Raw genomic sequence first — 57671 nt, 5'->3', positions numbered from 1 at the left:
TAGTAGATAATATTAAAGGTCAACAAGCGCTATATGAATTAGAATATGTAAAAAAATATAGACCTTATTTTGAAGGAAAAAAATTGAGATTTAATCATCATCAACCTGACTTTTATTATGATGTATTATCTCACTTATCAAGCGCAAAAGATATACAAATATGGACTACAACTTATATGCATGTAATGCAAGGGCTTGAAGGTATATTACAATGGTATGAAAGTACTAGTATGAAAGATTATTTAAACGCACTTCCTAGTGATGATTTTAGAGAAAACTTTAAAAATAACTACTTAATAAAATTAAAAAATGTTTATTCTTTAAGAGCTGATGGCAGTGTTTTATTTAATTATAAGAGATTATTTGTAGTTGCTACAAAATCAAAATAATATAAACTTAGAATTTAGTTATATAAATTAAAATAAAAAGGCTATGATAAAATATTTAAGTTTCATTTTACCATAGCTTTTTATTTTGTTTAGATATATTTTTATTACTAAAATATCCTATACTTCGAGTTCAAAACAATATGAAAGATAAATTTTCTATCCTTCATTTTTATTATTTAATTTCTCTATCCATAAGAACCTTTTTGTGTATTTTTCTATATATTCCAATTAAATATGGTTCATTTGAATAATTCTCTAGTTCATCTATTTTTATCCACTTAACACCACTATTTTCGTCTAGCTTAGCTTCAGTATGACTACTTTCATCTGCTACTAAAGCATATGATATACAGAAGTGGAGATGTCCACTTACAAATTTTCCTCTTTTTATATGTGGAACAACAGGTAAAATATCTATAGCTATTATATTTTCATCCAAAACACCTATATCTTTTACTCCTGTTTCTTCTTTTGCTTCTTTAATCGCTACTTTTAATAAATCATCTTCCCCATCAGCATGTCCACCAGTCCATGACCATGTATTGTAGATATTATGGTGAACCATAAGTATTTTGTCTAAGTTTTTATTAAAAATAAGCCCCGAACTAGTCATATGTGCATATTCATTTTCTCTATAAAGTACATCATTATTTTTTTCTATAAAATTTAAAATTAGTTTCTTATCGTTTTGTTCTTGTTCATTTATCGGTTCAAAATTTTTTATCGCTTGTATATAATTCAAAGTAAAGCCTCCTACATAATATGATTATATATTAATTATATTATGTAAGAGACTTTACTAATAAAAAAATAAGTGCAGATTATCAAATAAATTTTATTTAATCATCTGCACTTATAATATTACAAATTTCAGTTATATTATATATATCTTATTTGTATAATATAGAATTTACGCACTTTACTATATTATTTAGTTTAATTATCTTATAATAAAATAATTTTTAACTTAAACCTAGTCTAACATTAATTTTAAATGCTCTTGTAATATGTGTATTCCTATTTTGTTTTCGCCACCTCTAGGAATTATTATATCAGCATATTTTTTAGAAGGTTCTACAAATTGCTCATGCATTGGTTTTACAGTAGTTACATATTGATTTAAAACTGATTCTACTGTTCTTCCTCTTTCTTGTGTATCTCTTAATATACGTCTCATTAATCTTTCATCAGCATCAGTATCAACGAATACTTTTATATCCATTAAATCTCTAAGTCTTGGATCTTCTAGTATTAATATACCTTCTAGTATTATAACTTTTTTAGGATGAACTTCTACAACTTCTTTCGCTCTTGTATGTTGAGTGTAGTCGTAAACAGGTCTGTATATCATTTCACCTGATTTTAATTTTTTAACGTCTTCTATCATTTTATCTGTGTCGAATGATGATGGATGGTCATAGTTTAATTTAACTCTTTCTTCCATAGTTTTATCATCATTTGATAGATAATAATTGTCATGACTTATTAGTTCAATGTCATTTTGAAATAACTCTTTTATGTTATTTACAATAGTAGTTTTCCCTGAAGCAGAACCACCTGCTATACCTACTATACATATATCTTTTTTCATTCTGCACACCTACTCGTTCTTATTTATTTTTAACTTATAATTTATATTATATTTTAAAACATATTATTTCTATAATATCTTATATAAAATTACTTTTCAATAGCCTTTAAAGAATTTACAATTTTTATTTTAAATAAGTTAAAAAAATATATATTTATCAATAAAAAAAGTAGCTGGCATCCATATTAATACCAACTACTTTTTTATTAGAAGTATTTATTTAAGATTAAAATATTCTTCTAAAGTTATATCTCTATCTTTTAATGCATAACTTATTTCTGTTCCTACATATCTATAATGCCAAGGCTCAAATTTATATCCTGTTATATCAATTTTATCCTTTGGATATCTCAATATAAATCCATATTTATATGCATTTTCATTAAGCCATTTATATTGTTCTGTACCTTCAAATTTTTCATTTGAAGATATTTCTTGATCTTCCCCATTCAAATCAAAAGCAAGACCAGTTTGATGTTCGCTATATCCTGGTTTTGCAGAAAATGTATCTACATTTTTCCTTTCTTTTTTATATGATTCATATACCCAATTTTGAACAGCATAACTTCTATATCTGCTTACTATATGAAACCATGCTCCATCTTTTTCAGCATCTTTTTGCATTTTTTCAAATGCCTCTGTAGCCTCATCATACAATTCTTGATTGTCCTTATATGTATAATTTTCATCTAAACCATATTTTTTATTAACAATTATAGTTCCATTTACATTATACGCACCATTTTTATCTTTAGATGGTTTTATTTTCTTAGCTTCTTTTTTTACCTTTGTCTTCTCTGATTTTTCTTGATTTGTTTCTTTTACTTTTTCATTTATATCACTATAAACAACTTTATCATTAAATAAATTATTTATATTGATATTTGTCATAAAAACCCCAGCTCCTAAAACAATAGAAAAACCTGTTATCATTCCTATTTTCTTTATACTATTCATATTAATATCTCCTACCCCTCATTTACTAATAATCTTTTTATATTGTATTTTGATTATTTATAAATAATTTTTATATGGAGTATCTATATCTGCTTCTTATAATTCATCATTTATAATGAAATTTTATATTGTATACTATGTGCATCTGTATTTACTTAGATACTTCATTATTCTAATTAATTACTCACTTTCTAGTATACCATTTTATTCCATATTTTTCTCTTGTTTTTTTAATTATCGACTTATTTTTGTTATTATTGAGTTTTTACTTATCTTTAAATGTCTTATAATAACTTATTTTGATGTTTTTGTATAATGAAAATCATTATCATAGCAAAGGCAAAAAATATGCAGCTACCTTTTATATTATATATATAAGATTAGTTTATATATATAATATTAGCTTTTATAAATATAAACTAATCTACAATACCATAAATAATGTACCTGCTGTAATTAAAATTGAGCCTATTATTGATTTCATTGTGAATTGCTCGTGTAAAAATGTAAATGCTAAAATTAAAGTAATTACCACACTTAATTTATCAATTGGAACAACTTTTGATGCATCTCCTATCTGTAATGCTTTGTAGTAACATAGCCAAGATGCTCCTGTAGCAAGACCTGATAAAATTAAAAACGTCCAACTCTTTTTACTAATCTCCACAATACCACTTTGCGTATTAGTTAAAAATACCATTGCCCATGCCATAACAAGAACTACTACTGTTCTTATTGCAGTTGCTAAGTTTGAATTTACACCATCAATCCCAACCTTTGCAAGAATAGAAGTTAATGCTGCAAATACAGATGATAAAATCGCAAATACTAACCACATATTTTCACCCCCTTATTAATATAATTTTAATTCAATTATACCAAAATAATCGATATAATCCAAATATTATGATACCGAACTTTACTTGAAAATAAATTAGGAGATAAGCTATAATTCTATCTCCTAATTTATCTTTATTAAACTGTATTTTAGATAATTAAAATCAATTTATTTCTTATACTTTAAGAAGGAATTTATTCTAATATTTTTATATAACTACTTCAGACTCGTCTTCTTGAGCATATTCATCATCAAATTCAGCATCTTTTACTCCTAAAATCCCAATTATTAAGAATACTGCCGATGCAATAGCCATTCCAACAAATGATGCAGACATCCCTTCTAGTTGTGCTAAATTAGAATCTATAGCTGTAGAGTTAGAAGCAACAGAAGTCATTATCCCTACAAATACTACACTTCCAATTGCACCTGCAATTGTTCTAAGAGTGTTTATAAGTGCTGTCCCATGTGATGTTAAACTACTTTCTATATTATTAACTCCCCATGTCATAATAGGTGTAAGTATACATCCTATGGCTGCATAACGGAATATATTTAAAATACATGCCCACCATATAGATGTTTCCATTGTAATTCGACTCATTCCTGCGCTTCCAATAAATAATAATATAGCACTTGATATGTATAATTTTCTTATACCTAATTTATCATATATCTTTCCTGCTATAGGACTTAATACTGCCATTACAATAGCTCCTGGCAATGTTACAAATCCTGAAATTGTTGCAGAATAACCTTTTATAGTTTGTACATATAATGGCAACATCACAGAAGATCCAAGAACAATAAAGTAAAGTAATATACTTCCGATTAAAGACATTGTAAAAATTTTATTTTTAACTAATCTAATTTCTAAAAATGGCTCTTCTAGTTTTAACTGTTTTCGTAAAAATAATATCATTCCTAATATTCCAATACTTGATAAAATAATAAAATTCATACTCTTCCAATTCCCACCTGAAATACTACCAACCATCAAGGTTATACCACCAAAACCACAAATACTATAAATAAATGAAGCAATATCTAGTTTTTGATTCTTCGTTTCTAAAACGTTTTCGAACACAAAAACAGATACTATAAATGATATAATCGCTATAATTAGAACTAATACAAAGAACATTCTCCAACCAACACTATCTGAAATAATTCCTGCTAATGTTGGTGCAATCACTGGAGCTACTCCTACTGATAATCCATACCACCCCATAGCTGTTCCTCTTTTTTCAGCAGGGAAAATTGTCAACGCAATAACTTGAGTCATTGCTGTTAATATACCTGCTCCACATGCCTGTATAAGACGACCTAATAACATAATTTCAAATTTTGTCGCAAATATACAGAAGATTAAACCTACTATAAACAATCCAATAGAAACGATATATAATTTCTTTGTCGAAATAGTATTAATCAAATATGCCGTTAAAGGCATCATAATCCCCATTACTAGTGAATATGAACTCGTAAGCCATTGTCCCATTGCAGCATCAATATTAAACGAATCCATTACTGATGATAAAATAGTTGTTAACGCAGTTGAAAGCATAGTCGAAACAATACACCCTATGAGAACGTTAACAAATATGATGTTTCTCTTCCTTTCACTTAATTCCAATCCCATAATTCCTTTTTCCTCCCAACAATTGTAAATAACATAAATTATTATATTATACAAATAATACCACTGTCAATTTAGGTTACCTTTCTTGTAAGTAATCAAAACAAAAAAACTCCCGTAAATGGGAGTTTTTATTTTAATTAATATAAACATATATATTAACTTTAATTTATTTATAATTGGATATTTGCTTTTAGTTATCAGCTTTTGATAACCATGCCACATTTTCAACATGAACACTATGTGGGAACATGTCTACAGGTTGTATCTCATGACATTTATATCCTCTTTCATTTAAGTAAGCTAAATCTCTTGCAAGAGTAGATGGATTACATGAAACATAAACCACTCTATCTGGTTGCATCGAAATTATCGTATCTAGTACTTTTTCATCGCACCCTTTTCTTGGCGGGTCGACAACTACTACATTAGCTCTTTTTCCTTCTTGATACATCTTTGGAACGACTTCTTCAGCCTTTCCAACATAGAACTCGACATTATCCATGTTATTTATCTTAGCGTTTCTCTTAGCGTCTTTTATTGCGTCTTCTACTATTTCTATTCCGTATACCTTCTTAGCCTTTTGTGCTAAGAATAATGATATAGTACCTATTCCACAATAAATATCAAATACTGTGTCATTTTCGCCTAAATTTGCATATTCTAAAGCTTTATTGTATAAAACTTCAGTTTGAAGTGGATTAACTTGGAAGAACGATAATGGTGATATTTCAAATACTAATTCACCTATATAGTCTCTAATCATTCCATCTCCATAAGCAACTATATTTTCTTTTCCTAAAATAACATTAGTTTTTTGTGTATTAACATTTACAACAAGAGTTTTAAATCCAGGTATATTTTCTTTTAAAACTGATGCTAATTCTTTTAAATATGGTAGTTTCTTACCGTTAGCAACTAAAACGATCATCACTTCACCTGTAGTAAATCCAACTTTAGTTACTACATGTCTTAATAAACCTTTATGTGTTTTTTCATCATAAATACTTACATTATAGGCTCTAATATAAGTTTTTATTATTTTTATTATTTTATCATTTACTTCATGTTGTATTATACATTCATCAGTCGATATCAAGTCATGACTTTTCTTTTTATAAAATCCTATAACAGGCATATTGTCTTTCTTTTGAATTGGAAATTGAGCTTTATTTCTATATCTAAAAGGATGTTCCATTCCTAGAGTGTCGTGAATCACAACGTCATCTAGTTTACCAATCCTACTTATAACTTGTTTTACTTCGTTGGTTTTTATATCAAGCTGTTTTTGATAGTCTAATTCTTGAATTTGGCATCCACCACACTGTCTAAGATTTTCGCTACATTTTCTAGCTACTCTAAATGGTGATTTTTCAATTATTTCTATCATATCTCCAACAGCATAATTTTTTTTAGATTTTGTAATTTTAACTTTTATTTTATCCTGTACAAGTCCACCATCGACAAATACAGTAAAACCTTCGTATTTTCCAATTCCTACGCCACCTTGACCTATATCTACTATATCTACTATATATTCTTTATTTTTTGATAACATAGGTTCCCTTTTCCTCCGAACAATTTTTTTTGACTTCAAAAATTTATTTTACCAAAAAAATAAGGACTTATAAAGTCCTTAAATAAATAAATCTTTATTTTTAAATCCAAAATATAATTGTAAACATGCTACTACAAGTAATAATATACCTCCGACAAAACCGACATATATTAATTTTTCAGACATTGATTGACTTAATCCCGAATCAACAATAGCCTTTACATATGTATCAAAATCTCCCATTGCTTGTATTCCGTATCTAATCCATGTAGCTGCCGTCATAATCGCAACCGGTATTACACTCATACTCATATAAAATCCATTTATTGATCTTTTTTTACATCCTCTTACACCTAGGAATATTGGTACTAAAAATATAAGTGGTAATATATAACCGTAAAACTGAGGTGTAAATGCCATAAATAATGCTGATGTTAAATAGAAACTAAGAAGATAATATTTTAGTTTATTTGTTTTACCTTCAAAGTCCATTAAAGATGCTTTTAAATACCTTATATAAATAGGAATATCATTTGCTACATTGTCTACATGTTTTCCGCCTCTGATATCTTTAAGAAGTTCATTCCCCTTTTTATTTAATTGGTTATACTGTGTCGTAAAATAATCTGGTAATTCTAAGTCTTTATATTGTGCATTTAATTTGTCTAAATCAGATAAATACTTACCTTTTTGTCTATCTTTAAGGCCTTTTAATTTTTTAATTTCTTTGCTTAGATTATTAATTGTTAATGCTACTGTATTTGAACCCAATTAATACACCCCCTCTGTTTAAATATATAACCTTTTTATGAATACAATTTAAATATATCCGTAATATAAGTATAATTCCTTCTAATTAAAATTTAAATAAAACTTTTAAAAGTATGTGTTATAAAAAAACCCCACAAAGTTTTTGTAGGGTTTTCTTTTTTAATTAATTATGTCACTTTAAAGTATCATTATTATGCTCTATTGCCAACTATTTTCTTTAAAGCTATTCCAGCTGTTCCTAATATAGCAACCCAAACAATACCTAAAAATGTATATGCTGCACCTGTCATGATAATTCACCATCCTTTATTTATTAAACACGACTAAGTAATTATTTTAATGCAACTAAGCATTTACTTTGTTAGATTCTATTTCATCTTTATATTTACGTTTGATAGCTCTATATGTTTGTGCAAATCCAATTATTAATACTACTACAACAACTAATCTTGCTGCATTTACCCAAGGAGCCATATATTCAATTCCTTCGATATATGATGGAGTGATTTTAAAGTTACCAGCTGTCCAGTAGTCTTTTGTGAATATTGCTAAGAATACTATTATACAAATTGGTGTTAAGAATTGATGGAATACTCTATAGAACCATTTTGGTACATGCCATAATCCACCTCTGTTCATTTCTTCTAGACCTTCATCTTTAACTAACCAAGCAAGTGTTATAACTTCTAATAATCCAAGAACTATTAGTAAGTAGTTACCTATCCAGTTATCTACTTCTGTAAAGTAAACTAAGTTAGCTTCTCCAGTTATTATACCTTCAGCAGCTATTGGAGCACCAACGATTAAGTATAATATGAATATTACTATAGCACCTTTCTTTCTTTCTACGCCTAATTCTTCTTCTAGTAATGCAACTAAGTAGTTGTACATTGCTATTGCAGATGTAAATCCTGCAAAGAATAATAAGAAGAACCAAACTGCACCAAATATTCTACCACCAGCCATTGTAGTAAATACATTTGGTAATGCCATAAATGCTAAACCTATACTACCTTTTATACCTTCTGGTCCAAGGAATGCATAAGATATAGGTATAACAGATGTACCAGCTAATATAACTTCAGCAAATTCATTTAATGCTACTGTTGCTACAGAAGCTGTTACTATATCTTCATCTGGTTGTAGGTATGATGCGTAGTTACAAATTATACCCATTCCTAAAGATAACGTAAAGAATATTTGACCTGTAGCAGTAACTATTGAAGCTGATGTTAACTGACTTAAGTCTGGATTCCAAACGAAATTTAAACCTTTCATAGATGACCAATCTGGATTTACAGGAGCGCCTAATGTTACGGCTCTTACTGCTAATATGATACCAAATACATATATAGCTGGCATCATTACTTTAGCCCAAGCTTCTATACCTTCAGATACACCTTTCATAACTGCCCATCCTAAAGATGCTAAACCTATAATCCAGAATATTAAGTTTTTAGGATCAGTGACATAGTTTACAAAGAATGCTCCAGAATCTACACCTACATATCCACCAGTTAATGAATTAACTGCATATCCTAATGACCAACCTATGATATGAGTGTAATATGAGTTAACTAATACAGTTACCCCAAAACCTATTGCTCCACATACAGAGCCTAATATGATTGCTTTTTTAGGAGATATTGCTTTTTTAGCTTGTATATATACCATTGGACCAACTGTACCATGTCCATGAGCACCACCATAACGTCCTATTGTCCATTCAACTAACATTGTAGGTAAACCTATAACTATTAGTGCAAAGAAATATGGAATCATGAATGCTCCACCACCATTAGTGGCTGCTATATATGGGAAACGCCAGAAGTTACCAAGCCCAACTGCATTCCCTGCCATTGCAAGAATCAGACCTATCTTCGAACCCCATTGATCTCTGTTTTGATTATCTGCCATCTTTTACCCCTCCTTTGTTAAATATTATGACCTAAACAAAACAAATATAACTTAAATAAATCAGAAATATAATTTCAATTTAATAAAACATTAATGCTATATTTATATCCAAATTTAGTCTATTATCGTATTATAAGTTTTAATATTTTATTAAATTTTCTGACTATTTATTTTATAAAAAATGCCACTAAATTTAAAGCATCTGCTACATTAGTGGCCCTCTTTATAAAATAATAGTATCATCATTTTTTATAAATTTCAATAATTATTTGAATTTTTTACCATTTTAGTAAATTTTTATAAAATAATTATTCAAAATAAAAAGAGAATTATATCTATTTAATTTACAAATAAATATAATTCTCTTTGTTTATTTTGCTAAAGTATATTTAACACAATTTAGGATAACAATTTCTTATAAAACTCTACTTGAGCCTCTATAAACTACTCCTCTAGTAGCATCTACAGTTACTATTTCCCCATTTTCAACTTTATTCATTATATCAGAAGCTGACATTACAACTGGTTTCCCTAAGTTTATACCAACTATAGCAGCATGAGAAGTCATTCCACCTTCTTCTGTTACTATAGCAGCAGCTTTTTCAATATATTGATTCATATCTGAATTTGTCATAGATGTAACTAATATATCACCTTCGTTGAAGTCTACACAAGTTTCTCCATCTTTTACGATTTTAACTCTTCCTTCAACAGTGTCTCTACCTACACCCATACCCATTGCTATTTCTTCACTCATTACGTGAACTTTTATTAAGTTAGTAGTTCCACTTTCACCAACTGGTACACCAGCAGTTACTACAACTAATTCACCTTGTTTTACATAATCTGCCTCTTTAGCAGCATTTATAGAATATTCTATAACATCATCTGTATTTTTTGCTTGATCAGCTTGTACTGAATAAACTCCCCAGCTTAAAGCTAGTTGTCTTCTAGTTCTTTCGCTATCAGTAGCAGCTATGATAGGTGTTTTAGGTCTAAATTTAGATACCATTCTAGCTGTATATCCAGAAGAAGTTGAAGATACTATTGCAGAAGCATTTAATTCTATTGCAGTTGTGCAAGTAGCATAACTTATAGCATCTGTTACTGTAGAACCTTTTAAGTTTCTTTCTCTTAGTATTTCTTCATATTTTAAAGTTTCTTCTATTCTTTTTGATATAGATGCCATAACTTTAACAGCTTCAACAGGGTATTTACCTGCAGCAGTTTCTCCTGAAAGCATTATTGCATCAGTTCCATCATATATAGCGTTTGCAACGTCTGTTACTTCTGCTCTTGTTGGTCTAGGATTTCTTATCATAGAGTCTAACATTTGAGTAGCAGTTATAACTGGTTTCCCTAATTCATTACATTTTCTTATCATGTCTTTTTGTATTATTGGCATTTCTTCTGTTGGAACTTCAACTCCTAAGTCACCTCTTGCTACCATTAAACCATCAGAAACTTGTAATATTTCATCTAAGTTTTCTACACCTTCTTGGTTTTCTATTTTAGATATTATTTGTATATGAGTAGCATTGTTGTTTTCTAATATTTCTCTTATAGCTAATACGTCAGAAGCTTTTCTAACGAAAGATGCTGCTATAAAATCGATATCTTGTTCTATACCAAATTCTATATCACTTATATCTTTTGGTGTTAATGCTGGTAAATTTATTTTTACACCTGGTAAGTTAACACCTTTGTGGTTTTTAACTATTCCTGAGTTTTCAACAGTACAGATTATATCATTACCTTTTATTTCGTTTATTTTTAATCCAACAAGACCGTCATCGATAAGTATAGTATCCCCAACTTTAACATCGTTAACTAATTCTTTATAACTTACTGTACATTTTTCTTTTGTTCCTAAAACATCATCCATAGTTACTATGAATTGTTGACCTTGCTCTAAAAGAACTTCTGGGTCTGCAAATTTTCCTGTTCTTATTTCTGGACCTTTAGTGTCTAATAATAATGCTACTGGAACATTTAATTTTTCCCTTACCCTTTTAGCAGTATCCATTCTTACCTTTTGTTCTGCATGATCCCCATGAGAGAAGTTAAATCTACACACATTAAGACCATTTTCTACTAATTGTGTTAATACCTCTTCGCTATCAGAAGCTGGTCCTAGTGTACAAACTATTTTAGTTTTTTTTGCGTTTTTTAACATAAATGTTATCCTCCTAAATCTTGTTACATAAATTATTATATAATTAAAACTATAAAAAATAGTATTTTTGACTTTTATAGCACTATATAGATAGAATTTGTGTCATTTTATAAGTATACTTATCAAAATCTTTTTTCATAGCTAAAGCTTCATGTATATCCATGTCGATAACTTTATCATCTCTTAATCCAACTACTCTAGCAGACTTACCATCTAGTAATAATTCTACTGCTCTTACCCCTAATCTACTTGCTAGGATACGGTCAAATGCAGTCGGACTACCACCTCTTTGTACATGTCCAAGAATTGTTACTCTCAAATCTGAACCTGTTCTTTCTGCTATTTGTTTTCCTATTTCATGTGCATTCCCTACACCTTCAGCTAAAACGATTATGCTGTGTTTTTTACCTCTTTTTTTAGTTGTTTCTAATCTGTCACATACAGTTTCTATATTTTCTGGATGTTCTGGTAGTATTATTGTTTCTGCACCACCAGCAAGACCAGAATATAAAGCTAAATCCCCGCAGTGTCTTCCCATAACTTCAACAATGTTAACCCTTTCATGAGAAGATGATGTATCTCTTATTTTACCGATAGCATCAATTACTGTTTCTATAGCTGTGAAATATCCAATTGTATAGTCTGTATATGCTAAATCATTATCTATTGTTCCCGGTATCCCTATTGCTGGGAACCCTAATTCACTTAATTTACTTGCCCCATTAAATGAACCATCTCCTCCAATTACAACTAGACAATCTATCCCATATTTTTTAAGAACCTTAACTGCTATTTTTCTTCCTTCTTCAGTTTTAAACTCTTCACATCTTGAAGATTTTAAAATAGTTCCTCCCCTATGTATAATGTCACCTACTGATGATAAGTTCATTTCTTGTACGTCATCTTCTATTAATCCCTTATATCCCCTATTAATTCCATACACTTTGCAACCATAATAGATTGCTGATCTTACGACTGCTCTTATAGCGGCGTTCATTCCTGGAGCATCTCCACCACTTGTTAATATTCCTATTGTTTTCATAAGCTACCTCCTAAAACCATTTTCCCAAGGGACATTTTTAGTCCCTATACGTATTATTTATCCCATGTCAATTAAAAAAACTTACCCAATTCATATACTACGATATTATACCATATTTTTGGAAAAAATTTAGCTATATCGTATTATATTTTTGGGTATTTTATATTATTTTATTACTGTGATACAATTTTAATACAAGTTTCATTTAATATTTGCTTTAAATTTTCAATTAAAACATTGGAAATTGTAACATTTCCATTCCATTTGTATTTTTTCTTTGGCACAGTAGTACATAAGAATACTTCATCTCTACCGGGATAAAGTTTTAAAATTTTTTCTATTTTTTGTAGGTTTTCTTTATCATTTATATCTTCTATCTTTAGAAATAAACTTTCCTCTATATTATTTACTTGTTTATTATATACCTTTTTTTGATTTTCTACAAAAGGAGTTTTATCATTTATATCTTTTATTTCTTGAGCTATTATTTTAGCATTCTCCTCTTCTTGTATACTTAATCTACCTTTAATATAAACTATATTCTCTTCATTTACAATAGTATTATATTGTTGTAAGGTTCTAGGAAAGACAATTACCTCCATAGTTCCATATAAATCTTCAATTTCTAAGAAAGCCATTATTTCATTTCTTTTAGTAGTTTGTATTCTTTTATTAGAAATCATTCCACCAATTATTGCATTTTGTTGGTCCATAGATAAATATTTATCCAGGTCTTCTTTTAATTCGTTTAATTTTTTAGTATTAATTGATGTTCTTGTTTCTAGTTCTTTTTCATATTCTGAAAGTGGATGCCCACTAACATACATTCCTAAAACTTCTTTTTCTAAAGCTAATTTTTCTCTTTCTTCAAATTCTTGTATATTTGGAATAGAAGTAATTTCATTTTCAAATTTATCTATTTCTTCAGTTTGTCCAAATCCGTCGAATCCATCAAATAAAGAAATTTGCCCTTTAACATTTTTCTTTCTTTCTAAAGATACACTTTCCAATACTTTTTCATATCCCATCATTAAACTGGCTCTATTGTATCCCATTCCATCAAATCCGCCACATTTAATTAGACTTTCAATTACTCTTTTATTTATATCTTTACTATCTAATCTTTTTATTAAGTTCATAAAATCAGTAAATGTTCCATTTGTTTCTCTTTCAATAACAATATTGTTTATTATATTTACACCTACGTTTTTTACTGCTGCAAGTCCAAATCTTATATTGTTATCTTCAACTGAGAATTTTGCGAAACTTTTATTTATGTCTGGTTTTAAAACTTTTATATTTAATGCATTACATTCTCTAATATACTCAACAACTTTATCTGTATTACCCATTACACTTGTGATTAATGCTGCCATAAATTCTACTGGATAATATGCTTTTAAATAAGCTGTTTCATATGCTATAACACCATATGCCGCAGCATGTGATTTATTAAATGCGTATTTGGCAAAGTCAATCATATCGTCGAAAATTTTATTTGCAGTTTGTTCGTCTACACCATTTCTAACGCATCCTGCTATCTCTACATTTCCATTTTCATCTGTTTTTCCATGGATAAAATATTGTCTTTCTTCTTCCATTACATCCATTTTCTTTTTACCCATAGCTCTTCTAACTAAGTCGCTTCGTCCATAGCTATATCCACCAAGCTCCCTAACAACTTCCATAACCTGTTCTTGGTATATTAAACAACCATATGTTACTTCCATTATTGGTTTTAACTTCTCATGCATATATGTTATTTTTTCTGGATTATGCTTATATTCTAAGTAAGTTGGAATAGAATCCATTGGACCTGGTCTGTATAATGATATACCGGCTACTATATCCTCAAAATTACTTGGTTTTAATTGTTTCATAAATGATCTCATACCGGCACTTTCCATTTGGAACACACCTAAAGTATTTCCTGTTGAAAGAAGTTCAAATACTTTTGGATCATCATAATCCATCTTAGAAAAATCTATTTTTACACCGTGATTTTTTTCAATTAAGTCTAACGCATCTCTTATAACTGTTAATGTTCTAAGTCCTAAGAAGTCCATTTTTAGAAGTCCTAATTCTTCTAACGTTGTCATTGTAAACTGGGTACTTATTGCGTCTTGATGTTTGTATAATGGTACATATTCATCAATCGGATTTTTAGATATAACGACACCTGCCGCATGTGTAGAAGCATGTCTAAGCATTCCCTCTAACTCTTTAGAAATATTTATTATAGTTTTTGTCTCTTGGTCTTGTTCATACATTGCCTTTAAGTTAGGATTTGTTTCAAGAGCTTTGTCTATAGTCATTCCTAATGCATTTGGTATTTCTTTTGCTATTTTATCGACTTTATTATATGGTATATCTAACACCCTACCGACGTCTCTTATAGCTAATTTTGCACCCATTGTACCAAATGTAATTATTTGTGCAACATGGTCTGCCCCATATTTTCGCTTAACATAATCTATAACTTCTTCTCTTCTTTCATAGCAGAAATCTATATCTATATCGGGCATTGATATACGCTCTGGATTTAAGAATCTTTCAAACAGTAAGTTATATTTTATTGGGTCTATATCTGTTATTTTAAGTGTATATGCAACTATTGAACCTGCAGCACTACCACGTCCAGGCCCTACCATTATTCCGTTTTCTTTTGCAAAATTTATAAAATCCCATGTTATTAAGAAATACTCTACGTATCCCATTTTATTAATAACACCTAATTCATATTCTAATCTATCTATAATTTCTTGACTTGGATTTTCATATCTTTCATGTAACCCTTTGTAACATAATTCTTCAAGATAACTTGAAGTTGTATATCCTTCTGGAACTTCATAATTTGGTAAGTGTATTGTATTAAAATCAAACTCTACATTACATCTTTGTGCAATTTTTTCAGTATTATCTAAAGCTTCTAGTGCATATGGGAATAATTCTTCCATTTCTTCTCTTGATTTTAGATAAAACTCTTGAGTTCCAAATCTCATTCTTGCTGGGTCATTTAATGTTTTACCCATTTGTATACATAGTAAAACATCATGTGCCTTTGAATCCTCTTTATCGACATAATGAACATCATTTGTGGCTACTAATGGTATATTTAACTCTTTAGATAATTTTACTAATGATGCATTTACTTCTTTTTGTTCTGGAAGATTGTGATCTTGTAATTCTAAGAAGAAGTTCCCTTGTCCAAAAATTTCGTTATATGTTAAAGCAATTTCTTTTGCTTTTTCATAATTTCTGTTCATTAATGCATTTGAAACATCTCCTGCTAAACAAGCCGATAAACATATAATTCCTTCACTGTGCTCTCTTAAAGCTTCTATGTCTACCCTTGGCTTATAGTAAAACCCGTCTACATATGATATAGAAACTAGTTTTATTAAGTTTTGGTATCCAGTCATATTTTCAGCTAATAAAATTAAATGTCCGTACCTTTTATCAAAATTGGGGTCCTTGTCTTTTAAACTACGTTGTGCAGTGTATAGCTCACATCCTATTACTGGTTTTATACCAGCTTTTTTTGCCTCTTTGTAGAAATCTATAACACCAAACATATTTCCATGGTCAGTTATAGCGACAGATTTCATACCTAATTCTTTAGTTCTTTTTATAAGTTTCTTAACTCTTGAAAAACCATCTAGCAAACTATATTCTGTATGCACATGTAGGTGCGCAAATTCGCCTGACATATCTCCACCTCCTAATATAAATTTTGTATATAAATATCTAATATAATCGTATTTTTTATTAATTTATACCCATTTCCTATCTGTATAAATTAATATATTTTTTAAAAACAAACAAGGGGAATTTATGTAAAATTCCCCTTGTTCTCTATTTTAAATCATTAGCAATTTGCTCTATTTTCTTTAATCGATGATTAACACCTGATTTACTTATAGGCGGATTTAACATCTCCCCTAGTTCCTTCAGTGACATATCTTCATTTTCTACTCTTAAGAGCGCTATCTCTTGTAAATTTTCTGGTAAACTACTAATTCCTATTTTACTTTGGATTAATTTTATATTTTCTACTTGTCGAACTGCTGCATTTACAGTTTTTGATAAGTTTGCAGTTTCACAATTTACAATACGATTTACGTTATTTCTCATTTCTTTTACTATTTTAGTACTTTGTAGACTAAGTAGTGCTTGATACGCCCCTATCATACTTAATAAATCAGAAATTTGTTCACTTTCTTTTAAATAAACAACAAAACTATTTTTTCTAGCAACTATTTTTGCGTTTAATCCTTCAGAGTTTATTAAATCCCTAAGAGAATTTGCGTAATCCTCGTTATTAGTTACAAATTCCATATGATAATTTTTTTCGGGGTCACTTATAGAACCTCCACCTAAAAAGGCACCTCTAAGATAAGCCCTTTTTAGAACTTCATCATCAAATACTTCTTGTGGTATGTTGTTTGTCGGAAAGAAACCATCTCTATCTTCTAGTATTGCCAACTTTTTAAGAAGTCTTTCCGCCCCATTTTCACTTTTAACCATCAAAACATAACTGTTATTTCTTTTTAGCATTTGATTTTTATTTACAGAAATTGTAGTTTCTATATTAAATTCTTTTTTAAGTAGTTTAAATACTCTTCTTGCAATTGAATTTAACTCTGTTGTTATCTTTACATTTATTTTTCTTAATCCCGCAAATTGTATAGTCCCAGCCATTCTAACTATAGCTGATAGTTCTGATAATTTATCATTTACATCGATATCTTTAACTCTAGCTAATTCATTCTTTGTCTCACTTGAAAAAGACATTTCTATCACCTAATTCTAGCTTTTTTTATTCCTTTTTTTTATTTCTTCTAATGCAACCTTTATTATTTCTCTTTCATCATTATACCTTGCTAAATCAACCACTCTATCTAAATGTATGAATTTAGCATCCACAAAACCTTCTTCTTTTAAAGGAATTGTCTCCATATCCTTCGATTTCATTAGATACCAAAAAACGGTTTTATGGACAGCCTTGTTTTCATCCCAATTCTCTTTATATGTGTAATGGATTTCTCCTAAATATTTTAAAATTTCGGCTTTTACTCCTGTCTCTTCTAGTACCTCTCTTAGAGCCGCGTCTTTTCTTTGTTCACCTTCCTCTACCCTTCCTTTAGGTAACACCCAATCTCCGTTAAATTTTCTAAGTAGAAGAATTGCATTCCCAAATAAGACTACACCCCCGGCGCTAATCTCTTCTCTCATAGATTTTCACTCCTTAATTCAACATAATAATAAGAATTTCTTCATAAAGATATAAAATCCTTTTTTATTCACTGTTACATATCATGACCTAGAGCCAGTTTAATAATTATACTAGAAATTTCATCAGCATTATGCCTAATATAGTTATCTTTTACTTCTATTAAATTCGATTCCACAGCCTTAATTCCCATACATTTCAATTTTAATCTTTGCTCATTGTCTAATAAAACTTGTGTTGAACCGTCATCGTTGTATCTTCTAGCTACAGATTCTGATATCTTTTCATTATTAGTTACAATGCAATCAATTAATCCTGGTTCAGTATGTTTAATTATCGCTTGGACATGATCTAATACATTATATCCCTCTGTTTCTCCTGGTTGTGTCATAACATTAGGTATATATACTTTCTTAGCATTTGATTTTTTGATAGCCTCAATTACTCCTGGAACTAGTAAATTTGGTATTACACTTGTGTATAAACTTCCTGGTCCCATTACAATTATATCCGCTCCATGTATAGAGCTTATTACTTCATCTAGCGGTCTGCAATTTTCTGGTATTAAAGAAATTTTATCTATTTTACATTTTTGTTTTCTAACTTCTTTTGGTATTGTTGATTCTCCCTTTACAATTTGACCATTTTCCAATTTTGCACTTAAATCTACATTTTCAAGTGTAACTGGTAAAACTCTTCCTGTTATTGCAAAAACTTGGCCTATTTTGTAAACTGCTGTCTCAAAATTACCATATAGACCATTCATAGCAGCTAAAAATAGGTTTCCAAAACTTTGACCTTTTAATGCTCCATCTTCAAACCTATATTGCATAACTTCATTCATAGTTGGTTCTATATTTGCAAGTGCCATAATACAATTTCGGATATCTCCCGGTGGTAACATTCCTAAATCAGATCTAAGAACGCCTGACCCTCCTCCATCATCAGCAACAGTAACTATCGCTGTTATATTTTCTGTATGATGTTTTAATCCTCTTAGAAAAATTGATTGGCCAGTTCCCCCACCGATAACTACTACATTAGGGCCTTTTTGTTCTTTATTTTTTAACTCTAAGTATCTTATCCTTTCATTTTTCATTTGGATAAATAAATATATAGCTATGCCAAAACATACTATACCCATTATCCCAAAAACTATACCAAATATTTCCATAATAACCTCCGCACTATTTCAACATAAAATCTCTATGTTTTTTAACAACCCTATAGCCATTGCTTTGTATTTCATCAGCAATAAGATTAGCTATAGTTACAGATCTATGTCTTCCTCCAGTGCAGCCAATACTAATAACTAAATGGTGTTTTCCTTCTTCTACATATTGTGGTATTAAAAAGTCTATCATATCTGTAAGCTTCGCATAAAATTCTCTACTAATATCAGAATTCATAACATAATCCCTAACTTCTTGGTCTTCCCCTGTCTTATCTCTAAGACTGTCTAAGTAGTATGGATTTGGTAAAAACCTAACGTCAAATACTAAATCTGAATCTTTAGGGATACCATGTTTAAATCCAAATGAAAGTACAGATATTGTAAGATTTGTTTGCTTCTCTCCAGTTGAATATATTTTTAATATTTCTTCTTTTAAATCTTTAGGCTTCATATTAGTAGTATCTACTATATAATTTGCAATTTCTTTTAATGGATTTAAAATCTTTCTTTCAATTTTTATGCCTTCTGGTATTTGTCTATTTAATGCTAATGGATGATTTCTTCTAGTCATCTTATATCTCTTTAGAAGAGTATCATCATCACAGTCTAAGAATAGGATTTCAAAAGGATAATTTTCTTTTTTTAATGTTCTTAAACTTTCGTGTAAGTCTTCAAAAAATTTCATTCCTCTTATATCTATACCTAGTGCAACCTTATCTACCATTGACCCTGCTTGATAACATATTTCAGCAAAATTTACTATTAATGTTGGAGGTAGATTATCTACACAATAATAATCCATATCTTCAAAGACTTTCATTACTTCACTCTTGCCTGATCCTGATAATCCAGTTACTATTACAAATTTCATTAAAGACCCCTCCTTAAACTATAATGTTTTCGATTAACGATTTATCTAATCCTGATTTATTTACAGTTTCTAATGCTAATTTAAAGTTACCTACATTTTGTGGTATATGCGCATCAGAACCTATAACAAATTTAAGATTATAATCCTTTATTTTTTGTAATTGTTCTACATTTAAAAACTCATGGCTACTATTTATTTCTAGTCTAGTATTAGTATTTTCTGCCACTTTAGCCACTTCTTCTATATAAATTCCCCCTTTATCTCCAGGGTGAGTAATTGCAAATATATCGTTATTTTTTATAGTATTTACAATTGCCTCAGTATTATATTCTTTGGCTTTTTCACTTTTACTTTTAAAGAAGTAATTTTGACACATATTGACCATCCCCTTAAAAGATGTTGGAACAGATCCAAAATGATATCCTGCCATTACATAATCGAAATATTGAGCAATATTTTCTGTTAAATCTATATTTCCCTTATTATCTAATATATTGCATTCAACACCTAAAAGTATTTTTATTTGGTCTTTATACTTTTCATTCAAAATATCTACTTCTTCTCTCATTTTTTTAAAATCATCGATTTTCACACCATAGGCAATATTTTTATACCCATGGTCTGAAATACCGATTGTCTTTATCCCCTTAGATATTGCTACTTTCACATTGTCTTCTATAGTTCCTTTTCCATGACTATATACAGTGTGAGTATGATAATCAGCTAATATTTCCATATTAATCCTCTCCAAGTATTTTGACTTCTTCTTCTAACATTACACCAAATTTATTTAAAACTGTACTTTTTACAATGTACATTAAATCTAATATATCTTTTGCTGTTGCTTCACCTTTGTTAACAACAAATCCACAATGTTTTTCAGAAACTTGTGCTCCTCTTAATGTTAAGCCTCTTAGCCCACAATCATCTATTAATTTTGCTGCAAAGTACCCTTCTGGTCTTTTAAAAGTACTTCCCGCACTTGGTAAATTTAATGGTTGTTTAGTTACTCTTCTATTTGTTAAATCAGCCATATACGCTTTTATTTCGTCATAGTCACCTTTTTTAAGCTCAAGTTCTGCTGATAAAACTATATAATCAGAGTTAGTAAGTCTACTTCTTCTATAAGCAAACTCCATTTCTTCATTTGTGAATTCAGATATTTCACCTTGTGGATTCATTACTCTAACAGATTTTACAACTGATTTTATTTCTCCGTCATAAGCACCTGCATTCATTGCTAACCCACCACCAAGTGTACCTGGAATTCCTGATATACATTCAAATCCAGTTAAACTTTCTCTAAGTGCTGCTTTTCCTAATACAGATAATAAAGCTCCTGCTTGTGCTTTTATTGTATTTCCTTCTATTTCATAGTTGTTGAAGTTATCTCCAAATTCTATTACTATACCTCTTATTCCACCATCTTTTATTAATAGGTTTGATCCATTTCCTATTATTAAGTATGGAAGCTCATTTTCATTTATATATTTTAATACCTCAGCTAATTGTTCTTCTGTTGTCGGTCTAACTAATATATCAGCTGGTCCACCTACTCTAAAAGAGATGTGTTTTTTCATAGGCTCATCCATTTTTACATTTTCCGCATCAACTATTTTTACTAAGTCATTATAAACTAATTCTTTATTCATATTTAAATATTTATTGCCAAACCTCACTTTAATATAAATAAGTATTTGACAGACTCCTTCCTTCTTTATTCTTATATTTACGTTCTTATCTAAATTGTTTTTTTATTTCTATATTCATTTTTGTATTTTTAAGTCTGTTTAATTATTTTATTATGGTTTAATATATGTTTCTATAAATAAAAGTGTATCTCAAAGAAAACATAATTCTAGTTATAAAAAGATTTTACCACATATTCAATTTTTATTTAAGGTGAATTTAATTTATTTAATAATTACTTACCATTTTTAACTTTTTTTGTATTTTGGCGTAAAAATATCGCCAAAGATTAAATCCTTGACGATATCTTTTAATTCCCCTTATATATTTAAATCTTATACATTAGAAGCTTTCTTTTTATCTGCAGCTAAATATGTAAAGTAGTATATAACCGGTATAATTAAAGCTCCACCGATTAAGTTTCCTATTGTTACACAAATTAAATTAGTTGCACATGCTCCTATTGAAATATCAGCGCCCAATAACATACCTATTGGTATAAAGTACATATTTGCCACGCTATGTTCAAATCCACATAATACGAATAACATGATTGGGAACCAGCATGAAAATATCTTAGATATAATATCTTGTGCACTTGTTGCCATCCATACAGCTAAAACAACAAGGATATTACATAGTATACCTCTAAGTATCATTGTCATTATATCTAGACCTGCTTTCCCTTCAGCTATTGCAATAGCTTTTGTTGCAGCGTCTCCAGTTAGAACATCACCATAAAATACTATAAGTGCTAATGCTATAGAACCAACTAAGTTTCCTACCCAAACAACACACCAGTTCTTAACCATTTGACCGCCTGTAATTTTATTATTCATTAGAGCTAATGTCATTAAGTTGTTTCCTGTGAATAATTCTGCTCCACATATAACAACTAACATAAGTCCAACAGGGAAGACTGCTGCCCCAATAAGTTTCGCAACACCTGGGTCAATATTAGCAAATGTTTGACTTGCTACAGTATTTCCTAATCCACCAAATCCTATAAATGCTCCTGCCAAGATTCCTAGTAAAAACATTGAACCAACTGGTAGGTTTGCTTTTCCTACACCAACGTTAACCATTGCATTGGCTATTTCTTTTGGTGCTAAAAATCTCTTTTCCATACAGATACACCCCTTTTGTTAAGTATTAAGAAAATATCTTCGTATTACAAGTTAATTATAGCACCATTTTTTTTAGAAAAAGCTGTTTTGGCGAATGTATACATTATATTTATTAAATTATTGATAATATTTTTTCTAATCAAATTCTATATTTAATTCAACTTTATACAAAACTATTATGGTCTTATTATTTTGTCGGCTTGTGACATTTTTTCTAGTATAAAGTACATATTTGTCACTTCACCTACTTCTAGTTTTTCTGTTAATTCATAGTAGTTTAAGCAAGTTCCACAGCTTAATATTTCTACACCTTGTGCTTGCAATGTTTTTAAATCATTTATAGAGTTAGAGCCTTCTGTCGATAATTTAACTCCTGAATTATAAAGTAATATTGTACTTGGAAGCTCATCTAATTCAGTTAAAGCATATATAAATCCTTTCATCAAAATTTGACCTAATTCTTCGCTTCCTTCTCCCATCTTATTGCTACTCAATACTACAACTGTATTAGTCTTTTTATCTGGATAGCAAACTTCTTTTGTTTCTTCTTCAACCTTTGTTTGTTCAGTTTCGCTATTTTGTAGCTCTGCTTTTATTTTAATTATGTAATGTTGGTCCTCTATTTTTTCGCATGTATATTCTAGATTTTTTTGTTTGGCCATCTTACTTAAATTTTGAACTGCTATTTCATTATCTACATGCACTTCTACTAAAGTAGTCTCTTTTATTTCACCTAATGCCTTTTTTGTTTTTATAACTGGAATGGGGCATTGATCACCCATTGCATCAACTTTTATTTCTTTCATTGTTATTCCTCCTAAAATTACATTGTATATATTTTAATTTATTATCTACTCTACTATTATTTTATGTTGTTTTTGATTTACAACTTCTCCAATAACACCACATGGTAAGCTTAAAGTTTCTAATTCTTTCATTATTTCCTCTACATCTTCAGGATTTACAGCTATTAATAACCCTCCTGATGTTTGTGGGTCAAATAATATCTCTTCCATTGCAAAATCATATATATTAAATAAAACTTTATCTTGAAGGAAATTTCGATTTCTTTGTGCTGCTGCAGTTAGTAAAAACTCATCTGCATACTGTCTAGCTTCTTTGATATATGGTACTTTTGTACTCTCTATAATTGCTGAACAATCTCCTGCAACCATTTCGTTTAAATGTCCTAAAAGACTAAATCCTGTAACATCTGTGCATGCATGCACATCATATTTTCTAATAATCTCTGCTGCATATTTATTTAATGTGCACATAGATTCTATAGCCTTATCCATAGCTTCCTTGCTAGCTTCACCAACTCTGTTTGCTGTTGAAATTATTCCAACACCTAAAGGTTTAGTAAGAATTAATTTATCTCCTACTTTGCACCCATTATTTTGATATATTTTATTTGGATTTATAATTCCTGTTACAGATAAGCCGTATTTTACATCTTGGTCCATTATAGAATGTCCGCCAGATAAAACTCCTCCAGCTTCTTCTACTTTTTCACTACCACCTTGAATTATATCACCCAATATATTTAAATCCATCTGTTCTGGAAAACAAACTATATTTAAAGCTGTTTTAACTTCACCACCCATAGCATATATATCACTTAATGCATTTGCTGCGGCTATTTTCCCAAACGTATATGGGTCGTCTACCATAGGCGGAAAGAAATCTAAAGTTTGAACCATTGCAATATCATCCGTTAATTTATATACAGATGCATCATCACTACTTTCAAATCCTATCAGTAAATTTTCATCATATTTTTTCGGTATTCTTTCTAAAACACGACTTAAAATTCCTGGCCCTAATTTAGCAGTACACCCTCCACCTTTACAAAAAACTATATCTTTTTTACTCATAAGCACAACCTCTTTTCATGATAAAGTTAATTAATATAAAACTCTTTTATCGTCTATTCTTTTTGTTATTCTATTTCTATCGAAATGTTCTAGTATAGCTATTGATGTTTTTCTATTTGAATTTGTAATATCCCTAAATTGAGCTACTGTTATTTGATTATTTTGTTTCAGATAGTTTATCAACTCATTTTTCATATTTTCATATATATCTTTATCAACATAGTATGTATCGTCTAGTTTCTGAATTGTATCGCCTATTAATGCTTCCAAAACTTCTTCATAAAACTTATTTTTATTACATATTTCATCTTTTGTAACTAAACAGCTTAGTTTATTTTTTCTAGTTATATTTTCAATTTCTTTCTTTATGGATAATTGTTTTTGATTAAATACAACTTCAAATTCATAATTTGAAACTAAGTTGTCCCTTACTTTTATCTGTTTATCTTCAGCCATTTTATTTAAGATGATGTCCATATCTTTTACTTTAAGTTTACTATCAACCCTAGACCTAAGTTCTTCCTTCAAAATTCCCTTTCTAAGTCTATACTGTTTATGATACTTATTTAAAATATCCATCGTCTTATCTTTAAGTTTATTATAATGACTTATATGTAGATAATATTTATTTACGGGTATTACTTTATTTTCTTTTATTAAAACATCAAGCCCCTCTTTAACATATTCTTCTTTATCTCCAGTATAGCTAATTAAATCTTTTAATGTAATATAGTTTGATAAATTTAATTTTAGATATTCTTCTATTATGTCTTTTAGCTCGCCTTTTTCTTTTATTTTTAATGTTTCAATAACACTTTCGTCATATATCTTATGTTTTTTGGGTGCTGTATCAATAATTATACCTCCACCAATCGTATCCATCGGTGAATAAGATCTAATTATAAATCTATCACCTTTCTTAGCTACTATTTTTTCTTCTAATCTTAGCTGGGCATATCCACTTTCTCCATAAGGTATTTCATCTTCATTTAATGGAACAATTCTGCATAATATTTGTTTTGTACCATGGAATACTCTTATTCTATCCCAATGTTTTAAACTCTTTTTGCAATGTTCAACTAATGATATATTTACATCTATCATCATAGATTCTTCAACAGAACCAGTCTCAGCAATTACATCTCCTCTTTGAATTTCACTAACTTTTATATTAGATAAATTTATTGCTGTTCTTTGTCCTGCATATGCAGTTTTAACATCACAACCATGTACTTGTAAATTTCTTACCTTTACCTTTTTTTCACTAGGATATATCGTCATCTCATCATCAATAGATATTTTTCCTTCGATTAAAGTTCCTGTTACAATTGTTCCGAAACCTTTTAATGAAAATACCCTATCTATACTCATTCTTGCTGGTGCATCAATTTTCTTTTCTTCTATATCTTCACTAATTTCATCAATTTTTTTGACTAATTCTTCTAATCCTCTTCCTGATACTGAATCAACTTCTACAATCGGTGCATTTTCTATAAATAAACCCTTTGTCTTTTCTTTGACTTCATCTTTTACTAAAGAGATAAAATCTTCATCTACTAAATCGCATTTAGTCAAAACTATTATTCCTTTTTTTACACCTAAGTAGTTTAAGATATCTAGATGTTCAACAGTTTGAGGCATTACTCCTTCGTCAGCAGCCACTACAAGCAAAACTATATCTATTCCACATGCACCTGCCAACATATTTTTTATAAATTTTTCATGACCAGGCACATCTACTATTCCGACTCTTTTTTTGCTCGGCAAATCAAAGTATGTAAATCCTAAATTGATAGATATTCCCCTTTGCTTTTCTTCTTTTAAATTATCTGTCTCTCTACCTGTTAAAGCTTTTATTAATGTTGTTTTTCCGTGATCTATATGTCCTGCTGTTCCCAAAATTACATTCTTCATATCAAGAATATCCCCCTAAACTATTAGTTAAAAATATCTTTTAATTCTTTTATTATAAAATCAAATTCATCTTTTTCTATCGTTCTAACATCTAAGATATATTTATCTTCGTTTATTCTTCCAATTATATGAGACTCACTATTTCTAAGTCTCTTTTCAAGATAAGATACACTAAATTTATTCGGCTTTATTGTTATGACATATGTATCTAATCTTTCTAGTGGCATGGAACCACCTCCAACTTGAGATATCCCTTTTTCTTTTTCAACTTCTGCATCTATATTCAAATCTATTATTTTACTTAAAAGTATCGTTGCTTTTATTTCTAGTTCTTCTATGCTATAAGTTATCATCCTCAATGTCGGTATACTTTTTATTGCATCTTCTTCATCTAAATATATTCTCAATGTAGCTTCTAAAGCTGCTATTGTCATTTTATCTACTCTAAGTGCTCTTGTTAATTGATTTTTTTTCATTTTTTCTATATATCTTTTCTTCCCAACTATAATTCCAGCCTGTGGTCCGCCTAGCATCTTGTCTCCACTAAATGTAACTACATCTGCACCCTTTTTTATAGAATCTATTACAGTAGGTTCATATGATAACCCATATTTAGATAAATCGATAAATACTCCACTTCCTAAATCTTCAATAATCGGTATATCTTTAAACTCTTCTTGTCTTTTTAATTCATCTATCTCAACAGATTTAGTAAATCCTAAAATACGATAATTGCTAGTATGTACCTTCATTATCGCCTTTGTATTTTCACTTATAGCATCTTTATAATCTTGTATATGAGTTTTATTAGTCGATCCGACCTCAACTAATCTCCCACTACCAATTTCCATTATACTTGAAATTCTAAAACTGCCTCCAACTTCAACAAGTTCACCTCGTGAAACAACTACTTCGCCGTCCTTTGCCATTGTATTTAAAACTAATAATACTGCCGCTGCATTATTATTTACAATTAATACGTCTTCTGCCCCAGTTAATCGTTTTATTATATCGACTAGATGGTCATACCTAGAGCCTCTTTTCCCTTTTGACAAGTTGTATTCTAAATTTGAATATCCAAAACCAATTTGAATTAACTCTTCTTTTACTTTTGGGCTTAATTTAGAACGACCTAGGTTAGTATGTATAACTATACCAGTTCCATTTATAACCCTCTTAATAGATAATTGGAATTTATTTTTTGTAGAATTGATTATATCATCAACTAAAGTTTCTTCCTTTATATCAAATAAACTTAAACTATCTTCATCTAAATTTATAATTTCTTTTCTCTTTAATTCAATTATTTCTCTTATCGATTCTAATACTAATTGTCTCTGATAATTATTTAATAAATCTTCTATTTTATAATTTGACAGCACTTTGTCAACTGAAGGCAATTTTGATAAAATCTTCCCCTTATTCAAGCCAATCCCCCCTGTAGTTATATTCTTTTTTCATATAATAATTATAGCTTATTTTACATAATAATACTTAATTCCACACATTTTATTACATTTTATGGAAATAAAGTTGAAATTTAAATTATAACTTGTTATTATTAAATAGTGATATAACTATCACAATAAAATATATCTTGGGGGAGGATGAGTTCTGGTGTTCTCTCTAGTCTTCAAAACTAGTACGAGGGGTTAGGAGCCTCTTAGGTGGGTTCGATTCCCACCCTTTCCCGCCATTATAAAGCAAAAAAGTATGCCATCTATACATATAAATGGCATACTTTTTTGTTTTATATATCTAAAATTTAATAACTATAAATTATCATATTTTAAATATAATTCAATTTTTTAGTTGTTATAACAACCGCAATTTTCAATGTAAAATAATATCATACAGTTATGGGATTATATTTAGGAAAGTATTTAATACAAGCCCTGTATATTTTATCATCAACATAAATAACTCTATATTCGTCAAACCCTTTATTTTTATAAAGATTTGAAACCCATAATTAGGTCCAATATAACCCTGTATTTATATTGGACCCCTGTTCAAATAATTACATCTATTTTCTAGCACATTCGCTAGCCTCACCAGTTAATATATCTAATCCATGTTCAAGAGCTGGCATTAAACATTCCATACATTCTTTTACGGCTTTAGGACTTCCCGGCATATTTATAATTAATGTAGATTTTCTTATTACTGAAACTGCTCTACTAAGCATTGCTTTTTTAGTAAATTGCATGCTATAAGCTCTTATAGCCTCTGATATTCCTGGCACCAATTTTTCAGCTATTGATAGTGTAGCTTCTGGAGTGTTATCTCTTTTTGAAAATCCTGTTCCCCCTGTCGTAAGAATTAAGTCTACTTCGTTGTTATCGCATAAATTTTTCATCTCTTCTGCTAAAACTTCTTTGTCATCTGGAAGTACTCTGTAGAATTTAACTTCATATCCGAATTCTCCAACGATTTCTTTTATTTTAGCTCCACTTTCGTCTACTCTTTCCCCACGCGAACCTTTATCACTTGCAGTTATAATTCCAACTCTATACATATTATCCACCTTCTATTCTACTATTTCTATTTGATCTCCTGGCTTAATTTTTCCACCTTCTAATACTCTTGCAAATATCCCATTTCTAGGCATGATACAGTCGCCCATCTTTTGGAATATTTCACATCCATGGTGACATTCTTTTCCGATTTGAGTTATTTCTAATAAAACATCATTACATCTAAACTTAGTTCCTACTGGTATTGTTTTTAAGTCCCAACCTTCAACCAATAAATTTTCTCCGAAAGCACCTGGTTTGACACCTGCTCCTCTAGCATTAAATTCTTCTACTTTTTCAAATGAAAGTAAACTAACTTGTCTATGCCATTTTCCAGCATGTGCATCATCTTTTAGTCCAAATTCAACTATAAATTCCCCTTCGTCTATTGGATGTTTTTGAGTTCCTTTTTTTTCACTTATACATACATTTACGATTCTTCCCATTGCCAATCTCTCCTTAATTTTTATCCAAATTTTTAATTATTTAAATATCTATCCGCCTATTTGAACCATATTTTTAACTTCGATATCTTTTTCTCCGTTAGTATGTCCAAACTTATGGCTTAATGGTTTATTCCATATAGTATCATGAATTAATACTTTTAAATCTTCATCACTTATTCCACTTCTTATAGGCGCTTTTAAATCAATTCCTTTATTGTAATGAAGACATAATTTTAAAAATCCATTAGATGTAAGTCTTATTCTATTGCATGATTCACAAAACTCATGACTTATAGCACTGATAAAACCTATACATCCTTTCATATCTTTATTTTTATAATATTTAGCTGGACCATTTCCTCTCTTTTCAGTTAATGGTTCAAATGCTCCAAAATTACTTTCTAAAATTGAAAGTATTTCATCATTGTCTATTTGAGTATATTTTTTCCCAAATCCAATCGGCATCAATTCTATGAATCTAACATCGATTTCTCTATCTTTTGCAAAATTTGCGATATCAGCAAGTTCATTTATATTAAAATCTCTAATTGCTAGACAATTTATCTTAACTCGAATACCTAAATTATATGTTTTATCTATAGCCATGAGTACTTTTTCAAGCCCATCTCTTCTAGTAATTTGTTTAAAGTTATCTTCTTTCAAAGTATCTAAACTTATATTAATTGCATCAATTCCAGCATCATATAAATCATCCAACATATCGTAAAGTAGTATTCCATTAGTAGTCAAAGTTACTTGCTCTATTTTATCTAGATTTTTTATATCTCTAATTAAATTTACAATATCTTTTCTGACTAAAGGTTCTCCACCTGTTATTTTAATTTTTTTAATTCCTAATTGTGATACAGTTTCACAAATTCTTAAAATTTCATCATAAGTAAGAATTTCTTCATGTGGGATGCTCTCTACACCTTCTTCTGGCATACAGTAAACGCATCTTAAATTACATCTATCTATTACAGATATTCTAAGATAATCAATCTTTCTATTTAATTTATCTAACATATTTCATTCCCACTTTCAGGTATATTATTATGTAAATTTTTCTCTTGGTTTATGTAACTATTTTTCTTCGTTAAAGTAAAAATCTCCGCTCTTTCCACCAGATTTTTTTACTAAATGCACATCTGAAATAACCATTCCTTTATCAATAGCTTTACACATATCATAAATAGTTAAAAGTGCAACATTTACACCTGTAAGAGCTTCCATTTCTACCCCTGTTTTTCCGCTTAATTTTACAAGACATGTAGCACTTATACTTTTTTCTTCTTCATTAAATTCAAAGTCTACTTTTGCCTTTGTTAACATTAATGGATGACACATTGGTATTAGTTCTGATGTTTTTTTAGTCGCCATAATTCCAGCCACTCTAGCAACTGCAAGGACATCTCCTTTTGCCATATTTCCATTTATAATTCTTTCATATGTTTCATCACATACAAATATTTTTCCTGTTGCTATAGCTTCTCTTTCTGTTACATTTTTATCTGTAACATCTACCATAACTGCATTTCCATGTTGATCAAAGTGATTTAATTTTTCTGCCATCTTATACTCCCTTTCCAAATCCACAGTTAGGGAATGTGCATATATCACAACTTAAGCATAATCCACCTAATCCTAATCCAGCTAAATCGTCGCTTGTAACCATATCATCAGCCATAAGTCTTGGTAAAACTAAGTCAAATACTGTTCTTTTAGAATACATTACACATCCTGGTAATCCTACGATTGGAATTTCTTTTTCATCTTTTTTATAATAAGCAAGTAACATCATTGCTCCTGGAAGTACTGGAGCTCCATAAGAAACTATTCTCGCTCCTGTGCTTTTTATTGCTCCTGGTGTCTTATCATCAGGATCTACACTCATACCTCCTGTGCATAATACCATATCTGCACCTTGCTCTATGAATGATTCTGTTGCTTTCGCTATTTTTTCCATGTCATCATTTACGATTGTTTGACCGATTACCTCTGCCCCAAATTCTTTAACTTTTTCAGCTACTACTGGTCCAAAAGTATCTTTTATTCTTCCATAAAAAACTTCATTTCCTGTTGTAACTATACCTACTTTTTTCTTTTTAAATGGCATTAATGATAATATTGGTGAGTTTCCTGCAACTTCTTTCGCTTTTTCCATCTTCTCTTGTTCTATTAGAAGTGGTATTATTCTTGTTCCTGCAAGTTTATCACCTTTTTTAACAGTAGTATTTGTGTGTCGAGTTGCTATCATCATCTCTCCCAAACTATTTACTGCCCTTAAACTTTCTACATTGATTTTTAAAAGTCCATCTATTTCTGCTATTATTTCTATTTTTCCTTCTTTTACTTCTGATTGGCTCATATTTTCATTTATACATATATCTCTTAAATATTCAGCCGCCTCATTTTCGTGAAGTATACCTTCTTTCTTTTCCCATATATATAGATTATCTTTTCCTAATGATAGTAAAACAGGAATGTCCTCTTCTGTTACTATATGTCCTTTTCTAAAAGCTGTACCTTTTTTTACATCCTTTATAATTTGAGTTATATCGTGGCAAAGAACATGCCCTACCGCGTCTTGAGTCTTAACACATTTCATAAAATCATCTCCTATTTCACTTCAATATACTGAATTATTTTTTCAACAATCTCTTCTATATTATTTAAATTAATTATTGGTTTATCTATATCTAAATTTTTCATATTATTTTCAACGTTTATATCTGATGCAATTGCAATTAAATTCTCTTTATTACAGACAGATTCATATGAATTATTATTTCTTATTATCTCTATCTTTGGATAAGTAGATTTTTTAAATCCTTCTAAAAATATTATATCTGCCTCTGGAAATAAATCTATCAATTCTTGTTCGTTAGTTTCTTTTTGTTCCTTAACTACTAAAAACTTATTTCTTGAAAAGACAGCTGTTCCATATGCACCAGCTTGTTTGTGTTTGTAAGAATCAGTCCCTTCTATATCCGCATTAAAATCATGACCATCATGTTTTATTGTAGCTACATTATATCCCAAACTATTAAACTTTTGTATTAATTTTGTTATTAATGTAGTTTTTCCCGAATTCTTAACCCCACATATTGCAATAATCACTTGCTGTTTTAACTTATTTCTTTTTGTCATATACTTAAAAAATTCTCCTATTGGATTTATAAAAGTACAACTTGTACCTTTTCTCCTTTATCTAATTTAGGTGTGCCTGGTTTTATATCTATCAAGCAATTACATCCTATCATTGAACCAAGCATTCCTGATGAATGTCCTCCTTTTGGAAGATATACCTTTCCTTCATCATAAGTTGCCCTTATTAATCTTCTTCCTCTGCTTTCTTTTAAAAACGCATCTTGTAATATAGCTTCTTTTCTTACTTCTTTTAAATCTGGGTCTTGTCCCAACTTATATAATAGTTGTTTGCCCATAAGTTCAAATGTGGCTATTGCAGCAAATGGATTTCCAGATAAACATAGTAATGGCTTATTTTCATAAAGTGCATATATAGCTGGTGTTCCTGGTTTCATGTTTACTCTCCAAAATACTCTTTTTGCATCTAATATTTTTATTACTTGATGCATAATATCTTTTTTTCCAACTGAAACTCCACCCGTAGTGAAAACTACATCTACATTTTTGATAATTTCTTTAATTTCATTTGCAATTAAATTTTCATCATCTCCCATTACTTCTGCAACAACAACTTCACATCCTAGTTCCTCTAATCTAGATGCTATCATTCTTCTATTACTATCATATATTTTCCCTTCTGTAAGAGGTTTTCCACCGCAAATAACTTCATCCCCAGTACTTATTAAAGCTACTTTTGGTCGTCTGATGACTTTAACTTTTTCATATCCCATAGATGCTATTATTCCTATATGTATATAACTTAATTTTTCTCCTAAGTTTATTAATTTACTGCCCTTTGTAATATCTTCACCTTCAAAACAATAATTTTGATGATGCTTTACTTCTTGATAAATTTCTACTGTTTCCATTCCATAATCAGTAGATTCCTGCCTTATGACACAATCACATCCCTTTGGAATTTTCGCACCTGTCATTATTCTAATTGTTTCATTTTTCCCTACTTCTTTATGAGTATATCCCCCGGCACAAACCTCATCTATAACTTTTAATTTTATAGGATTTTTTTTACTTGCACCTACAATATCTTCTGACCTCAAGGCATAACCATCTAATGGAGAACGATCAAATGGAGGTTGATTAATTGGAGCAATTATATCTTCACCTATAATTCTCCCCCTAGCTTTCTCTATACTAACTTCTTCTATATCGTTTATACTTTTAACGGAATCACAAATTAACTCTATCGCTAATTCAAGTTCTATCCCTACCATATCATGTTTCCTCCCTAAAAAAAATTGCTATATAATCTATTAATTTGAAAATAGAAAATATAGCTAATAAAGGTATTACGCTACCTTTGATAGTTTCCCCTTCTCAAATAACGGATGGCTACAACGTTTCCATCATAACCTGAAGTAATTTTTAAATTACTTGGCTCAGTATCATAGTTTTCCCTTAGATACTTTTGCTCGGAGAATATTAAATTTTATTTTTTAATGAATCATATTCCTGTGGTGTATTTATATTACTTAATGTCTCTAATTCTATATCAGTATCTTCTATATTTATTTTGACAAAGTTACTCTTATCTATTAAATAGCTCAACTTATAATTTTTCTGCTTTATCATTTCTTCTATAATTGGAATTACTTTCTTAGAGTATATAGCACATAGTGGATATAGTCTTTCATCGTTATCACAAAAAACTGCTATATCTATATCTTTATTGATATTGTCACATAACTCTTTTATATTTTTCTTTGTAATAAAAGGCATATCACATGCTGTTATAAAGAGATATTCCTCTTTACAATTTAATAAAGATGAATATATACCTCCCAATGGTCCAATTTCTTTATAAATATCTTCTATTAATTTGAATCCCATTTTTTCGAATTCTTGTTTTTGATTCTTTGAAAATTTGTCATTTATAGATAAATATATGCTAGAAAAGTCATCTAAAGTTTCTTTGATTTTTTCTAGAAATGTCATATTGTTTAGTTTTAGAAGGCCTTTTACATTACCGTTCATTCTACTATTCTTTCCACCCATAAGAATTAGCGCCCCTATATCCAAAACTATCACCCCTATCTATTTGATACTTTAAATTAATTCTAGCATAACTAATGTATTTTTTCAGTATTAGAAAATCCTTATTTTGAAATTTATAATACTTATAAATACATATATATTGAAATAGCCAGAACCTATATTTAATCATATAGGTTCTGGCACCTATTTATATATATTCTGTTCTAATATTTATAAATTTTTCTAAAATCAACTATATTCTAGCTTTATGCTTTTTCAACTTTAACAGCACAAACTTTATATTCTGGTATTCTTGCATATTTATCAAGTGCTGCATTTGTTAACCAGTTTGCATTTCCATCTGGGAAGTGGAATGGCATCCAAGTTTCACCTGGAGATACTTTTGTTCCTACACGAGCAGTTGTTTCTATTTCCCCACGTCTTGAAGAAACTTTTACTCTATCTCCATCTTTAACTCCTATTTTTTCTGCATCTTCAATATTCATTTCTATAAATGACTTGCCTGCTATCTCCATTAATCCAGGAGTTCTACCAGTCATCGCTCTTGTAGTGTAATGATATAATATACGTCCTGTCATTAATATAGTTGGGTATTCATCATCTGGTAATTCTGCAGATGGAACATATTCAGCTGGATAGAACCAACCTAATCCTCTTGTAAATTTACCAACGTGCATTATTGGAGTTCCTGGATGATCTTTAGAAGTACATGGCCATTGAATTCCGCCTTCTTTATCAAGTCTTTCGTGGCTTATACCAGCAAAACTTGGAGTTACTGATGCTATTTCATCCATTATTTCTGCTGAAGTTAAGCGTGGTTGAGGATATCCCATTCTATTCATTATATCTGTGAATATATCAGTATCTAATCTCATTTCACCGTCTAATTCTACAGCTTTACGTACTCTTTGAACACGTCTTTCTGTATTAGAGAATGTACCTTCTTTTTCAGCATAACTTACACCTGGTAATATAACATCTGCATATTGTGCAGTTTCAGTCATAAATAACTCATTCATTACAAAGAAGTCTAAGCTTTCTAATGCTTTTATAACGTGATGAGTATCTGGGTCAGTTACGACAGGGTCTTCACCAAATATATAAAGACCTTTTACTTCTCCTCTTATAGCAGCAGGGAATATGTCTGTTGCATGAGTTCCTGGGTTAGGATTTAATTTAGTTCCCCAAGCTTTTTCAAATTTAGCTAATACTTCAGGATTGGCAACTTTTTGGTATCCTGGGAAGTCTCCTGGTAAAGCTCCCATATCACAAGCACCTTGTACGTTGTTTTGTCCACGAAGAGGGTTAACTCCACAACCAGGTCTACCAAGTTTACCAACTAATAATGCCATATTTGACATTGACATAACACCTTCTGTACCAGTTGAATGTTCTGTAACTCCTAGACAATAGATTATTGGAGCCATGTCTGCTTTAGCATACATTATTGCTGCTTTTCTTAAATCTTCTGCATCTATATGACATATTTTTGCAACTTTTTCTGGAGTATAGTCTTTTACTATTTCTTTTATTTTTTCATAACCTTCAGTACGTTCATTTATGAAGTCCATATCTTGAAGGCCTTCTTCTATAATTACGTGCATTATACCATTAGCAAATGCTACGTTTGTACCTGGTCTTAATTTTAAATGTATATCAGCTTTTTTAGCTAAATCTATATCACGAGGGTCAACTACTATAAGTTTGCATCCTCTTTGAACAGCTTGACGTATTTGCATACCTACAACTGGATGTGCTTCTTCTGGGTTAGATCCAACTAACATTATAACATCTGGATTTTTAGTTATATCTTCTATTGGATTAGTCATAGCTCCTGAACCTAAAGTCATAGCTAGACCAGCAACTGATGCAGAGTGGCAAACACGAGCACAGTTATCTACGTTATTTGTTCCGAATGCACAACGTACTAATTTTTGCATCATGTAGCAGTCTTCATTTGGTGAACGTGAGCAAGCAAATCCTGCTAATGCGTCAGAACCGTATTTTCTTTTTATTTCTAAGAATTTTGATGCTACTAAGTCTAATGCTTCATCCCAAGTAGCTCTTTCAAATTCTCCTGTTTCATGGTTTTTAATTAAAGGATATTTTATTCTATCTGGAGAATGAACAAAGTCAAAACATCCTGAACGTCCTTTTACACATAATAAACCTTTGTTTGATGCTCCATTTGCCGCTTCAACATCTACTACTTTATTATCTCTAACAACTAAGTAGTATTGGCATCCTGTTGCACAGTGTGGACAAGTTGTTAATACTTTTTTGTCTACTTGATATGGACGATATTCTGTTCTTCTCTTCATTGTAAGGGCACCTGTTGGACAAGCTTGAACACAGTTACCGCATGATTCACAGATAGTTTCTTTCCAAGGTATATTGAAAGGAGTTCCTATTACTGAATCAAAACCTCTTTCCATAGTGTCTATTGCCCCACGTCCTACTATTTTGTGACAAGTATTTACACATCTATGACATAAAATGCAAAGATTTGGATTATATGTGAAGAATGGATTACTATCATCTATAGGTAATTCAGTTTGCTCCCCTTTATAAGTTGTTGTTGATACACCATATTCATAACATAAATCTTGGAATTTACAATCCCCATTAGCTCTACAAGAGAAACAATCTGTTTTATGGTTAGATAAAAGCATATCTAAAATATTTTTTCTTGCATTTCTTACTTTTTCACTGTTTGTAGTTACAACAAGTCCTTCGCCAACTTGTGCAGTACAAGCAGTCTCCATTTTTGTTCTTCCTCTGTTTTCGATTTCTACCATACACATTCTACAAGAACCGTCTGGTAGTAAATCCTCTATATAGCATAAAGTAGGTATTTTAATGCCAACAGATTCTGCGGCATGTAAAATAGATGTTCCCTTTTTAGCTTCTACGACTTTTCCATCTATAGTTAAACGTACCATCTTATTTCCCCCTTATTCATATAAAAACTCAAATTATATCTTTAGGAAAGTATCACAGTATCTTCTGTGATACTTTCTGCAATAATTTAATTTATATAAATCTCTAATCGAGTGCCTTCTATTTACATCAACTTTCTAATGTAATAAACTAATGTTTAAGGATACGTTATTTTATATCTATAACATACTTTATACTGAGTCAGCCTTTATGCTTTTGCAATTTTTATAGCACATACTTTATATTCTGGTGCTTTTGCAAATTTATCAAGAGCTGCATTTGTTAACCAGTTAGCATTTCCATCTGGGAAGTGGAATGGCATCCAAGTTTCGCCTGGAGATACTTTAGTTCCAACGACAGCTGTAGTTTGTATTTCACCACGTCTTGATGCTACTTTTACTTTGTCACCATCTTTAATTCCTAGAGCATCGGCATCTTTTATATTCATTTCTATAAATGATTTACCCGCTATTTCCATTAATTCTGGAGTTCTACCAGTCATCGCTCTAGTAGTATAGTGATATAATATACGACCAGTCATAAGAATATATGGGTACTCATCATCTGGCAATTCAGCAGATGGAACATATTCAGCTGGGTAGAAATATCCTAATCCTCTTGCAAATTTACCTACATGTAGTATAGGTGTTCCTGGATGATCTTTGCTTGGACATGGCCATTGTAAACTTCCAACTTCATCAAGTCTCTTATGGCTTATACCAGCAAAACTTGGAGTTAATGAAGCTACTTCATCCATTATTTCTGCAGAAGTTAAATGAGGTTGAGGATATCCCATTCTATTTAATAAATCGATAAATATATCAGTATCTAATCTCATTTCACCTTCTAGTTCTACAGCTTTACGTACTCTTTGGACACGTCTTTCTGTATTTGAGAATGTTCCCTCTTTTTCAGCATAACTTACACCTGGTAATATAACATCAGCATATTGTGCTGTTTCAGTCATAAACAATTCGCTCATTACTAAGAAATCTAAACTTTCTAACGCTTTAATAATATGATTTGTATCTGCATCAGTTACGACTGGATCTTCACCAAAGATATATAAACCTTTTATATCACCTTTTATAGCAGCTGGAAATACTTCTGTTGCTTTTATTCCTGGGTTTGGATTTAATTTAATGCCCCATGCTTTTTCAAATTTAGCTAGTACTTCTGGATTATTAACTTTTTGATATCCAGGGAAATCAGTAGGCATAGCACCCATATCACAAGCACCTTGTACGTTGTTTTGACCACGTATTGGGTTAACACCACAACCTTTTCTACCTAATTTTCCAACTAACATAGCCATATTTGACATTGACATAACACCCTCTGTACCAGTTGAATGTTCTGTAACACCTAAACAGTACATAATTGGTGCTTTGTCAGCTTTAGCATACATTATTGCAGCTTTTCTTAAATCATCAGGATCTATATTGCATATTTCAGCTACTCTCTCTGGAGTATAATCCTTAACTATTTCTTTTAGCTCTTCGTAACCTTCAGTACGAGAATTTATAAAATCTGAATCTTGAAGTCCTTCTTCTATGATTACATGCATTATACCATTAGCAAATGCAACGTTTGTTCCAGGTTTTAATTTTATATGCACATCAGCTTTTTTAGCCAAATCTATATCACGAGGGTCAACTACTATAAGTTTACATCCTCTTTGAACAGCTTGACGTATTTGCATACCTATAACTGGATGTGCTTCTTCTGGATTTGATCCAACTAACATAATTAAATCTGATTCTCCTGTTGTATCTGCTATTGTATTAGTCATGGCTCCTGAGCCTAGTGTCATCGCAAGACCTGCGACAGATGGAGAATGTCAGACACGAGCACAGTTGTCTACGTTGTTGTTACCAAATCCACAACGAACTAGCTTTTGCATCATATAAATATCTTCATTTGTTGAACGAGAACATGCAAAACCAGCCAACGCATCTATTCCATAATTTTTCTTTATATCTAAGAATTTTGTTGCTACTAAGTCTAATGCTTCATCCCAAGTAGCTCTTTCAAATTCTCCTGTTTCTTTATTTTTAATTAAAGGATATTTTATTCTATCTCCTGAGTGAACAAAATCAAAACTTGCTGAACGACCTTTTACACATAATAAACCTTTATTTGATGCACCATTTGCACCTTCAACATCTACTATTCTATTATCTTTAACTAATAGATAATATTGACATCCTGTTGCACAGTGTGGACAAGTTGTTAATACTTTTTTATCTATTTGATATTTACGATAATTTTTTCTTCTCTTCATAGTAAGAGCGCCTGTTGGGCAAGCTTGAACGCAGTTACCACATGATTCACAATTAGTATCTGCCCAATCTATATGGAATGGAGTTCCGATTGCTGAATCAAATCCTCTTTCCATAGTATCGATTGCCCCACGTCCTACTACTTTATGACAAGTGTTTACACATCTATGACATAAAATACAAAGGTTTGGATTATATGTGAAAAATTTATTAGAGTCGTCTATTGGTAATTCAGTTTGTTCACCACTATAAGTAGTTCTTTCTATTCCATATTCAAAACATAATTCTTGAAGTTTACAATCTCCATTTGATGGACAAGAGAAACAGTCAGTTTTATGATTTGAAAGTAACATATCAAGAATATTCCTTCTTGCATTTCTTACTTTTTCACTGTTTGTAGTTACAACAAGTCCCTCAGAAACTTGTGCAGTACAAGCAGTTTCCATTTTTGTTCTACCCCTGCTTTCTATTTCTACCATACACATTCTACAAGAACCATCTGGTAATAAATCTTTTATATAGCAAAGCGTAGGTATTTTAATTCCAACGCTTTCAGCTGCATGTAATACACTTGTACCTTTCTCAGCTTCAACTTGGATTCCATCTATAGTTAACTTAACCATATTATTTCCTCCTTTAATTTTAAATTTATGTCTAATTCTTAATTGATAAATTTCGATTAAATTGATTCATCATATTATTCTCTATTAAATTAATGTTTTTTCATATTATTTTTATTTAGCGATTTTTAATTTTTATATTTTTTAATGTTATTTTTAATTTTTATATCTAATTTTTTTGTATCTTATTTTTATGCAATTTTATATTCAATCTTTTTATTCAGTATATATAGCGTCGAATTTACAACCTTCCATACAAGCTCCACATTTAATACATTTAGTTGTATCGATAACATGAGGTGCTTTCTTTTCACCAGTGATTGCACCAACTGGACAGTTTCTAGCACATTTAGTACAACCTTTACATTTATCTGGATCAATTTTGAAAGTTTTTAATGCAGAACATACATGAGCTCTACATTTACCATCAACTATATGTTCTTCATATTCGTGTCTAAATAATTCTAATGTACTTATAACTGGAAGTGGAGCACTCTTACCAAGACCACATAATGACATAGTTCTTACTGTTTTTGCAGTTTCTTCTAGTTTATCTAGGTCTTCTAATGTACCTTTACCTTCAGTTATTTTATCTAACATTTCAAGCATTCTCTTAGTTCCTATACGACATGGAGTACATTTACCACATGATTCTCTTTGTGTGAAACTCATGAAGAAACGAGCAACGTCAACCATACAACTATTTTCGTCCATTACTACAAGTCCACCAGAACCCATTATGGCATTCAGTTTTTTAACTGAGTCAAAGTCTAATGGTAAGTCTAAGTGTTTTTCAACTAAACATCCACCTGATGGTCCACCTATTTGGACAGCTTTGAATGGAACATTATCTTTAACACCGCCACCAATATCGTAAACTATTTCTCTTAGTGTAGTTCCCATTGGAACTTCTATTAATCCTGTATTATTAACACTACCTGTTAATGCAAACGCTTTTGTACCAGGACTGCCTTCTGTACCAAAACCTCTGTACCAATCAGAACCGTTTGTTATTATCATTGGAACGTTTGCATATGTTTCAACGTTGTTTAATACTGTTGGTCTTTCAAATAGACCTTTTTCAGCAGAACGAGGTGGTTTAACCCTTGGCATACCACGATTACCTTCTATAGAAGCTGTTAATGCACTACCTTCACCACAAACGAAAGCCCCTGCACCTCTATTTATGTGTAATCTGAAACTAAAATCAGTTCCTAATATATTATCTCCAAGTAGTCCACGTTCCTCAGCTTGAGCTATAGCTATTCTTAAACGTTCAACTGCTAATGGATATTCAGCACGGACATATATATATCCATTTTGAGCACCTACTAAGTAAGCACCTATCATCATACCTTCTATCATTTTGTGAGGGTCACCTTCCATGATACTTCTGTCCATGAATGCTCCTGGGTCACCTTCATCACCATTACATACTACATATCTCTCGGTTACTGGTTGTTTTGCAACCTCTGCCCATTTCTTACCTGTTGGGAAACCAGCACCCCCACGACCTCTAAGTCCAGATTTTAGTATTTCTTCTAATCCTTCTTCTTTAGTCATGTCGAATAATACTTTTTCTAAACCTTTGTAACCGCCAATTGCTATATATTCTTCTATGTGCTCTGCATCTATATGACCGCAGTTTTTAAGAACTATACGAGTTTGTTTTTCATAGAAAGGTATAGATTCTTGGCTTACATAAGATTTGCCGTTTTGTTTATATACTAATCTATCGATTACATTTCTCTTTAGAATTGTTTCATTATAAATTTCTTCACAATCTTCAAGTTGGACTTTTACATAAAGTATATTTAAAGGTTCTATTCTCATTAATGGCCCCATTTCACAGAAACCATGACATCCACTTTTTTTAACTTCTGGATGTGAAACATGACCTTCAAATTTTACTTCTACATTTTCATTATCTCCAACAAGTTCTTTCATTTTTTCATATATAAATTGTGAACCACCTGATATGCAACCAGTCCCTGCACAAATTAATATACGTATAGGAGTTGCGTCAATTTTTGCTTTCGCTTCTTTACGAATAGCTTGTAATTGTTCTCTTGTTTCTATCCTCATTATTCGCACTCTCCTTCCTTCAATTCATCTATTATTTCTACAGCTTTATCTGGATTCATTTTTGGATGGACTTTATCATTGATAGTCATAACTGGTGCAAGACCACAAGCTCCTAAACATGATACTATTTCTATAGTAAATAACATGTCATCAGTAGTTTGTTTGCCTTTTCCTAAACCTAAATGTTTTTCCAATGCTTCTCTTACTGGCACTGATTTACGTACGTGACATGCTGTACCATCACATACTTTGATAACATATTTTCCTTTTGGATCAAAAGAAAAGTTTTCGTAAAAAGTTGCAACACTATATGCCTTTGCTAGTGGTATGCCTAATTTGTCTGCAATATAAGAAAGTAATTCTCCTGGCAAATAACGATACTCAGCTTGCACATCTTGCATAACTGGAATTAAAGAACTGGCTGTTGCACCATGAAGTTCGATAATCTCATCTGTCTTTTCATAATAAGACTGCTCTAGCATATTTTTCCCCTCCCTATTTGTTAGAATATAAAATGTCCCCTATCTATAAATGTCTATTTATGTACCTTATCATAATTACTCCTTTATATTAGGTAACTACTATTTGTACATACTCCTGTTTATATCTTAGTTTAAAAATCTAATAGTTTTCTACAACAAAAAAGAACTTTATATAAAAATTATTTATTATATAAAGTTCTTTTTTGTTTTGTTATTTACTTTTAATATCTATTTTAATTTCGAGTTTTTTTTATATTTTTTTGCACAATAATACAAATTTCTCTATTCTAAAGAAATTTTGTAGGTTAACTATATTTTTATGTATGGTTTGCCTATTTTTATCGATTATTTAATATATTTTGTATTTAATATACTAAAATCACCCCTTAGTAAACCATATTAAATATGTTTATTTGAGCCATTTCTTTTGACGCATTTATATCAATATTTTTAGTTATTTTTTTATCAATCTCTTGTGTATTTTTACTATATTTATATATTATAAACTTTTTTATATAATATCTGTTTGTATAACAACAAAACTATATTTTTTATATACATAAATATTTGTATTGTTTATTTTATATTGATATAATGTTAAATCTTTATAAATATAGATTTTGGAGTATGTATAAATTATCTATATTTTTTTCTAACTTATATATAATTTAATTATTAAATAAAAAAAGCTGCATCTTCTATTTGAAAACTAGAAAATACAGCTTTTTGTATAAATTCAAAATCTTAATCCTTATAAAATGACATAGTACGTCAATTTTATAAGTATAAAATTTTTATCTCTTATACAATCTTTTTATCTGTAATCACCTTTTCAAATACGGAAGGCTAGTCAGTTTCCCTTCTAACCCAGAAGTGTCTTTACACTTGGCTCAATATCATAGATTTTAGATCCTTAGATATTTTTGCTCGGAGAAAACATACTATTTATTTTTCTAATATTATAGTTAATTGTATCACACTTTAGTTTTCTTATCATTATTTTTTTAGAATTTTTTGTTATTGCCATTAATGAATTTCATAGAATTAATTTTATATAGTCAAGATCAATTATCATTATAAAATAATTATTAAAATATTATAATATTTCATTTGTAAAATTTTTAACTAATACAAGATATTGTATCCAATATCTACAAAAATACTTTATTTTTTAACAAAAAAAAGCCGTATTTTTAGCAATTTTATCCAATTATATATTATAATTATTATAGATTACAAATATATGTTATAAATACCATCCAGATTTAGTTATAACATTTATATCCTATATATCTTACTTTTATTTTCTTTTCAGAAAATTTTGTATATTCTATTCTGATATAAATTCATTAATTGATCGGATTGTTTTATAAAACTATTTTTTGATTTTATATTTTTTAAATACATAATGAAGTTATTACTATCACCATTATATAAATTTTATAAGTATAATTTCTATTAATGTATTTTGCACTCTATATAAAAATAAATAGTGCTACTTTTTAAGAAAATCTGCCTTATTTAAGTCTAAGGTTTCTTAATAAGATTTTCTTTTTTTATCGTTAGTTAATTATTCTAATTTAAGAAGTAACTTAAAACGAAAAGGGGGATTTGTATGTGCGATTTTGTTTCACAAAACCAAAAATTATTTGATGAATTAGATAACCTTATTGATTCATTAGAATTAGCGGATGAAAGTGCTTTAATATTTGTACTTAAAGAAGCTCAAGGAATCTTCGGTTATCTACCAAAAGAAGTTCAACTTCATATAGCTGATAAGTTAGGCGTTGCTCCTTCTAAAGTATATGGTGTTGTAAGTTTCTATTCTTACTTCTCTACTAATCCAATCGGAGAATACAAAATTAGTGTCTGTCTTGGTACAGTTTGCTTCGTTAAAGGCTCAGACAAGGTAATGGCTGAATTCGAAAAACAATTAGGAATCAAAGCTGGAGAAACAACAGAGGACCTTAAATTTACACTTGAAGGTTTAAGATGTGTTGGTGCTTGCGGACTAGCTCCTGTTGTAGTTGTAAATGGAAAAGTTTATGGTCAATCAACTCCAGATGATGTTTCCAAAATATTAGACAACTATAGAAATTTAGAATTAAGCTGTTAGGAGGTAAATATTGATGAAAAAATTAAATTCAATAGCTGAGTTAAAAGCTGCTGTTAAAGAATTCAAACCTGTTCTTGATTTAAGAGAAAATCATACAGATGCTATACCTGATAAAAGAGATATCTTAGTCTGTGGAGGTACTGGATGTACATCTTCAGACAGTTTACAAATAATCGAAAATTTAAAAGAAGAAATTGAAAAAGCTGGTTTATCAGACCATGCTATGGTTCATTTAACAGGATGCTTTGGATTCTGTGCTATGGGACCAATCGTTAAGGTTTATCCTGATAACGTATTCTACGTTCATGTTAAACCAGAAGATGCTAATGAAATAGTTCAAAGTCATATCGCCAATAACCAAGTTGTAGAAAGATTATTATTCGAAGAACCTGCTCTAAATCACCAAAAAGTTCAAAAACATGAAGATATGGCATTCTATAAAAAACAATTACGTATTGCCTTAAGAAACTGTGGTCATATAAATCCAGAAGATATAACTGAATATATCGCAAATGATGGATACTTAGCTCTTGCTAAATGTCTAGAAGAAATGACTCCACAAGAAGTTATCGAAGAAATGAAAAAATCTGGCTTAAGAGGTCGTGGTGGTGCTGGTTTCCCAACAGGTGTTAAATGGGAATCTGCTTCTAAAAACCCTGCTGTAAACGGTAAAAAATTCATTGTATGTAATGCTGATGAAGGTGACCCAGGTGCATTCATGGATAGATCACTTCTAGAAGGTGACCCAAATAGTGTTCTTGAAGCTATGGCAATAGCTGGTTATGCTGTTGGTGCTTCTCAAGGATATATCTACATAAGAGCTGAATACCCTCTTGCAATAGATAGATTAAAAATAGCTATAGCACAAGCTGAAGAAGCTGGTGTTTTAGGTGACAATATATTAGGAACTGGATTTAACTTCAAAATAGAATTAAAATATGGTGCTGGTGCATTCGTTTGTGGTGAAGGTACTGCATTAATTAACTCTATCGAAGGTAAACGTGGCGAACCAAGAATGAAGACTTTCTCTTCTTCTAAACATGGTTTATGGCAAGCTCCTACTTCAGTTAATAACGTTGAAACATTTGGTAATGTTCCAGCTATAATCAATAATGGTGCTGATTGGTTTGCTTCTTATGGTACTGAAGATTCTAAAGGTACTAAAGTTTTCGCCCTAGGTGGAAAAGTAAACAATGTAGGACTTGTTGAAGTACCTATGGGAACAACTTTAAGAGAAATAGTTTATGAAATAGGCGGAGGTATACCTAACGGAAAAGAATTCAAAGCTGTTCAAACTGGTGGTCCATCTGGTGGATGTATATCATCTAGAGACTTAGATACTCCAATAGATTTTAAATCTTTAGCATCTATAGGCTCTATGATGGGTTCTGGTGGTATGCTTGTTCTTGATGAAACTGACTGTATGGTTGATATCTCTAAATTCTTCCTTGAATTCACAGTTGATGAATCTTGTGGTAAATGTACTCCATGTCGTATAGGTAATAAGAGATTACTTGAAATGTTAACTAAGATATGTGATGGTAAAGGTACAGAAGAAGACTTAGTTGATTTAAAAGATTTAGCTTTAACTATAAAGAATACTTCTTTATGTGGTCTTGGTAAATGTGCCCCTAACCCTGTTCTTAGTACATTAGATTGCTTCTATGATGAATATTTAGCTCATGTCAAAGACAAAAAATGTCCTGCTGCTAAATGTCAATCTATGTTAAATTACTTCATCAATGATAATTGTATCGGTTGTGGATTATGTAAGAAAAACTGTCCTGCTGATGCTATCACTGGTGAAAAGAAAGAAAAACATGTTATCGATACAACTAAGTGCTTAAAATGTGGTGCTTGTATGGAAAAATGTAAGAAACATGCAATCGAAAAAAGATAGTACATTTATAATCAATTGTTAGACAATAATTTTTTAATTATTATTGAGGAGGGATTTACTAATGAGTTTAGTTAATTTAACTATAAATGGCAAAGCTGTTGCCGTACCATCTGGTACTAAAATACTTGAAGCTGCAAAGCAAGTAGGTATTAAAATACCTAGCTTATGCCAAATGAAAATAGATGAAATAGGTTTTACTAATGAATGTGCATCTTGCCGTGTATGTATGGTAAGTGCAGGAAGAAAACTAGTACCTGCTTGTGGTACTATGGTTAAAGAAGGAATGGTAGTTAACACTAACACTCCTGAAGCTTTAAAATATAGAAAAAATGTTGTTGAATTATTATTATCAGACCATCCACAAGATTGTTATACTTGTGCTAAAAGTGGTCAATGTGAATTACAAAATTTAGCTTCTGATATGGGTATAAGAAATATAAGATTTAAAGGTGAACAATCAACTTCACCTATAGATACTTCTTCTTATTCTATAGTAAAAGATAATGACAAATGTATATTATGTAGAAGATGTGAAACTATGTGTACAGAAGTTCAAACTGTTGGTGTTCTTTCTGGTGTAAATCGTGGTTTCAATACTGTAGTTGGTACTTTCTTCAATACTGACATGATGAATACAGAATGTACTTTCTGTGGACAATGTGTTAGTGTATGTCCAACTGGTGCTTTAATGGAAAAAGATAATACTAAAGAAGCTTGGGATGCATTAGCTCAAAAAGAAAAACCAGTTATGGTTCAAATTGCTCCAGCTGTTAGGGTTGGTATAAGTGAAGAATTTGGATTTGAACCTGGAGCTATATCTACTGGTAAAGTTGTTGCAGCTTTAAAAGCATTAGGATTTGATTATGTATTCGATACTAACTTTGCTGCTGACTTAACTATAATGGAAGAAGCTAATGAGTTTGTACAAAGATTAACTAAAGGTGGAGATTTACCAATAATGACTTCATGTTGTCCAGCTTGGGTTAACTTCTGTGAAACTCAATACCCAGATTTATTAAAATACTTATCAACTTGTAGATCACCACAAAGTATGTTCTCTCCAGTAGCTAGATATTATTTCGCTGACAAAATATTAGGTAAAAAACCTGATGAAGTTATAGTAATGTCTATAATGCCTTGTATAGCTAAAAAATATGAAGTTGCTAGAGAAGAATTAGGTAAAGATGGTATAATCGATACTGATTTATCATTAACAGTAAGAGAACTTGCAAGAATGATAAGAGAAGCTGGTATAGATTTAGCAACTATAGAAGATGCTGAATTTGATAGTCCTTTAGGATATTCAACTGGTGCTGCTGATATATTCGGTGTTACTGGTGGTGTTCTTGAAGCTGCTTTAAGAACTGCTTACACTGATGTAACTAAAGTTGAATTACCTGATGATGCTATAGAATTTAAATCTGTAAGAGGATTTGAAGGAATCAAAGAAGCAACAGTTAACGTTGGTGGAACTGACGTAAATGTAGTTGCAGCTTCATCTCTAGGATGCGCTAGAAAATTAATGGATGAATTAAGAGCTGATATAGCTGCTGGTAGAGCTCCTAAATACCACATCATAGAAATCATGGCTTGTCCTGGTGGATGTGTTGCTGGTGGAGGTCAACCATTCCATGGTGGAGATTACGAAAAAGTTAAAGCAAGAGGTGCTGGATTATATGCAATCGATGCTAATAAGCCTAAACGTAAATCTCATCAAAACCAAGATATTAAAAAATTATATGCTGAGTTCTTGGGAGAAAGAGGCGGACACAACGCTCATACTTATCTACATACGCATTATTTTGATAGAAGTAATCCATATGCAAAAGAAGATCCAAAAGAAGCTGCCTTAACTACTGAATAAATTAGTTAATAATAGCCTTAAAAGCCTATAATATATAGATTAGATTGTCCTGTCGTGTTTTTACTCGACAGGTCTTTCTTTTTTTTCATAAATATTTTATATACTTAATTTACTATAATTAGATTTACTATTATGAGCATAAATTTTTTAAATAAAATAGCCTTTCACATTATTTAATCAAAACATGCAAAAGGCTATTTTATTTATTTTATACTATTTTATTTTTGTATTGTTTGAGATAATTTCTTAGTAAATTCTATAGCTGCATCATATCCCATTATTTTTTGTCTATAGTTCATAGCTGCAACTTCTACTATCATAGCTGTATTTCTACCTGGTTTTACTGGAACAACTAATTTTTCTACTTCTTTTCCTAATATTGTTTCATATTCTTTATCAAGACCTAGTCTATCATAGTATTTTTCTTGGTCCCAACTTTCCAGTTCAAGAATTAAACTTATTTCTTTCATGTTTTTTATTGCACCAACGCCATATAAACTTCTTACATCGATTATTCCTATACCTCTTATCTCCATGTAATGTCTTAGTAATTCTGGCGCTTGTCCAATCAATCTATCATCATCTAATTTTATTATTTCTACTGCATCATCTGCAACTAATCTATGTCCTTTTTGTATAAGCTCAAGAGCAGTTTCAGACTTACCTATACTACTCTCTCCTTTTATAAGAACACCTATCCCATATACGTCTACAAGTACTCCATGTATTGTTATATGTGGTGCTAATCTATTATCAAGATAGTTAGATATTTTGTTTATAAATCTAGTAGTATTTCTTTCACTACTTATTAGTACACGTTCGTGTCTTTTGGCAGCTTCTAATATATCTTCATCAATTTCCAATCCTCTTGTAACGATTAATGCAGGTATATCATAAGAGAATAATTTATCTAGTATTTCTCTTCTCTTTTCTTTATCGATATTTTTAAAATAAGTATATTCCCCTTTACCTATTATCTGTATTCTATCAAATGCAAAATATTCAAAGTATCCTGCTAGTGCTAATCCTGTTCTATTTACATCTTGTGATTGAACGAAGAATTCTTTACCTTCTGGTCTATAAACAACATTTAGTTCTAAGTCCCTAACAAGATCTGATATTGCTATTTTGTCTTTTGATTCCATTCTTATTCCTCCGATTTAAAATAATTATAAATATTTTCTGCTGCTGTTTTATTTATACTCTCAACTTCTAATAATTCCTCAAATGTAGCAGCCTTTATACTATCAATACTTTTAAAATGGCTTAAAAGATTTTTCTTTCTTGTCTCCCCTATACCAGGTATATCATCTAGTACGGATTTTGTAAGTGATTTCTTTCTCAAACTTCTATGATAAGTTATAGCATAGTTATGAACTTCTTCTTGTATGCTAGCAACAAATCTGTATAAGTTTGTTGTTTTATCTAATACAATTTCTTGTGATTTATTTACTAATCCTTTTGTTCTATGTTTGTCATCTTTAAACATACCCCACAGAGGAATTTGTATATTATTTTCGTCTAGTACGTTTTGTACAGCGCTTACTTGACCTTTTCCTCCGTCTAGTAAAATTAAATTTGGTAAATTTCCATGTTTTATTCTTCTGCTTAAAATTTCTGCCATTGAGCCATAATCATCTGGACCTACTATGGTCTTTATTTTAAATCTTCTATATTCTTTTCTATCTTTTTTACCATTTGTAAAAACAACCATAGTACCAATTGAATCTACACCTTGAATATTAGATATATCGTATGCTTCAATTCTTTCTGGAACTGTTTCAAGGTTAAGTAACTCTGTTAATTGAGTTAGTGCACCAATACTTTTTTCATATTTTTGTTTATTTAAATGAGAAAATTTATTTAAATATTCCATAGCATTTTTTCTGACCATCATAGCCAATGCTTTCTTCTCACCTTTTTGAGGTAATGTAATACTTACTTTGTTTCCTTTTTTCTCACTTAACCACTGTTCTAATATCTCTCTATCTTCTATATCTTCATCTATAATTATTTCTTTTGGTATATACTCCTGTTCCATATAGAATTGTTTTACAAATGAGCCAAGCACAGAATTAGATTTACTTCCTTCTACACCTTCTAATATAAAGTGTTCTCTTCCTATTATTTTTCCATTTCTCATAAAGAATACTTGAACACATGCTTCTTCTTCTGTTCTTGCTAAAGCAATTACATCTTGATTTGCATCCATACTTGATGAATCTATTTTTTGTTTTTCTTTTATCTCTTCCAAATTCTTTATTTTATCTCTATAAGTGGCTGCCTCTTCAAAGTTAAAATTCATTGCACACTCATTCATTTTTTCTTTTAAGAGATTTATTAAAGTTTCTTCTTTTCCTGATAAAAATAATAATATTTCATCAATCATCTTGTTATATTCTTTTTGAGATACATGTCCTGTACAAGGTCCTATACATTTTTTAATATGATAATTCAAACATGGCCTTGCATTATTTTTAATAGCTTTTGGTATATCTATATTGCAATTTCTAATTGGATATATATTATGAATTATCTCTAGGGTATCGTTTACCGCACCCACATTTGTATATGGTCCAAAATATTTTGCATTATCTTTTAGTACTCTTCTAACCTTCATTACTCTTGGATAATCTTCATTAACAGTGACTTTTATATATGGATATGTTTTGTCATCTCTAAGCAAAACATTATATTTCGGTCTGTACTGTTTAATTAAGTTACATTCAAGTATTAACGCCTCTAACTCAGAATCAGTAATTATATACTCAAATGATGCAATATTTTCTACCATAGATCTCACTTTTGATGAGTGATTTTTAGATGATTGAAAATATTGTCTAACTCTATTCTTTAAAGAAATAGCTTTCCCGACATAAATTATTTTGTCGTTCTTATTTTTCATTAAATAAACGCCAGGTTCGTCTGGTAGTAATTTTAATTGTTCTTGAATATCAAACATTAAAAATCTCCTTTTTCCTCATAAACTTCTATCATTTTTTATTTTTTGTCTTTAATTACATATTAATTCCTATATAATCTTTTATTTTCTGACATTTATAATTTTTTAATGTATAAGAGCATTATAAATCATATTAATTTATAATGCTCTTATTTACTATTAAATCATACCATATTTTTTTGATGTTTTTCTATCATATTACAAAATTATTTATATTAATACATATTTATTCAAAGTATTTTTTTAAAAATTGTCCTGTATATGATTTTTCTACTTTTGATACTTCTTTTGGAGTTCCTGTTGCAACTATAGTTCCTCCATTATCTCCACCTTCTGGTCCTAAATCAATTATATAATCACAACACTTAATTACATCTAAGTTATGCTCTATTACTACTATAGAGTTGCCTGTATCAGCTAATCTTTGTAGAACATCTATTAATTTGTCTACATCAGCCATATGTAACCCTGTTGTCGGTTCGTCTAAAATATATAATGTTTTACCAGTAGGTCTTTTGCTTAATTCAGTTGCTAATTTAATTCTTTGTGCTTCACCACCTGATAATTGAGTAGATGGTTGACCTAATTTTATATATGAAAGACCTACATCCATTAATGTCTCTAATTTTCTTTTTATTGTAGGTATATTTTCAAAGAATTCTAGTGCCTCTTCAACATTCATATCTAATACATCAGCAATCGTCTTATCTTTGTATTTAACTTGTAGAGTCTCTCTATTATATCTTTCACCCTTACATACTTCACAAGGAACATATACGTCTGGTAGGAAGTGCATTTCTATTTTTATTATTCCATCACCTTTACATGCCTCACATCTTCCACCTTTTACATTAAAACTAAATCTTCCTTTTTTATATCCTCTTGCTTTAGCTTCGTTTGTCATTGCGAATAAATCTCTTATGTGGTCAAATATTCCTGTATAAGTTGCAGGATTTGACCTAGGAGTTCTTCCTATTGGACTTTGGTCAATATTTATTATCTTATCTATATTTTCTATACCTTTTATTTCTTTATGTTTTCCTGGTTTCATCCTAGATCTGTTTACTTTGTTGGCAACACTTTTATATAGTATTTCATTTATAAGTGTACTTTTTCCTGAGCCTGAAACACCAGTTATGCATACAAATTTACCTAATGGTATTTTTACATTTAGGTTTTTAAGGTTATTTTCACTTGCTTTTATTATTTCTATAAACTCTCCGTTTCCTTCTCTAACTGTTTCCGGTACATCTATAGTTCTCTTTCCACTTAAGTACATACCTGTTATAGAATTCGGGTTATTTATAATTTCATCAAATGTACCTTGAGCAACTATCTCACCACCATGAACTCCTGCCCCAGGCCCTATATCTACTATATAGTCCGCAGCTCTCATAGTATCCTCGTCGTGCTCAACAACAATCAACGTATTTCCTATTCTAGTTAAGTTCTGAAGTGAGGCTATTAATTTATCGTTGTCTCTTTGATGAAGACCTATACTAGGTTCGTCTAATACATAAAGAACACCTACTAAAGCAGAACCTATTTGTGTTGCAAGTCTTATACGTTGTGCTTCACCACCTGATAGTGTTCCCGCCTTTCTAGATAGATTTAAATATTCTAAACCTACATTGATTAAGAATGATGCCCTCTCGTGTATTTCTTTTAATATTTCCTGAGCAATAAATTGATTCTTTTCACTTAATTTTAAACTATCTATAAAATCTATTAATTCATTTATTGAAAGCTCTGTTACTTCAATTATATTTTTTTCTCCTACTTTAACTGATAGGACTTCCTTTTTTAGTCTATTACCTTTACATTTTGGACAAGGAGTCTCTGCCATAAATTCATCAATTTTATCCTTAGCATATTCAGAGGAAGTTTCATTATATCTTCTCTCTAAGTTTATTAAAACACCTTCAAAAGGAGCTTTATAGTGTTTTCTTCCTCCAAATTTAGAATCAAATTCAAATTCTACAATTGTGTTGTCTCTTCCGTAAAGTAACTCTTGTACAAAATCAGCTGGTAATTCTTTAAATGGTGTATCTAAAGATACTCCATATATATCAGCTAAACTTCTTACCATTTTGCTATAGTAAGTATCATTACTCTTACTTACAGAACCCCATGCTGCTATTGCGCCTTGGTTTATCGATAAATCTTTATTTGGTACAACTAAATCCGCATCAACGTTTCTACGTTCACCTAAACCATTACATTCATCACAAGCACCAAATGGAGCATTGAATGAGAACATTCTTGGAGATAATTCTTCAATTCCAACTCCATGGTCAGGACATGCGAATTTAGTTGAATACAGTATTTCTTCTCCATCTATAATTTGTGCAATAACTAATCCATCTGATAATTTTATTGCTGTTTCGATTGAGTCAGAAAGTCTTCCTTCAATTCCTGGCTTTACAACTATTCTATCTACAACTACTTCTATATTGTGTTTTTTATTTTTACTTAGTTCAATCTCATCTGTAACTTCGTAATTTTCTCCATTTACTCTAACTCTTACAAATCCTTCTTTTTTTAGCCCTTCTAGTGTCTTTTTATGCGTTCCTTTTTGACTCCTAACGATAGGAGACAGTATTTGTAATTTTGTTCTTTCTGGAAATTCTAATATTTTATCCACGATTTCTTGTACTGTCATCTGGCTTATTTTATTTCCACATACAGGACAATGTACATCTCCAACTCTAGCAAATAAAAGTCTTAGGTAATCATATATTTCTGTAACTGTACCTACTGTTGATCTAGGGTTTCTTGATGTTGTCTTTTGGTCTATCGAAATTGCTGGTGAAAGACCTTCTATGTACTCTACATTTGGTTTTTCCATTTGCCCTAAAAATTGTCTAGCGTATGATGAAAGACTTTCTACATATCGTCTTTGTCCTTCTGCATAAATTGTGTCAAACGCTAATGATGATTTTCCTGAGCCAGATAATCCTGTAAATACAACAAATTTATTTCTAGGGATTACTAAATTCACATCTTTTAAATTGTTTTCTTTAGCACCTCTTATTATTATTTTATCTTCCATTCTATGTTCCTTTCTTTTTATTTTGAATCTATCTCTTATAATTCTTTCTAATATAAAAATTTCTAATCGATTATTTGTAAAAATATATTTTGTATTAGTAATCTTATTTATATTTTTTATACTTTTTGCTCTAATTCTTTTATTTTATCTCTTAACTGAGCCGCTCTTTCAAATTGTAAATTAGTTGCTGCTTCCATCATTTCAGCTTGTAATTTAGCTATATTAGCCTTAATTTCTTCTTTATTATCAGTTTCACTTATTCCGTAAATTTCTTCTTCCTCAGCTAATTTAAGAGTTTCTATGCTATCTCTGATGTCTTTTTTAATTGTTTTAGGAATTATACCGTGTTCTTTATTATATTGTGACTGTATTTCTCTTCTTCTAGCTGTCTCTTCGATTGTAGCTGCCATTGAACGAGTAATCTTGTCTGCGTACATAATAACTCTACCTTCTGCATTTCTGGCAGCACGTCCAACTGTTTGTATTAACGATGTTTCTGAACGTAAGAAACCTTCTTTATCTGCATCTAAAATAGCTATTAATGATACTTCTGGTATATCTAATCCCTCTCTAAGTAAGTTTATACCTACTAATACATCAAACTTACCTAATCTTAAATCTCTTATTATTTCCGTTCTTTCTAAAGTAACGATATCTGAATGTAGGTATTTTACCTTAATTCCAATTTCTTTAAGATAATTTGTTAAATCCTCACTCATTTTTTTAGTTAAGGTAGTGATTAATACTCTCTCTCCATTTTCTATAACCTTGTTTATTTCTCCAACTAAATCGTCTATTTGATTTTCAATCGGTCTTACTTCTATAATTGGGTCAAGTAATCCTGTAGGTCTTATTATTTGTTGTGCAACTGTAGTTGAATGTTCAATTTCATAAGGACCTGGTGTCGCTGAAACAAATAATACTTGGTTTATATTTTCTTCAAACTCTTCAAAGTTTAAAGGTCTATTGTCGTATGCAGAAGGAAGTCTAAATCCATTGTCTATTAATGATTTTTTTCTAGAATGGTCTCCTGCATACATACCTCTAACTTGTGGTAGCGTAACGTGTGATTCATCTATTATCAACAAGAAATCATCTGGAAAGAAGTTCATAAGTGTATATGGCTTTTCTCCTGCTTTTCTGCCTGTAATATGTCTTGAATAGTTTTCTATACCTTGGCAGAATCCTATTTCTTTAAGCATTTCTATATCATATTTTGTTCTTTGTTCTATCCTTTGTGCTTCAAGCAACTGGTCATTATCTTTAAATTCTTGAACAACATCTGATAATTCTTTTTCTATTGCTTTTACTGCCTCTTCAATTCTTTCTGGAGTAGTAACGTAATGTGATGCTGGGAATATAGCAGTGTATTTTCTTGTTCCTACGATTTTTCCAGTAACATAATCAATTTCTGTTATTCTATCTATTTCATCGCCGAAGAATTCTACTCTAATAGCTCTTTCATCATTACTTACAGGGAAAATCTCGACAACATCTCCCCTTACTCTAAATGTTCCTCTTACAAAATTTATATCGTTTCTTTCGTATTGTATATCTATTAATTTTTTAATTATTTCATCTCTTTCAACTTCCATACCTACCCTTAGAGATAACATCAAATCTTTATAATCCTTTGGATCCCCTATACCATATATGCATGATACAGAAGATACGATTATAGTGTCTTTTCTCTCTAAAATTGATGCTGTAGCAGAGTGGCGCAATTTGTCTATTTCATCATTTATGCTAGCATCTTTTTCTATGTATGTATCGCTGTGGGCAACGTATGCCTCTGGTTGATAATAATCATAATAACTTACAAAATACTCAACTGCATTATCAGGGAAGAATTCTTTAAATTCACTATAAAGCTGTGCAGCCAATGTTTTATTGTGTGCTAATATAAGAGTAGGCTTTTTAACCTCTTGTATTATATTTGCCATTGTAAATGTCTTACCTGAACCTGTAACCCCTAATAAAGTCGAAAATTTTTCATCATGATTTATGGCATTTACTATTTCTCTAATAGCCTCAGGTTGGTCACCTGTAGGTTTAAAGTCAGATTTTATTTTAAAATCCATAATATCACCTAACCTTTCCCGAACATTAGTTCTATTTCCATTATACCATAATATATATTAGTATATCCGTACTTTTGAATATTAACTAAAAATATTTTACCCATAATTATATTCTTTAAGTACATATGGAGTAAATTTTCTATATAACTATCTATAAATCTATATTAGCTATCTATAAATATGTAATAATTTATAAATATCTAATCTAATAAAAATTTAAATTTCTATTTTTTATTATACAAAAAAATCCACCTAAATTTTTAACTATGTAAAAACTTAGGTGGATTTAATATTGTTATGTTTACTTTTTAAAATTAAAAAGATTACGTGGCTACGTCTTACTCTCCCAGGCGGTTGCCCACCAAGTACCATCAGCGCTCAGGAGCTTAACTTCTGTGT

42 protein-coding genes, 1 tRNA gene and 2 riboswitches (1 of these 45 running past the window's edge) are annotated in these 57671 nt (G+C 30.2%); of the genes, 5 read left to right on the top strand and 38 right to left on the bottom strand.

The features are described from left to right. A protein-coding gene (locus tag ABCM86_RS12375; protein WP_295573625.1) for a methyltransferase domain-containing protein crosses the window boundary here: on the top strand, positions 1-389 show its final stretch. Its footprint begins 397 nt before the window's first position; only the last 389 of its 786 coding nucleotides appear in the window; the start codon falls outside the window, past its left edge; the stop codon is at positions 387-389. 172 nt (positions 390-561) lie between these two features. Here the strand turns inward: ABCM86_RS12375 and ABCM86_RS12370 are convergent, their stop codons facing one another. The 22 genes from ABCM86_RS12370 to selA all read right to left on the bottom strand — a co-directional run bounded on the left by ABCM86_RS12370 (position 562) and on the right by selA (position 28190). Continuing rightward, entirely contained in the window at positions 562-1131 is a 570-nt protein-coding gene (locus tag ABCM86_RS12370; RefSeq protein ID WP_295573622.1) for an NUDIX hydrolase, read from the bottom strand. Positions 1132-1362: 231 nt separating this feature from the next. Then, positions 1363-1980 carry a uridine kinase gene (gene udk / locus ABCM86_RS12365; RefSeq protein ID WP_195931314.1) on the bottom strand — a complete coding sequence of 206 codons (618 nt, stop codon included), beginning with the start codon at positions 1978-1980 and terminating at the stop codon, positions 1363-1365. 216 nt (positions 1981-2196) lie between these two features. Then, on the bottom strand, positions 2197-2937 hold the full coding sequence (locus ABCM86_RS12360; protein ID WP_295675980.1) for a M15 family metallopeptidase: 741 nt from the start codon (positions 2935-2937) through the stop codon (positions 2197-2199). 424 nt (positions 2938-3361) lie between these two features. Continuing rightward, positions 3362-3775 (bottom strand): EamA family transporter, encoded by a 414-nt coding sequence (locus ABCM86_RS12355; RefSeq protein ID WP_195931316.1) that lies wholly within the window; start codon positions 3773-3775, stop codon positions 3362-3364. A 208-nt stretch (positions 3776-3983) separates the two neighbouring features. Beyond that, positions 3984-5417, bottom strand: a complete 1434-nt coding sequence (locus ABCM86_RS12350; protein ID WP_295675982.1) for an MDR family MFS transporter — start codon at positions 5415-5417, stop codon at positions 3984-3986. Between the two features lie 190 nt (positions 5418-5607). Beyond that, the gene (gene rlmD, locus ABCM86_RS12345; RefSeq protein WP_295675983.1) at positions 5608-6972 is read right to left on the bottom strand and encodes a 23S rRNA (uracil(1939)-C(5))-methyltransferase RlmD; all 1365 of its coding nucleotides are present in this window, start codon (positions 6970-6972) and stop codon (positions 5608-5610) included. Positions 6973-7050: 78 nt separating this feature from the next. Next, positions 7051-7743, bottom strand: coding sequence for a hypothetical protein (locus ABCM86_RS12340; protein ID WP_295573613.1), 693 nt, complete (start codon positions 7741-7743; stop codon positions 7051-7053). Positions 7744-8088: 345 nt separating this feature from the next. Continuing rightward, the gene (locus tag ABCM86_RS12335; RefSeq protein ID WP_295675986.1) at positions 8089-9660 is read right to left on the bottom strand and encodes a sodium-dependent transporter; all 1572 of its coding nucleotides are present in this window, start codon (positions 9658-9660) and stop codon (positions 8089-8091) included. Positions 9661-10075: 415 nt separating this feature from the next. Next, entirely contained in the window at positions 10076-11836 is a 1761-nt protein-coding gene (gene pyk / locus ABCM86_RS12330; RefSeq protein ID WP_195929544.1) for a pyruvate kinase, read from the bottom strand. An 82-nt stretch (positions 11837-11918) separates the two neighbouring features. Further along, the gene (pfkA, locus tag ABCM86_RS12325; protein WP_343004086.1) at positions 11919-12878 is read right to left on the bottom strand and encodes a 6-phosphofructokinase; all 960 of its coding nucleotides are present in this window, start codon (positions 12876-12878) and stop codon (positions 11919-11921) included. A gap of 173 nt (positions 12879-13051) precedes the next feature. Further along, positions 13052-16588: a DNA polymerase III subunit alpha gene (locus ABCM86_RS12320; protein ID WP_343004085.1), complete on the bottom strand. Its 3537-nt coding sequence runs from the start codon at positions 16586-16588 to the stop codon at positions 13052-13054. 145 nt (positions 16589-16733) lie between these two features. Further along, positions 16734-17672 (bottom strand): DNA-binding protein WhiA, encoded by a 939-nt coding sequence (gene whiA / locus ABCM86_RS12315; protein ID WP_195929541.1) that lies wholly within the window; start codon positions 17670-17672, stop codon positions 16734-16736. Between the two features lie 15 nt (positions 17673-17687). Then, positions 17688-18113, bottom strand: a complete 426-nt coding sequence (locus ABCM86_RS12310) for an NUDIX hydrolase (protein ID WP_195929540.1) — start codon at positions 18111-18113, stop codon at positions 17688-17690. A gap of 74 nt (positions 18114-18187) precedes the next feature. Next, on the bottom strand, positions 18188-19285 hold the full coding sequence (locus tag ABCM86_RS12305; RefSeq protein ID WP_195929539.1) for a gluconeogenesis factor YvcK family protein: 1098 nt from the start codon (positions 19283-19285) through the stop codon (positions 18188-18190). 13 nt (positions 19286-19298) lie between these two features. Then, positions 19299-20156 carry an RNase adapter RapZ gene (rapZ, locus tag ABCM86_RS12300; RefSeq protein ID WP_195929538.1) on the bottom strand — a complete coding sequence of 286 codons (858 nt, stop codon included), beginning with the start codon at positions 20154-20156 and terminating at the stop codon, positions 19299-19301. Between the two features lie 13 nt (positions 20157-20169). Then, on the bottom strand, positions 20170-20892 hold the full coding sequence (locus tag ABCM86_RS12295; RefSeq protein WP_195929537.1) for a PHP domain-containing protein: 723 nt from the start codon (positions 20890-20892) through the stop codon (positions 20170-20172). 1 nt (position 20893) lies between these two features. Then, a complete protein-coding gene (murB, locus tag ABCM86_RS12290; RefSeq protein WP_195929536.1) occupies positions 20894-21808 on the bottom strand; it encodes a UDP-N-acetylmuramate dehydrogenase in 915 nt (304 codons plus the stop codon). 372 nt (positions 21809-22180) lie between these two features. Next, positions 22181-22972, bottom strand: coding sequence for a formate/nitrite transporter family protein (locus ABCM86_RS12285; RefSeq protein ID WP_195929535.1), 792 nt, complete (start codon positions 22970-22972; stop codon positions 22181-22183). A 176-nt stretch (positions 22973-23148) separates the two neighbouring features. Then, entirely contained in the window at positions 23149-23778 is a 630-nt protein-coding gene (gene yedF, locus ABCM86_RS12280; RefSeq protein ID WP_195929534.1) for a sulfurtransferase-like selenium metabolism protein YedF, read from the bottom strand. Between the two features lie 45 nt (positions 23779-23823). After that, the gene (gene selD, locus ABCM86_RS12275; RefSeq protein WP_295733739.1) at positions 23824-24849 is read right to left on the bottom strand and encodes a selenide, water dikinase SelD; all 1026 of its coding nucleotides are present in this window, start codon (positions 24847-24849) and stop codon (positions 23824-23826) included. Between the two features lie 30 nt (positions 24850-24879). Then, positions 24880-26763: a selenocysteine-specific translation elongation factor gene (gene selB / locus ABCM86_RS12270; protein ID WP_295675996.1), complete on the bottom strand. Its 1884-nt coding sequence runs from the start codon at positions 26761-26763 to the stop codon at positions 24880-24882. Between the two features lie 23 nt (positions 26764-26786). Continuing rightward, positions 26787-28190 carry an L-seryl-tRNA(Sec) selenium transferase gene (selA, locus tag ABCM86_RS12265; protein ID WP_343004083.1) on the bottom strand — a complete coding sequence of 468 codons (1404 nt, stop codon included), beginning with the start codon at positions 28188-28190 and terminating at the stop codon, positions 26787-26789. Between the two features lie 172 nt (positions 28191-28362). Between selA and ABCM86_RS12260 the strand changes: the two genes are divergently transcribed. Then, positions 28363-28459: transfer RNA gene (locus ABCM86_RS12260), tRNA-Sec, on the top strand. Positions 28460-28789: 330 nt separating this feature from the next. Here the strand turns inward: ABCM86_RS12260 and ABCM86_RS12255 are convergent. The 12 genes from ABCM86_RS12255 to ABCM86_RS12200 form a co-directional block, all read right to left on the bottom strand. Then, complete coding sequence (locus ABCM86_RS12255; RefSeq protein WP_295733733.1) at positions 28790-29281, bottom strand: MogA/MoaB family molybdenum cofactor biosynthesis protein; 492 nt, start codon at positions 29279-29281, stop codon at positions 28790-28792. Between the two features lie 12 nt (positions 29282-29293). Further along, on the bottom strand, positions 29294-29725 hold the full coding sequence (locus tag ABCM86_RS12250; protein ID WP_295675999.1) for an MOSC domain-containing protein: 432 nt from the start codon (positions 29723-29725) through the stop codon (positions 29294-29296). Positions 29726-29773: 48 nt separating this feature from the next. Continuing rightward, positions 29774-30751: a GTP 3',8-cyclase MoaA gene (gene moaA, locus ABCM86_RS12245; protein ID WP_343004082.1), complete on the bottom strand. Its 978-nt coding sequence runs from the start codon at positions 30749-30751 to the stop codon at positions 29774-29776. Positions 30752-30808: 57 nt separating this feature from the next. Beyond that, positions 30809-31297 (bottom strand): cyclic pyranopterin monophosphate synthase MoaC, encoded by a 489-nt coding sequence (gene moaC, locus ABCM86_RS12240; protein ID WP_295573592.1) that lies wholly within the window; start codon positions 31295-31297, stop codon positions 30809-30811. 1 nt (position 31298) lies between these two features. Further along, positions 31299-32333, bottom strand: a complete 1035-nt coding sequence (locus ABCM86_RS12235) for a molybdopterin-binding protein (RefSeq protein WP_295676004.1) — start codon at positions 32331-32333, stop codon at positions 31299-31301. Between the two features lie 11 nt (positions 32334-32344). Next, entirely contained in the window at positions 32345-32875 is a 531-nt protein-coding gene (gene mobB, locus ABCM86_RS12230; RefSeq protein WP_343004081.1) for a molybdopterin-guanine dinucleotide biosynthesis protein B, read from the bottom strand. A 26-nt stretch (positions 32876-32901) separates the two neighbouring features. Beyond that, on the bottom strand, positions 32902-34107 hold the full coding sequence (glp, locus tag ABCM86_RS12225) for a gephyrin-like molybdotransferase Glp (RefSeq protein WP_343004080.1): 1206 nt from the start codon (positions 34105-34107) through the stop codon (positions 32902-32904). Positions 34108-34187: 80 nt separating this feature from the next. Further along, positions 34188-34323, bottom strand: a riboswitch (molybdenum cofactor riboswitch). Next, on the bottom strand, positions 34316-34921 hold the full coding sequence (locus ABCM86_RS12220; protein ID WP_343004079.1) for a molybdenum cofactor guanylyltransferase: 606 nt from the start codon (positions 34919-34921) through the stop codon (positions 34316-34318). It overlaps the preceding riboswitch by 8 nt. Positions 34922-35133: 212 nt before the next feature. Beyond that, positions 35134-37830: a formate dehydrogenase subunit alpha gene (fdhF, locus tag ABCM86_RS12215; protein ID WP_343004078.1), complete on the bottom strand. Its 2697-nt coding sequence runs from the start codon at positions 37828-37830 to the stop codon at positions 35134-35136. A 206-nt stretch (positions 37831-38036) separates the two neighbouring features. Beyond that, the gene (gene fdhF, locus ABCM86_RS12210; protein ID WP_343004077.1) at positions 38037-40733 is read right to left on the bottom strand and encodes a formate dehydrogenase subunit alpha; all 2697 of its coding nucleotides are present in this window, start codon (positions 40731-40733) and stop codon (positions 38037-38039) included. A 213-nt stretch (positions 40734-40946) separates the two neighbouring features. Continuing rightward, complete coding sequence (locus ABCM86_RS12205) at positions 40947-42815, bottom strand: NADH-quinone oxidoreductase subunit NuoF (protein ID WP_195931842.1); 1869 nt, start codon at positions 42813-42815, stop codon at positions 40947-40949. Then, positions 42815-43297, bottom strand: coding sequence for an NAD(P)H-dependent oxidoreductase subunit E (locus ABCM86_RS12200; protein WP_195931843.1), 483 nt, complete (start codon positions 43295-43297; stop codon positions 42815-42817). Before ABCM86_RS12200 ends, ABCM86_RS12205 begins: the two co-directional genes overlap by 1 nt. Before the next feature lie 809 nt (positions 43298-44106). Next, positions 44107-44242: riboswitch (molybdenum cofactor riboswitch) on the bottom strand. Between the two features lie 670 nt (positions 44243-44912). Between ABCM86_RS12200 and ABCM86_RS12195 the strand changes: the two genes are divergently transcribed. From ABCM86_RS12195 to ABCM86_RS12185, 3 genes are all read left to right on the top strand, one after another. Then, positions 44913-45413 (top strand): NAD(P)H-dependent oxidoreductase subunit E, encoded by a 501-nt coding sequence (locus ABCM86_RS12195; RefSeq protein WP_343004076.1) that lies wholly within the window; start codon positions 44913-44915, stop codon positions 45411-45413. Between the two features lie 13 nt (positions 45414-45426). Continuing rightward, entirely contained in the window at positions 45427-47313 is a 1887-nt protein-coding gene (locus ABCM86_RS12190; protein WP_195930884.1) for an NADH-quinone oxidoreductase subunit NuoF, read from the top strand. A 61-nt stretch (positions 47314-47374) separates the two neighbouring features. Continuing rightward, positions 47375-49177, top strand: a complete 1803-nt coding sequence (locus ABCM86_RS12185) for an NADH-dependent [FeFe] hydrogenase, group A6 (protein ID WP_195930885.1) — start codon at positions 47375-47377, stop codon at positions 49175-49177. A 218-nt stretch (positions 49178-49395) separates the two neighbouring features. Here ABCM86_RS12185 and hprK read toward each other — a convergent pair whose 3' ends face one another. The 4 genes from hprK to uvrB form a co-directional block, all read right to left on the bottom strand. Next, positions 49396-50322: an HPr(Ser) kinase/phosphatase gene (gene hprK, locus ABCM86_RS12180; RefSeq protein ID WP_195930886.1), complete on the bottom strand. Its 927-nt coding sequence runs from the start codon at positions 50320-50322 to the stop codon at positions 49396-49398. A 2-nt stretch (positions 50323-50324) separates the two neighbouring features. Next, a complete protein-coding gene (gene uvrC / locus ABCM86_RS12175) occupies positions 50325-52139 on the bottom strand; it encodes an excinuclease ABC subunit UvrC (RefSeq protein ID WP_295573569.1) in 1815 nt (604 codons plus the stop codon). A 226-nt stretch (positions 52140-52365) separates the two neighbouring features. Continuing rightward, complete coding sequence (gene uvrA, locus ABCM86_RS12170) at positions 52366-55191, bottom strand: excinuclease ABC subunit UvrA (protein WP_343004075.1); 2826 nt, start codon at positions 55189-55191, stop codon at positions 52366-52368. Positions 55192-55307: 116 nt separating this feature from the next. Beyond that, the gene (gene uvrB, locus ABCM86_RS12165; RefSeq protein WP_343004087.1) at positions 55308-57275 is read right to left on the bottom strand and encodes an excinuclease ABC subunit UvrB; all 1968 of its coding nucleotides are present in this window, start codon (positions 57273-57275) and stop codon (positions 55308-55310) included. Between the last annotated feature and the right edge of the window lie 396 nt (positions 57276-57671).

The organism is Clostridium sp. 2218st1_F5_2218SCRN_220325, assembly GCF_039062665.1.
GTDB lineage: Bacteria > Bacillota > Clostridia > Peptostreptococcales > Peptostreptococcaceae > Intestinibacter.
This window is presented reverse-complemented; position numbering and strand designations above follow the sequence as displayed.

Coding starts and splice junctions, on each gene's coding strand:
- udk (WP_195931314.1), bottom strand. CDS start 1,980: ATGAAAAAAGATATATGTATAGTAGGTATAGCAGGTGGTTCTGCTTCA.
- ABCM86_RS12360 (WP_295675980.1), bottom strand. CDS start 2,937: ATGAATAGTATAAAGAAAATAGGAATGATAACAGGTTTTTCTATTGTT.
- ABCM86_RS12355 (WP_195931316.1), bottom strand. CDS start 3,775: ATGTGGTTAGTATTTGCGATTTTATCATCTGTATTTGCAGCATTAACT.
- ABCM86_RS12350 (WP_295675982.1), bottom strand. CDS start 5,417: ATGGGATTGGAATTAAGTGAAAGGAAGAGAAACATCATATTTGTTAAC.
- rlmD (WP_295675983.1), bottom strand. CDS start 6,972: ATGTTATCAAAAAATAAAGAATATATAGTAGATATAGTAGATATAGGT.
- ABCM86_RS12335 (WP_295675986.1), bottom strand. CDS start 9,660: ATGGCAGATAATCAAAACAGAGATCAATGGGGTTCGAAGATAGGTCTG.
- pyk (WP_195929544.1), bottom strand. CDS start 11,836: ATGTTAAAAAACGCAAAAAAAACTAAAATAGTTTGTACACTAGGACCA.
- pfkA (WP_343004086.1), bottom strand. CDS start 12,878: ATGAAAACAATAGGAATATTAACAAGTGGTGGAGATGCTCCAGGAATG.
- ABCM86_RS12320 (WP_343004085.1), bottom strand. CDS start 16,588: ATGTCAGGCGAATTTGCGCACCTACATGTGCATACAGAATATAGTTTG.
- whiA (WP_195929541.1), bottom strand. CDS start 17,672: ATGTCTTTTTCAAGTGAGACAAAGAATGAATTAGCTAGAGTTAAAGAT.
- ABCM86_RS12310 (WP_195929540.1), bottom strand. CDS start 18,113: ATGAGAGAAGAGATTAGCGCCGGGGGTGTAGTCTTATTTGGGAATGCA.
- ABCM86_RS12305 (WP_195929539.1), bottom strand. CDS start 19,285: ATGGAAATATTTGGTATAGTTTTTGGGATAATGGGTATAGTATGTTTT.
- rapZ (WP_195929538.1), bottom strand. CDS start 20,156: ATGAAATTTGTAATAGTAACTGGATTATCAGGATCAGGCAAGAGTGAA.
- ABCM86_RS12295 (WP_195929537.1), bottom strand. CDS start 20,892: ATGGAAATATTAGCTGATTATCATACTCACACTGTATATAGTCATGGA.
- murB (WP_195929536.1), bottom strand. CDS start 21,808: ATGAATAAAGAATTAGTTTATAATGACTTAGTAAAAATAGTTGATGCG.
- ABCM86_RS12285 (WP_195929535.1), bottom strand. CDS start 22,972: ATGGAAAAGAGATTTTTAGCACCAAAAGAAATAGCCAATGCAATGGTT.
- yedF (WP_195929534.1), bottom strand. CDS start 23,778: ATGAAAGAAATAAAAGTTGATGCAATGGGTGATCAATGCCCCATTCCA.
- selD (WP_295733739.1), bottom strand. CDS start 24,849: ATGAGTAAAAAAGATATAGTTTTTTGTAAAGGTGGAGGGTGTACTGCT.
- selB (WP_295675996.1), bottom strand. CDS start 26,763: ATGAAGAATGTAATTTTGGGAACAGCAGGACATATAGATCACGGAAAA.
- ABCM86_RS12255 (WP_295733733.1), bottom strand. CDS start 29,281: ATGTATAGAGTTGGAATTATAACTGCAAGTGATAAAGGTTCGCGTGGG.
- ABCM86_RS12250 (WP_295675999.1), bottom strand. CDS start 29,725: ATGGGAAGAATCGTAAATGTATGTATAAGTGAAAAAAAAGGAACTCAA.
- moaA (WP_343004082.1), bottom strand. CDS start 30,751: ATGTTAGATAAATTAAATAGAAAGATTGATTATCTTAGAATATCTGTA.
- moaC (WP_295573592.1), bottom strand. CDS start 31,297: ATGGCAGAAAAATTAAATCACTTTGATCAACATGGAAATGCAGTTATG.
- ABCM86_RS12235 (WP_295676004.1), bottom strand. CDS start 32,333: ATGAAATGTGTTAAGACTCAAGACGCGGTAGGGCATGTTCTTTGCCAC.
- mobB (WP_343004081.1), bottom strand. CDS start 32,875: ATGACAAAAAGAAATAAGTTAAAACAGCAAGTGATTATTGCAATATGT.
- glp (WP_343004080.1), bottom strand. CDS start 34,107: ATGGTAGGGATAGAACTTGAATTAGCGATAGAGTTAATTTGTGATTCC.
- fdhF (WP_343004078.1), bottom strand. CDS start 37,830: ATGGTACGTTTAACTATAGATGGAAAAGTCGTAGAAGCTAAAAAGGGA.
- ABCM86_RS12205 (WP_195931842.1), bottom strand. CDS start 42,815: ATGAGGATAGAAACAAGAGAACAATTACAAGCTATTCGTAAAGAAGCG.
- ABCM86_RS12200 (WP_195931843.1), bottom strand. CDS start 43,297: ATGCTAGAGCAGTCTTATTATGAAAAGACAGATGAGATTATCGAACTT.
- ABCM86_RS12195 (WP_343004076.1), top strand. CDS start 44,913: ATGTGCGATTTTGTTTCACAAAACCAAAAATTATTTGATGAATTAGAT.
- ABCM86_RS12190 (WP_195930884.1), top strand. CDS start 45,427: ATGAAAAAATTAAATTCAATAGCTGAGTTAAAAGCTGCTGTTAAAGAA.
- ABCM86_RS12185 (WP_195930885.1), top strand. CDS start 47,375: ATGAGTTTAGTTAATTTAACTATAAATGGCAAAGCTGTTGCCGTACCA.
- hprK (WP_195930886.1), bottom strand. CDS start 50,322: ATGGAATCAAAAGACAAAATAGCAATATCAGATCTTGTTAGGGACTTA.
- uvrC (WP_295573569.1), bottom strand. CDS start 52,139: ATGTTTGATATTCAAGAACAATTAAAATTACTACCAGACGAACCTGGC.
- uvrA (WP_343004075.1), bottom strand. CDS start 55,191: ATGGAAGATAAAATAATAATAAGAGGTGCTAAAGAAAACAATTTAAAA.